Raw genomic sequence first — 47,848 nt, forward strand, 5'->3', positions numbered from 1 at the left:
TATTCGTTGTTGGCGGCGACCAGCTTGTCGACGCGCGTTGAGATTTCCTTAGCGGCCGGACGCAGCCGCTCTTCAAGTATGCGTGTCTTGGTGTCCTCCGCCTTCACGGCTGCGGCGGCCGCGGCCTTGTAGCGTACGGCCAGGGCCCCCAGCGCGTCGATTCCGTCCGCGATCTCCTTGTCGCCGCCAGCCGACTGGCGCACCCGTTTCAGGACACCGATCATCGCGTCGGCAAGGCCGGCGATACGGTCTTTCTGCTCGACGTCACCGGTTGCCGTGAAATGCCAATCGGAGGCGCTGACCGCCTTGAAGGACGCGTTGGCTTCGCGCAACGCAGCCTCGATGTTGAGGTGATTCGACGATGCGGCGACGGCGGGCGATGTCAGCAATTTATCGAGGGACTTGTTCCAGGCATCTTCAATCTGGTTAGTCGCGGCGAATTCCTTGATGGCGATGCCGCGAGCCTCGCCGAGATCGTTGCCGGCCTTGAGGGAGGCTTCGAGCTGGAGCTTCACCTCTCGGCAGAGCTCTTTGGCTTCGGCGCGCTTGGATCGCTCCAATGCCGCGTCTATTTCGGTCGTGGCATTGGCAAGGGAATTGCGCAGCACTTCCATTTGTTTGGCGAGGCTGTCGGCGGTAGCGGCAGATCCGATCTCCGCCACTGCGAGGCGCGCCCGGGTCACTGCGAGCTCGGCGCCCTGGGCATTCGCCTTGTTGGCGGTGTTGATGACCACCAATTCGCTCAGTCCCGCGATCTGCCCGTTCCTGATGAGCTGGTTGCCGAGCATGCCTCCAACGAGAAGGACCCCCGCACTTGCCGTCAGTCCGAGCTTTGTACCGATGCGAAACTTGAACGATGCCATGCCTACCGCTCCCCCACACGCATACCGAGTACTCTGCTCTATTACTAAACAAGAGCTGAAGATCAAACCCCGTACAACTACAGGGGGTACCGGAAGGAGAGCACTCGGAACCGCGCTGCGCGCAGGTGCGATTTTACGGCCAGCGATCATCCGGGCGAACCGCCGCACTGGCGCTATCGTCCGCAGGCCATGGCTCGGCCGTGCCTTGCCGTGTTCCCCGACTCAGTCCTAGCCTGATCTGATGCGTTTTCCGGATCGTCCCAATCTCCATCGGCCACGGTTCGGCGGCTCGCCGTTCCGCCATCGCTTCTCGGGATTGTTGCCATGGATGTTCGTGGTGGCCATCGTGGCGGCGATCGTGCTCACCTTCCGGCATGGGGCGAATTGGCCGCTTCGGCATCCGGCCGATGCGCGCGCGCAGGATGCCGAGATCATTCTTCGGCAGTCAGGCGGCCCCGACGACCGCCTGCCGGTCGATGTCATCCGCACCGTCGACGGCGACACCTTTCTGGCGCGCGTGCACCGGCGCGGTGGGCGCGATCTCGTCGCGCGCGTTCGCCTGCGCGGCATCGATGCGCCCGAGATGAAGGCATCCTGCCAGGACGAACTGGACAAGGCGGAAGCCGCCACCGAGGCGTTGCGCTCTCTGCTCGGTCAGGGCGGCGTCGCAATCTACAATCTCGGCTCGGAAAAATACGGGCGCGTCCTCGCCGACGTCGCGACCCAACGAACCCCCAACGTTTCGGCCGCGATGCTCGCGGGCGGTTACGCCCGCAGCTACAATGGCGGCCATCGCGACGGCTGGTGCGCGAGGCGCTGGCGCTTCTGGTAACGAAAAAGCCGCGTCGAAACGCGGCTTTCAATCTCTGTTGCGACCGCGGCGATCAGCGCGTCACGACGACCTTCGTTCCGACCGAGACGCGGCTGTAGAGATCGGTGATGTCGTCGTTGAGCATGCGGATGCAGCCGTAAGAGACGAAGCCACCGACCGAGCCGGGCACGTTGGTGCCGTGGATGGCATATTCCCCGCCGGCCAGCGTCATCGCAGCAACACCCATCGGGTTGCGCGGCGAGCCGCCCGGAATGACGTCGGGAAGCTGCGGCTTGTCGCGCTTAACCTCGTCGGGCGGCGACCAGGCCGGATTGCGATATTTGCCGTCGATCCGGGTCGTGCCGGCCCACTGTTTGCCGGACTTACCGACGCCGACCGGGTAACGCACCGCGTGCCCGTCATCGAGGATGAGATAGAGCCGCCGCTCGTTGGTTTTGACCACGATGGTGCCCGGCGAATAATCGGCCATGTGCGTACCCACCATTTCCGGCCGCGCCTCGGCCGTCGACGATATCAAGAGCCCGGCCCCGATGGTGGTGGCCAACGCCAGCGCAATCTTCATAGACATCGATTTTCCCCTGCCCCGAAACGGATCGTCCAAATTCACGCAAAACCGGCAATTGCCGGCCTGCCTCAGACATTCTTGACCGCGTTTGTTAACCGGGCGGTTTCCACGCGCGTGTGCCAAAGGCCAGCCAGCAGGGCAAAGAAAGGAAATGTTCGAAGTAAAGTAAATGACCTGAAAACAACACCCGGCGGGAAAGATGCAGCCGCGCCGCCCCGCATCGTGACAAGTGCGTGAGGATGTGAACGGGGGGTCCTTCAGGGATGCTGTGTCTAAGCTCGTGTCCCGGACGCGGCGCGGCACGCAGTGCTGCGAAGCAGAGCCGAGACCCAGCTCTTTCTTCTGCGTAGATGGATGGGCCCCGGCTCTGCAGCGCATCGTCGAAGAGACGCTGCGCTGCGTCCGGGGCACGAGAGCTTACGCCGGCTTCCTGTTCTGCCGGTTCTTGACGAGATCGTCGACGACGGCGGGATCGGCCAGCGTCGAGGTGTCGCCGAGGCTGCCCGGCTCGTCCTCGGCGATCTTGCGCAGGATGCGGCGCATGATCTTGCCGGAGCGGGTCTTGGGCAGGCCGGGAGCGAACTGGATCTGGTCGGGCGAGGCGATCGGACCGATCTCCTTGCGCACCCAGGTGACGAGCTCCTTGCGCAGGTCCTCGGTCGGCTCGATGCCGGCCATCAGGGTGACATAGGCATAGATGCCCTGGCCCTTGATGTCGTGCGGGAAGCCGACGACGGCGGCCTCCGAAACCTTCTCATGCGCCACCAGCGCGCTTTCGACTTCGGCGGTGCCCATGCGATGGCCGGAGACGTTGATGACGTCGTCGACGCGGCCGGTGATCCAGTAATACCCATCGGCATCACGGCGGCAGCCGTCACCCGTAAAGTACTTACCTTTGTAGGTCGAGAAATAGGTCTGCTCGAAGCGCGCGTGATCGCCGTAGACCGTGCGCATCTGGCCGGGCCATGAGCGCGTCAAACACAGATTGCCTGATGTCTCACCCTCCAGCACCTTGCCATCGGCGTCGACGATCTCGGGCGCAACGCCGAAGAACGGCTGCGTCGCCGAGCCGGGCTTGAGCTTGGTCGCGCCCGGCAGCGGCGTGATCAGGATGCCGCCGGTCTCGGTCTGCCACCAGGTGTCGACGATCGGACAGCGATCGTCGCCGACGACGCGGTGATACCACTCCCAGGCTTCCGGATTGATCGGCTCGCCGACCGAGCCGAGCAGACGCAAGCTCGCGCGCGAGGTCTTCTTCACGGGCTCATCGCCGCCCTGCATCAGCGCGCGGATCGCGGTGGGTGCGGTGTAGAAGATGTTGACCTTGTGCTTGTCGATGACGTTCCAGAACCGGGAATTGTCCGGGTAATTCGGCACGCCTTCGAACATCAGCGTGGTCGCGCCATTGGCGAGCGGCCCGTAGAGAATGTAGCTGTGGCCGGTGACCCAGCCGACGTCGGCGGTGCACCAGTAGATGTCGCCGTCGTGATAATCGAACACGTATTGATGCGTCATCGAGGCGAACACGAGATAGCCGCCTGAGGTGTGCAGCACGCCCTTGGGCTGGCCGGTCGAGCCCGAGGTGTAGAGAATGAACAGCGGATCTTCGGCGTGCATGTGCTCGACCGGGCAGTCCGTCGTCACCATCGCCGCCGCCTCGTGATACCAGAGGTCCCGCGTCGGGTTCATGTCGACCTTGCCGCCGGTGCGCTTGACGACGATGACCCAATCGACGCCGTCGGCCTTGGCAAGCGCCGCATCGACATTGGCCTTCAGCGGCACCTTCTTGCCGCCGCGCAGGCCTTCGTCCGCGGTGATGATCACCTTGGACTGGCAGTCGTTGATGCGCTGGGCGAGCGAATCTGGCGAGAAGCCGGCGAACACCACGGAGTGGATCGCGCCGATCCGCGCGCAGGCCAGCATCGCGTAGGCCGCTTCCGGAATCATCGGCAGATAGATGGTGACGCGGTCACCCTTCCTAACATTGCGGGTGCGCAGGATGTTGGCCATCCGGCAGACCTCGTCGTGCAGCTCCTTGTAGGTGATGTGCTTCGACTGCGAGGGATCGTCGCCTTCCCAGATGATCGCGGTCTGGTTGCCGCGCTTGGCGAGATGGCGGTCGATGCAGTTATGGGCGACGTTGAGGATGCCGTCCTCGAACCATTTGATCGAGATGTTACCCGGCGCGAAGGAGACGTTTTCGATCTTGGTCGGCGCGTGCATCCAGTCGATGCGCTTGGCCTGCTCGGCCCAGAAGGCGTTGGGGTCCGCGAGCGATCGGGCGTACATGTCCTTGTACTTGGCCTGGTCGATCCAGGCCCGCTTGGCCCATTCCGCGGGGACGTCGTAGATCTTCTCGGACATGCTTCCCTCCACATACGGCAAGCCGAGCACAGGGGACTGGCAAGCCGATTTCATCGTTGGACGATTATGCGTCGGGCTAACCGGACCCGACAAGCAGCACAAGCTGGACCTTCGATGAGGGGCCGGCCATGCGGAGGATCAAGGTTCGCGGTCCGGTTGTCGCAAGTCTGAAACAAGCGGACCGTCTGCATTCGCTCTTGACCCCAATTTCCGGAACAGCCCCGCGCAGGTCGCCCATGCATCATAGGAGGTATTTAGAAACCTTCTTTCACTGATTCGGGACTCGCAATGCGGTTCGGAACACCCTAAATGGCCAACCCGGGGTCCGAAGAGACTTCTTGGAACAAAAATCAGAACAGCGGCATTGACCGGTAACAGACAGGGCTAAAGGCTTAAGGCTATGATGGATCAGCAGAATCTCGGCACGGCGCGGCCCGCTTCGGCCGATCCTGCCGCCATTGCGCTGGCCAAGGCCCTCGGACAATGGCCGAAACCGGCCGGTTCCTCGCGTCCCAGCCCGAAAAAGGTCTACGACATGGCCCCGGCGAGCTCGGTTGAGGCGCTTGCCAAGGAGCTGGGCTTGCGGCTCGGCGACCAGAACGAGCTGACCATTCGCCGCATCAGGCGCGGCAAGGGATATTCCTTCGTCCGCCCCAACGGCGCGCATATCCGCGACGCCCGGACCATCCGCCGGCTGCACGCCATGGCGGTTCCACCGGCCTATCGCGAGGTGCGCTACTCCGCCGACCCAAGCTCGCACCTCCAGGCGGTGGGCCGCGATGCCGCGGGCCGGCTGCAATATCGCTATCATGCCGACTGGGAGAAGGTCCGCGAGCAGCGCAAGGCGCATCGTCTGGAAAAGCTGGTCGGTGCGCTGCCCAAGATCCGGCGCAAGGTCTCGGCGTTCCTGTCGGGCGACGAGCCGACGCGGGAGTTTGCACTCTCGGCGGTGATCGAGCTGATCGCGCGCACCGCGATCCGTCCCGGCAATGAATCCTACGCCCGCCTCAACGGCACCCGCGGCGCGACCACGCTGCTGAAGTCGAACGTCACCCTGGAAGACGACTGCTTCGTGCTGACCTTCAAGGCGAAGGGCGGCAAGGCCGTGCGCAAGGAATGCGACGCCGCCAAGCTGGTGCGCGCCGTCGGCATTTTGCAGGGCGTCCCCGGCAAGCGGATGTTCCAGTACCGCGATGCCTACGGCATCGTGCGTGCGGTCAGCACCACGCAGGTGAACGCATTCCTGCGCGAGATCGCCGGCATCAAGATTTCGCTGAAGGACTTCCGCACGCTGATGGCGTCTGCCGTCGTCGTGGAATCGCTGTCGCGGATCACGCCGGCCACCAGCCAGCGCGGCCGCAAGAAGCAGGTGCTGGATGCGATCCGCGCCGCCGCCGACAAGCTCTCCAACACGCCGGCAATCTGCCGCAAGAGCTACGTTCACGACACCATCGTCACCGCCTTCGAGGAAGGAATCCTCGAGCGCTTCGCCGCGACCATGAAAGGCCAGCGCTCGCAGGCAAGGCGTGAGCAGCTGCTGGCGCAGGTGGTGGCGACTGCGGCGGTGTAACCCGTCGCTACACTCCACCCATCTTGCAGACGAGCTTCCATTCCTCGGCCGTCACCGGCTGCACCGACAGGCGCGAATATTTCACCAGGGCCATCTCGGCGAGCTTCTTCTCGGCCTTGATCGCGGCCATCGTCACCGGCGTCTTCAACGGCTTGTCGGCCTTGATGTCGACGCAGACGAATCTTTCGGTCTTGTCGGTCGGATCGGGATAGGCCTCCTTGATGACTTCCGCGATGCCGACGATCTCCTTGCCCTCGTTGGAATGGTAGAAGAACGCCTTGTCGCCCTTCTTCATGTTCACGAGGTTCTGGCGCGCGGTGTAGTTGCGCACGCCGGTCCAGGCTTCGCCCTTGGCGCCCTTCGCAACCTGCTGGTCCCAGGACCACACCGATGGTTCGGATTTCACCAGCCAGTACGCCATGCTCATTCCTCTGCTTTGAAGGGGCGGGTCAACAGCGCCGATATCGCGGCATCGATCGTGCTTCTGCCGCCGAGAATCGCTGCGACGGCCTCTGATACCGGCATCGCGACGTTTTGCGAGACCGCGAGCTCGACCAGCACCGGCGCGGTGAATGCGCCTTCCGCCAGCTTGCCTGCGGGCGCCCCCTCTCCACGACCGAGCGCGATCCCGAGTGCAAAATTGCGCGATTGCGCCGTCGAACAGCTCAATAGGAGGTCGCCGAGGCCGGAGAGACCCGAGAGCGTTTCCGCGCGCGCGCCGCAGGCGCGCCCGAGCCGCGCCAGCTCGCTGAAGCCGCGCGTCGTCAGTGCGGCGAGCGCGGAGGCGCCGAGGTTGCGGCCGACCACGATGCCGGCGGCAATTGCCAGCACGTTCTTGGCGGCGCCACCGATTTCGACGCCGCGGACATCAGTGGTGTGATAAGGCCGGAAGGTCGCTGAGCCCAACGCCTGCACCATCCGGCTCGCCAGCGCTTCGTCCTTTGCCGCCAGCGTCACTGCCGTCGGCAGTCCGCGCGCGACGTCGTCGGCGAAGCTTGGGCCTGACAGGATCGCAGGCTGCGCGTGCGGCGCGGCTTCCGCGATCACTTCGGTCATGAATTTGCGGGTGCCGTGCTCGATACCCTTGGCGCAGGCCACAACGGGCGTTGGATTTGCAATGTGCGAGGCCAGCAGGTTGACCGCGCCACGCAAATGTTGCGCGGGCGTCGCGATCAGAAGCATGTCGGCACGCGCGGCGAGCGCCAGATCGCTCGTCACGACAATCTCGGGCGCGAGCAGCACGCCCGGCAGCCGCGGATTGTCACGCGTTGATGCGATCCGCGTCGCATGTTCCGCATTGCGCGCCCACAGCGTCACCTTCCGTCCGGCACGTGCGGCTACCGTCGCCAGCGCGGTGCCCCAGGCGCCGGCACCGATCACCGCGACGGAGTCGAACGCAGCCATTGTCAGTATCCCGCCCGCGTCTTGCCGTAACCATCAGGCGCGGTCGCATTCGCGTCGAGCAGCCAGCGCGCGCGCGGCTGCGCGTCCATCGTATCGGTGATGCCGAGCGCGAGGCGTTCGGCGCCGGCCCAAGCGATCATCGCGCCGTTGTCGGTGCAGAGCGCCGGCGGCGGCATGATCAGCTGGGTCCCGGCCTGCTTTGCAACGTCAAACAGCACGCCGCGGATTGCCCTGTTGGCGGCGACACCGCCGGCCGCGACCAGCGCACGCGGCGCACCGAATTGTTCGCGGAAAAGCTTCAGGCCAACGTTGAGGCGATCGGCCGTCGAGTCCAGCACCGCAGCCTGGAAGCTCGCACAGAGATCGCTGACGTCCTGCGGCGTGATCTCGGCCAGGCGGCTCGCTTCGGTGCGGACGGCCGTCTTCAATCCTGACAGCGAGAAATTGGCATCGGGCCGTCCCTGCATCGGTCTTGGAAACGCAAAGCGCGTGGCATCGCCGTTTGCCGCGGCGCGTTCGACCTGCGGTCCGCCGGGATAGGGCAGGCCCAGCATCTTCGCGACCTTGTCGAAGGCCTCGCCGATGGCGTCGTCGACGGTGGTGCCGAGTCGCACATAATGGCCGACGCCGGTCACCGCGACGATCTGGGTGTGGCCGCCGGAGGCGAGGAACAGGCAGTACGGGAATTCGATGCCGTCGGTCAGGCGCGGCGTCAGCGCATGTGCCTCGAGATGGTTGACTGCGACCAGCGGCGTGTCGTGCACCATCGCGATCGCCTTCGCGGTCGTGAGCCCGACGATGACGCCCCCGATCAGTCCCGGCCCCGCGGCAGCTGCGACGCCATTGAGCTGGGCGAAGCCGATGCCAGCTTCGCTCATGGCGCGGTCGATGATGCCGTCGAGCAGTTCGACATGGGCGCGCGCGGCGATTTCCGGAACGACGCCGCCGAAGCGGGCGTGCTCCTCGATTTGTGACCGCACGATATTGGACAGGATCCTGCCGCTGCCGTCGGACGCGCGCTCGATCACGGCCGCCGCGGTCTCGTCGCAGGTGGTCTCGATACCCAGTACCAGCATTGGCGAATTGTTATCCAATTTGCGCCCTTGCGCTCATCCGTAAAGCAGAGTTCTGCTAACGCGGTAGCATTCCGGGGTCATCTTGCGCAATCGTCACGCGCCGCTCTCCCTCGCGAATGCGTCACCGCCGGGTGGTTCGGGAACATAAGCGATGTCCATTCTTGTCACACGGCCGCATCCCGACAACGAGACGACGGCGGAAAATCTGCGCGCCCGGGGGCATGTGGTGCTGCTTGCGCCCGTACTCAAATGCGAGCCGGTTGCCTTTCACGACGAGAGTGAGACGAATTATGGCGCCATTATCGTCACGTCGGCGAATGCGATCCGTGCCATCGCGGCGCAACTGCGCGATCGCGGCCTTTTGGCGCTGCCGCTCTTTGCGGTCGGCGAGCATACGGCTTCCGTGGCGCGCGAGGTCGGTTTCAAGGATGTGATCGTCGCCGGCGGCGATGCCGCTTCCTTGCGCGACAAGGTCGTGCAAGGCGCGCGGGACAAGGTGCTGAAGAAGAAAAGTACGCTGCTTTATCTTGCCGGGGCGGATCTGTCGCGGGATCTCGGCGGCGAGCTCGGCGCGGAAGGGTTCAGCGTGGTCACGCAGACCACTTACCGCATGGCTCCGGTCAAGGTTCTCCCGCGCGAGGTCTGCGAAGGCTTTGCCGCGCATGGCATCGAGGCGGTGCTGCATTACTCCAGGCGCAGCGCGCGCGCCTTCCTGGATGCCGCACGGGACGAGGGCGTCGAAATCTCGGCACTGGCGATTCCACAATGCTGCCTGTCCGAGACGGTCGCAAGCGTGCTGCGCGATGCCGGCGCATCGCAGGTTCTGGTGGCCGCGAGCCCGGACGAAAATGCCTTATTTGACGCCTTGGAGCGTGCTTTGCGCACCCGTTTGGCGTAAGAGGACGGGCCGAATCCGACGCAATCGGGCTCGCTTCTGGTATGCAAGTGTGAGGAACCGTCACGATGGCCGACGACAAGCCTGAAGACGCAGGGCTGGCTCCCGAATCCGGCCGCGCCAAGCGCACGCCGCCGACCATTGACCTCGAAGCGACCGAAGTCTCCACCCAGCCGCAGGACGTACCGGGCGAGCCTGAGACGCAGCCAGCGGCCGAGCCGGCAAGCTCGGAGCACGCCGCCCCCGAGGACGCCGAGGTCGAGGCGGCCAAGATCGAGACGGAGCCGCAGCGTGAGGAGGCGCAGGCCGCTGCAACGTCTGCCGCCATCTCTCCCTGGGTCATCGCGCCATTTTCCGGCGCCGCCGCAGCGGCAGTCGTGATCGCAGTCGGTTGGGCGCTGGGGTGGCCCGCGGTGCAGGCTCCGCCCGCCGCGCCGCAAGTGACCAGCGCCGCGGTCGATGCGCTGAGCGGACGCCTCGCCGCAGTCGAAGCCAAGGCCGGAAAGCCGGCGACCGATCCGGCGATGACGACGCGGCTCGACGCGCTGGAGAAATCCGTCGGCACTCTGCGCAACGACGTCGCTAATTTGCGCGCGCAGTCCGACAAGATTGCGAGCGCATTGAACGATGCGAAATCCGCGCCGCGTGACGCCTCGCCATCCGTCCTCGCCGCTCTCGACGATCGCATCTCCCAGCTCGAGCGCGCCAGCAAGACCGCGCGCGCCGAGCTCGCGCAGCAGGGCGAGAAGATCGCCGATGCCAAGGCAATGGACGACAAGCCGTTGCGCTATGTGGTTGCCGCCACCCTGCTGGACGTAGCCGTTCGCCACAACGATCCCTATGAGGCGCAGCTCAATGCTGCGCGGTCGTTCGCAGCCAAGCCCGAAATGCTGAAGCCGCTGGATATGTTCGCAGCATCAGGCATCCCGACGCCGTTCGCGCTGACCCGCGAGCTCCTCAACATCGTGCCGAAGCTGTCGCCGCCGCCGGAGGCCCCTCCCCCTGGCGCCGGCATCGTCGAGCGCCTTCAAGCGGGAGCGTCGAAGCTCGTCCGCATCGAGCGCACCGACGGGGTCGGCAACGACCGCGGCGCCATCGTCGCGCGGGTCACGGCCGCGGCACTGCGCAACGATTTCGCCGAAGCGCGGCGCGAGCTGATGACGCTGCCCGAGAGCGAACGTGGGCCGGCGAAGGCATGGCTGGACAAGGCCGATGCGAGAGACGCCGCGCTCGCGGCCTCCCGCAAATTCGCCGACGATGCTCTGGCGGGTCTCGCCAAGTCGGCTCCATAGATTGCTCGATAAGACTCGCGCAACAATCCGCGCGTATAGGGATCGCCATGCTTCGCATCGTCCTCTTCCTCGTTCTGATCGCGCTTGCAGGCGCCGGCGCCGCCTGGGTCGCCGATCAGCCCGGCAATGTCGTGCTGACCTGGGGCGGCTTCCGGGCCTCACCGAGCATTCCGGTGTTCGTGCTCTGCCTCGGCATCTTCGCAGTCCTGGTCGTGCTGCTCTGGAGCGTCCTGACCGCGATATGGCGGACGCCCGGACGAATCCGCCGCCGCCGGCACGAGAAGCGCCATGCCCGCGGCCGTCACGCCATCACCCACGGCCTGCTCGCGATCGGTCATGGCGACACCGCGCTCGCCCGCCGTCACGCCGAAGCGGCGCGGCGGCATGCGCCCGACGATCCGCTCGCGCTTCTCTTGCATGCGCAATCGGCTCAGCTCGAGGGCAATCGCGACGAGGCGCAGCGCGCCTTCCGTGCCATGGCCGAGCGCGAGGATACGCGGCTGCTCGGCCTGCGCGGCCTGTTCATCGAGGCGCAGCGCGCCGACGATGCGGTCAGCGCGGTGATGATCGCGGAGGAAGCCATCAAGCTGTCGCCGTCCTCGACCTGGGCCTCGCACGCGGTGCTCGGCTTCCGCTGCGCGCGCGGCGACTGGAGCGGCGCGCTCGCGATTCTCGATTCGAATTTGTCCGCCGGTCTGATCGACAAGCCGACCTACCGCCGGCAGCGCGGCGTGCTGCTCACGGCGCGCGCGCTGGAATTGGAGAGGATGGACCGCGACGTCGCGCGCGAGAGCGTGATGGAAGCGGTCAAGCTCGCGCCCACGCTGGTGCCGGCCGCCGTGCTTGCCGCGAAATTCGAGAGCGAGGCGCATCAGGTGCGCCGCGCCATGAAGCTGGTCGAGGCCGCCTGGCTCGCCAATCCGCATCCAGATCTTGCCGACGCCTACGCGCACGTCAAACTCGGCGATTCGGCGCGGCAGCGTCTGCAGCGGGTTGAGACACTCGCGGCGAAAACGCCGGCCGACAAGGCTGGCCATGTCGAGGGCCAGCTCGCGATCGCGCGCGCCGCGATCGACGCTTCCGAATTCGCCCGCGCGCGCGAAGTGCTCGCTCCCTACGTCAACGATCCAACCCAGCGCGTGGCGCTGCTGATGGCCGAGCTGGAGCGCGCCGAGCATGGCGACGGAGGCCGCGCCCGGGCCTGGACCTTGCGCGCGGTGCGTGCCCGCCACGACCCGGCCTGGACCGCCGACGGCTATGTCAGCGATCGCTGGCGCCCGGTTTCTCCGGTCACCGGCCGGCTCGATGCCTTCCAGTGGCAGACGCCGGTGGCGAGCCTGCCTTCGGACAAGGGCACGACGATCGAATCCTCGGCCTTCGAGGAAGCCATGCTCGCCGCCCCGCCGGCGAAGCGGGTCACGGCGACGAGCGAGGCGCCGGAGGAACCGGTGGTGATCGCGCCGGATCCCACCCCGGCCGCGGCTCCAGCCGCGCAGGACAATGCGCCCCCGGCGGCCAGGGAAGAGCCCGCGGCGACGCCGCCCGAGCCGGTCAAGCCCGCCCCTGACGTCACCGAATCATCGCCTCTGGCGGAAACCCCGGTGTTCCGGACCCGCGCCGACCTCGGCAAGCCCGCGCCGGCGCCGATCCAGACCGTCATCCCGATCGTCCGCGCCCCTGATGATCCCGGGATCGATGACGAGGGTCCGAGCGATGAATTTACGGAACAAATCGGCACGCCAAAGGCTCAGGCCGGTGGTTGGCGCGGATTCTGGTCCCGCTGGGGCGCGTGATCAGTATTTCGCACCTCCCTTGTCCTTGCCAATTCGGGCCATGCCCGATATCAGAAGCGCGCGTATCGGGGCCGGCATCGCCCAGCCCCGGCAGGGTTCGCCGCAATAGCTCAGTCGGTAGAGCACGTCATTCGTAATGACGGGGTCGGGGGTTCGAATCCCTCTTGCGGCACCACCGCTCAAAACTCTCCCCCGATTCGTCCCATCGCCACGCGAGCTCTTACCCACTGAACTGGCGTGCGTGCGTCGACGCTTTCATGTGCCGCCGAATCCGAGACGGCGGTCCCGCGTGATGTCTCTCACATAACTTCGCACGCCTCCCCCGTAGTGTCCCGGTCACGCAAACGCGGGGAGATTTCACATGCGTAAGATCGTTCTGGTGGCCGCCATGGTTCTGGTCTCTGCATCGGCCCAGGCAGGCGGCTCGCGCAGCCTTTCGCTGGCCGCGGCCAACGAGCAGGCGCTGGCATCTCAGTCGACGACGGCGCCGATGCCCGCCACCACGCAAGTGAGCGAGGCCGCGCCAGTGGCCGCAGTTCCTGTTTATGTCGATCGTCCGCCGGTGGTGTCCACCACTCCGGCCGCTGCGCCAGTCACGACCACGACGCCGCCGTCCGCGCCCGTCGCGACACGTCCCGCACCGAAGACGACGGCAAGAGCGGACAAGCCCAGGCACAAGCGTCGCTCGACCGAAAGCCGCATCATCGCCGAGCTGCACCGCCATGGCATTTATTGGTGAGCAACGCGCCAGCTCCCAAAGTGAAAATGGCCGGGCTGAGCCCGGCCATATGCTTTCCGAGACTTGACGCGCTCAGCGCTGCGAGACCGTTTGCACCACGCTCGAAACCGGGCGTGCATTCGTCGCACTGCCTGACGTCGGCACCTTCAACTCCTTGAGGATGGCCTCGTCATATTCGGGCAGCGAGTCGAACGTCGTCTTGGCCTTGATCTGCACGACCTTGTAGCCGCCGGCCTTGAGACGCGCCAGCAGCGTCGGCAGCGCTTCGCCGGTCCGCTTCTGGAAGTCGTGCATCAGGATGATGCCCTTGCCGAGCTTGTCGAGCTTGGTCATCACGTTGTTGACGATCTTGTCCGGCGTGTTCTCCTTGCGGAAATCGAAGGAGTCGATGTCGGTCGAGAAAATTCCGAGATTGCGAGTGCCGAGATAGCTCACCAGGGCCGGGCTCTGCGACAACTGCGGGAAGCGGAAGAACGGCGACGGATTGGTGCCGAGCGCCCATTTCACCGCGCTGAAGCCCTTCTCGATCTCGTCCTTGGCCTGCTGCTCCGTCATCTTCTTGCCGGCGAGATTGACGTGCGACCAGGTGTGGGTGCCCACCGTGTGGCCCTGAGCCAGAACCTGGCGCAGGATCTCCGGATGCCAGGTGGCGTGCTTGCCGACCGAGAAGAACAGGCCCTTGGTGCACTCATCGGCCAACGCCTTGAGCACGGCTGGCGTGTTGTGCGGCCAGGGGCTGTCGTCGAAGGTCAACACGACCTCCTTGTCGGTAAGGAAATCAAACTGCTTGAACTGCTCGAAGCCGAAGCCCGGACCGCCCGTCGTGTCGATCTCGACCACGCGCGAGACGCCCAGTGCATTCGGATTGGTGCAGGTCGTGGCCTGCTGAACCGGAGCCGGCGCGGGCACCGGTGCCGGAGCGGGCGCTGCCGCGACAGCGATGGGCTTGGCCGCGATCGCCGCTGTGGTCTCGACGTCGTCCTTGGCGGCGAGCTTGGCCGGCAGGGGATCGGCGGCGCGGGCGGCTGTTGTCTTGGGAGCGCCCTGATCGGCGCGGGAGGAATAAAAGTACCAACCTCCGGCGATCAGGACCGCCGCGAGGACACTGGCCAGCATCAGGCCTAACGCATTACGCATCGCTACTCTTTCCAAATACGCAACCAAACCAGCGGAATTTCCCGCGCGACGAGCCATTAATGCGAAGGAACAGTTAACGTGACACCAACACGACGGCGGATGCGGAGGATTTTCAGGTAGGTGCGCCAAAGTGACCGATGTCACAGAGGATAGGTCGCCCCGTGACCATCATCACAGTGGAAAGGATTTTCCGGGAGCATGGTCATTCCCATCAACAACGGGCCCGCGCACCCGCGGTGCCAATGGGAGCTTCACATGACGAAGTCGTTTTCAGCCACCATCCGCGACACCAGCCTGGCCCTCGGCTTTGCCGCCATCGTCTCGATCGTCTCGACGACCTCGAGCTTCGCCTTCTCGGCCGAAGCGCAGCAGATGTGCACCGGCGATGCCTTCCGCCTGTGCTCCTCTGAAATCCCCAACATCCCGAAGATCACCGCCTGCATGATCAAGCATCGCTCGGATCTGAGCGCCGGTTGTCGCGCCGTGATGGACAAGGATCTCGCCAAGGGCGCCTCGCGCAAGGTCGCCGACGCCCAGGACGGCCAGTAAAATCGCGCTCTAAAGCTCCCGCGCGGCGTGCCCCGGCGTCAAGCCGGGGCCATCGGCACGCATCGGTCCGCCTGCCAAGAATAGCCCAAGAAAAGCCGTTGCGACCACGAGATCGTCGCACTAGCTTCGCCCGCATATCTCAAAGGGTACGAGGCATTACGCGATGACCAGATTTCTATTCACAGTCTCTTTTGTTCTATGCGCATCGGCTGCCTCCGCGCAGCAGCAGCCCGGCCACGACGCCTGCGCGCGTGACGTCACGCGCTTTTGCCGGGCCGTGATGAACAATGGCGATGGCGCCGTGCTCGCCTGCCTGAAAGAGCACCGCACGCGCCTCAGCAAGGCCTGCGAGAAGGTGCTGACGGAGCACGGACAGTGATCGTCATTCCGGGGCGCGCGAAGCGCGAATCCGGAATCCATTTCTCCACGCATTATGCGGCCTGATGGATTCCGGGCTCGCGCCTGACGGCGCGCCTCGACGAAGCAAAACCTATGTGCTGCTCCCCGCCGCCGTCGCGACCACGGGCAGCACCTCGGCGCTGGCACGGTCCGGCGTTTCTTCCTTCCAGCGCACCGAGCCGAACGGCCGCTCCAGCATGCGGCGGATCCGCACCGGCTCGGGACCGATATGGAAATCGATCGCCTGCTGATGCAGCGCGCGTTCGGACTGGGTCGAACGGTTGCGCTGGCGCAAATAGTCGAACCAGGTCGGGCAGTGATAGCGCTCCGTCCACAATTCCGGATCGGCAATGTCGCGCGCGATCGACCAGCCATAGGCGCCGTTACGCTGGCGGGAGAGCTGCACGTCCTGCATCACATTGTGGAAGGCGCGCGCGTTCTCTTGAGCCACGCGATATTCGATCTCGACCACCAGCGGTCCGCTGCGTCCCGTCAGCGACAGCTTCACCTCGGGGTCGGCCAGCACGTCGGCGTCCTCGTTGCGGGCGCCGACCCGCGGCATCGCGAGCCAGAGCCCCAGCAGCGGCGAGACCAGCATCAGGCCCGCGGCGGTCAGCAGTGCGACCTCGACGCCGGCATAGTCGGTAAGATGGCCCCAGCCCCAGGCACCGATGGCAATGCCGCCTGATATCGAGGCCTGGAATGCGGCGAGCGATCGTCCGGCGACCCAGCGCGGCGCCGAAAGCTGCACGCCTATGTTGAACAATGCAACGGCGGCCATCCAGACCGCGCCCGCCAGCACCAGCGCGGCCGCCGTCAGCACCGGTTCGGTCGAGAGCGCAAGCGCTGCCATGGCGAACGCCATCGTAATCGTGCAGGCGCGGATCGCTGCCTCGCCGCTCATCCGCTTGCGCAGCTCGTGGATGTTGAGCGCGCCGACCACGGCGCCCATGCCGAAAGCGCCGAGCATGATGCCGTAAGTCTGCGCGCCGCCATGCAGCAGGTCGCGGGCCACCAGCGGCATCAGCGCCATCACAGCGCCGCCGATCAGGCCCATCACCAAGGTGCGCAGCAGCACGATCTTGATCGGCGGCGAATTGGTGATGTAGCGGAAGCCCGAGACCATGGCGTGGTTGAGCTTCTCCCGCGGCAGGCGCGACGGCTCCGTGGTCCGCCGCCAGAGCAGCAGCACGACCAGCAGCGGCAGGTAGAGGAGCGCGTTGCAGGCGAATGCCGCCACCGCGCCGGCTGCGGCGACAATCACGCCGCCGACCGCGGGGCCGAAGCTGCGTGCGATGTTGTAGCTGATCCCGTTCAGCGCCACCGCCGACGGCAACGCGTCCGGCGGCACCTGCTCGCTGACCGACGACTGCCAGGCCGGTCCGAACAGCGCGTTGCCGCTGCCGACGACGAAGCAGAAGGCCAGCAGGGATTCCGGGGCGATCAGCTTGAGCCCGGCGAGGATCGTGAGCGCGGAAGCGCCGGTCAACGCGATCATCAGGGCGACGAGCGTTACGATACGGCGGTCGTACATGTCGGCGATGGCGCCGGCCGGCATCGAGATCAGCATGATCGGCAGCATCAGGGCGGTCTGCACCAGTGCTACCTTGTCGGCAGAGGCCGCCATTTGCGTCATCGCCCAGGCCGCGCCCACGCCCTGGATCAGGAGGCCGAGATTGGAGAGCAGGCTGGCGAGCCAGATGCGCCGGAATACGGTGTAGCGGAGGGGGGCGGTGATGCCGTCGGCGGAACGTCTCTGACGGTTCGTCTGCTCGGTCATATCCCCTTCCCAGTCGTCTGGCAGAAATGGCCTCATGATTCCGGCGTCTTCAGTGATGCCTGCGAAAGTCCTTCGCTGTCCAGTGGTTAGGCCGCTATAAGCGGTGCAAAGACATGGTTTTACCGGGGAGGAACAGATGAAGCTGTCACGACGGACGATCCTGCAAGGTGCGGGCGGCCTCGCTTTCGCGGTTGCGAACTTACCGATGGACGCGCTGGCGCAAGCGCCGTCCGCGGCTGCAGGCACGGAGGCGCCGCCGATCCTGTTCGTTCACGGCAATGGCGATTACGACGCGCTCTGGATGACGACGCTGTGGCGGATGGAATCAAATGGCATCGCGCACGGTCGCATGATGGCGGTCAATTTCACCAATCCCACCGCGCGCACCGACGACACGGTCGAGCAGGCCAATCGCTCCTCGACCGAAGATCAGCGACGCGAGCTTGCCGCCGCCATCACTGAATTGAAGCGCCGCACCGGCGCGTCGCGCGTCGCGCTGGTCGGCAACTCGCGCGGCGGCAATTCCATCCGCAACGTCATCAAGAATGGCGGGGCCGGCGATGTCAGCCACGCCGTTCTGTGCGGCACGCCCAATCACGGCGTGTTTGCGCTCGATGATCTCCTGGGCAGCGAGTTCAACGGACGCGGCGCCTTCCTGCGCGGCTTGAACGAGGGTGACAGCGAGGTCACGCCCGGTGTCGCCTTCCTCACCTTGCGCAGCGACGGCATGGACAAATACGCGCAACCCGATGGCCGCTTTATCGGCAGGCCGGGCGTACCGACCAATGTCACGGCTGAAGGGCCGGAGCTGAAAGGCGCGACCAACCTCGTGCTCGGCGCCATCGACCATCGCGAGACGGCGTATTCTCCGCGGGCGTTCCGCGAGATCTACAAATTCATCGCCGGCCGCGAACCCGCGCGTATCGCGATCACGCCGGAGCGGACTGTTCGCCTCGGCGGATTGGTCTCCGGCGCTGCAGACGGCGTGCCGACCAACCGTCCGGTTGCCGGGGCGACAGTCGAGGTCCATCACGTCGATCGCGAGAGCGGCGAGCGCAGAGGCGATGTCGTGCACCGCTCGACGACGGGTGCAGACGGTCGCTGGGGACCGGTCGAAGTCGAGTCTGCTTGGCCGCTCGAAATCGTCCTGACCTCGCCGGATGCCCCGATCACGCACTTCTACCGTTCGCCCTTCCCGCGCTCTTCCGACGTCGTGCATCTGCGCGCCGCGCGCCCGTTCACGCCCGAGGACAAGGACGCCGGTGCCGTGGTGATCATGTCGCGTCCGCGCGGCTATTTCGGCCTGCCGCGGGACATCGTCCTGTTCGACGGCAAGGAGCCCGCCGACGTCCATCCGGGCGTGCCCGTGGATGCGACAGCAACCCTGCGCCTTTCTGCCAGTGATGTCGGGCGTAACGTCGTGGCCCAGTTCAACGAAGAACGAATCGTGGCGCGCGCCTGGCCGGCCTCCGAGAACAGGATTGCGGTTGCCGAACTGACTTACTAGCTATTTGCCTGCGCAAGCTTTTACTGGGACGACATCTGCGGGAGAGAGCCATGAACATCGCCAGCGTGCGGCGGCCCATCATCCCCCCGACCCCGCCGCGCGCGCCGGACGATCTGTCGTTCTTCGGCCGGCTCGCGATGATCAGGCGAAACATGATCGCAACCTGGGGGCAGCGCGCCTATGAGGAAGAGATCATCCAGGGCCGCTTCTTCCTGCACAAGAGCTTCATCCTGAACCAGCCGGACGCGATTCGGCACGTGCTGCTGAACAATTACGAGAACTACACGCGGACGCCGGCGGGCATCCGCATGCTGCGTCCGGTGCTTGGCGACGGTCTCCTGCTTGCCGAAGGTCATTCCTGGACATTTCAACGCCGCACGCTGTCGCCGGCGTTCACGCCACGCGCCACCGCCAACCTCGTCCCCCACATGACGGCAGTGCTCGACGAGACCATCGCGAAGCTGGATGCGCGGACAAGCGAGCCGGTCGATCTGCGCGAGGTCATGCAGCGGATGACGCTCGAGATCGCCGGGCGCACGATGTTCTCGTTCGGTATGGACCGGCACGGACCGACCCTGCGCAACTTCGTCATGGAATATGGCGAGCGGCTCGGGCGGGCCTACTTCCTCGACATGCTGCTGCCCGTGTCTTGGCCGACGCCGATGGATCGGGCGCGCGCCCGCTTCCGCGCGCGCTGGACCGAATTCGTCGCGATGCTGATTGCCGAGCGGCGCGCGGCGGGCAAGAACGAAGGCGCGCCGCCGCGCGATCTGTTCGATCTCATGGACGAGGCGCGCGATCCTGAAACGGGCAAGGGGTTTTCCGACGAGCAGCTCGTCGACGAGGTCGCGACCATGATCCTCGCGGGTCATGAGACGACCGCGACCGCGCTGTTCTGGGCGCTCTATCTGCTTGCGCTCGATCCGGAGACGCAGGAGGAAGTCGCCTTCGAGACATCAGGTGAGCATCTCGACAGCATCGCCGATATCGATCGGCAAAAATTCACCCGCGCCGTGATCGACGAGACCATGCGGCTCTATCCTCCGGCCTTCCTGATTGCCCGCGCCGCGCGCGACAAGGACAATGTGGCGAGCGCTGCCGTCAGCAGAGGCGATATCATCATGATCGCGCCCTGGCTGCTGCATCGGCACGAGAAGCTGTGGGATCAGCCGAACGCGTTCATCCCAAAACGCTTCATGTCGAGAGAGACGCCCGACCGTTTCACCTATCTGCCGTTCGGCGCGGGGCCACGCGTCTGCATCGGCGCGCCGTTCGCGCAAGCCGAGTCCGTGCTGGCGTTGGCGCGGCTGATCGGCGCATTTCGCGTCGAGCTCGTCGACGCCGATCCCGTCATTCCGTGCGGTGTTGTTACGACGCAGCCGGACCACTCCCCAATGTTCCGCATCACGCGTCGGTGACGGGCGATCGCCCGGCCGATGGCGTGATCCAACAAAGACAGAGTGACGCCATGAGCGACATCCAGGCCCAGTTTTCCGTTCTCAAGCAGACGGCCGATCCCGTCGTCGTCGAGGCCATCGCCGAGCTGATCGCCAGTGGCCACGATCGCGACCTCAACCGCATCAATGTGCTGGATTTTGCTGATCGCGCCGGGCTCGATCAGGAGAAGGTGATATCCGGATTCCTGCACGCCTCGCGGCTCGGTCTGTTCGACATGAGCTGGAACGTGCTGTGTCCCGGCTGTGGCGGGGTCTTGGGCGCGCATACGACGCTGAAATCGCTCAAGCACGAAGACTACAATTGCGCGCTCTGTGCAGCCGGATACGAGGCGTCCGTCGACGAGATGGTCGAGGTGGCTTTCACCGTCAGTCCGCGGGTCCGCCGCATCGGTGCTCACGATCCCGACACGTTGCCGATCTGGGAATATGTGCGGCAGATGTTCTGGAGCTCCGGCGTCGACATCGACGAACAGGCCTTTTCACGCCTGATCAACGAGGTGACGCTCGAAGCGCTGGAATTGCCCCCCGGTGAAAAGGCGATTCTCTCGCTGAACCTGCCTAGCCACTTCATCATCGTGTTCGAGCCGGTGACCCATTCCGCTCATTTCCTGGATGTCCAGGGCGAGCCGACCAGCGAACGCCAGCAGCTTTCGATCATGTTCAACAAGCTGGAGGCACCGACCGGGACCACGGTGGTGCGCCCCGGGCCGATGCGCCTCACGTTGGAAAATCAATCGGGCAATCGCGTCTTGCCCTCGGTCTGGATCGCCGCCGACGCACTGCACGAGATGCTCGGCAAGCGCAAGCCGATCCTGACCGCCAAGCGAATGCTGTCGAACCAGACCTTCCGCGACGTCTTCAAGGCCGACAATCTCAATGTCGACCAGCGATTGAAGATCACGTCCCTGACCTTCCTGTTCACAGACCTGAAAGGATCCACGGCGCTGTACGAGCGGGTCGGCGACCTCAGCGCCTTCGATCTGGTGCGCGCGCATTTCCGAGCGCTGCTCGAGATCATCGCCGCCGAGAAAGGCGCCGTCGTGAAGACGATCGGCGACGCGGTCATGGCGACCTTTGTCAGGCCCGAACACGCGATCACCGCGGGGCTGCGCATGCGTGCTGCGATGGATGACCTGAATAAGGAGCGCGGTGCCAAGGACCTCGTGCTCAAGATCGGCATCCACGAAGGCCCGTGCCTTGCGGTGATGTTGAACGAGCGGCAGGATTATTTCGGTCAGACCGTCAACATCGCCGCGCGCGTGCAGAGCCTGTCGACCGCGCAGGAGATTCACGTCACCGGCCCCGTCCTGGACGCGCCCGCGGTCGCCGAGATTCTCCAGCGGCGCGAGATCAAGCCGATCCAGAAGCAGGCGGCGTTGCGCGGCATCGCCGACAAGATGGTGGTGTACGAGATACCGTGAGGCGGTACTGCCAGATTGCCGAAACGTAATGCAGCGCGCGGAACTGACGCACGTTGCGCCGGTTGAATTTTCTGCTCATATAATGCTGGTAACCGCGTGCTTCCCTCGCGGCGTCATCGATTTCGGTAGGATCTTATGCTCGACGGCCTGCGCCAATTCATCGCCGACATTGTTGCTCCCCAAGCCCAGGACCGTGCCTTCGGCGACAGCGATTATCGGCTGGCGGCGACCGCGCTGCTGATCCACGTGGTCTCGCTCGACGGCCAGCCGACGCCGGCCGAGCAGCGCAAGCTGCATAGCCTGATCGAAAGCCATTTCAAGCTCGATCGCGGCACCGCCGATCGGCTGATCGCCGACGCGACCCAGGTCGAGGGCGAGGCGGTCGATCTCTATCACTTCACCAGCGTCATCATGCGCTCGCTCGACGAAGAGGGCCGCAAGCGCATCGTCCAGATGATGTGGGAGCTGGTCTATGCCGACGGTCAAGTCACCGAGTTCGAGGACAACGTGGTCTGGCGCGCTTCCGACCTGCTCGGCATTTCCCAGCGCGACCGCATCGAACTGAAGCACGCAGTCGCGGACCGCGCCGTCAGTCAGGTCAAGGACAGCGCCGTCGGCGGCTGAGCCACCGGCAGGCGCGGTCATTGCCGGTTGTGCGGACCACATGACGAAACTTTAATGTAGCGTTCGCGCGACCCGATTCCGGATTCCTCTGAGAATCCGGGGTTTTCCCCGCCTTCCCTGTTGCCCGTTCAGGCAGCCATGCTGCCGGTGACGCTTGCCTGTCGCGCGCGGCCTATGCTCCAGTTCCGCCATTACGGGGCCAAAAGACTTCAATTCAAGAGACTGCAATCGTGACTGAGCGCGTAACGTTGATCACCGGAGCCTCGGCGGGCATCGGCACGGAGCTGGCGCGTGTGTTTGCCGCGAACGGACACCGGCTCGCCCTCACGGCGCGACGTGCCGACCGGCTCGAGGCGCTCGCGAACGAGCTTGCCACGACGTGCGGCAAGAAGCCGATCGTGATCGCCTGCGATCTCGAGCAAGCGGATGCGGGCGAACGGATCGCGGCCGCGCTCGCTGCCGAAGAGGTCGAGCTGGACAATCTCGTCAACAACGCCGGCTTCGGTGTCTTCGGCGACGCCATTGAACGCGATCGCGACGAGCAGGTCGGCATTGTCGACGTCAACGTCCGTGCACTGACCGATCTGTCGCTGCGCTTTGCCGACCAGCTCATCAGGAACAAGGGCGGCCTGCTCAATGTCGGCTCCGTTGCCGGCTTCCTGCCCGGTCCCGGCATGGCCGTCTATTACGCTTCCAAGGCCTATGTGATCTCGTTCACCGAGGCGCTGCGCGCGGAGCTTGCGCCACGCGGCGTTCGCGTCACCGTGCTGTGTCCGGGTCCGGTGCCGACCGAATTCCAGGAGCGCGCCGGCGTCGGCTCCGGGCATGATACCGCCATTCTCAACGTCTCCGCCGCTGAGGTTGCGCGGCAAGCTTATCGCGGCCTGATGGCGAACAAACGGGCAGTGCTGCCGGGATTTGGCATCAAGATTGTGCCGTTCGCGCTGCGTCTTTTCCCGCGCGCCTTTATCCTGTTTGCCACCAGCCGGTTCCAGCGGCGGCGGCATTGAGGAAGACGCAAGCCGTCCGTATTGGCCCGGAGCTTGCTTCAGGATCGCTGCAGTGTGCGCAAACTCACACGATGTTAACCTTCGCTTAGCTATGCTGGCGGCTTGAACCGATAGCACTCGCAAAAGGCCATGTCGTTTCGAACGGACAGGTTTGGTGGCGCAGAAGTGGTGCCCTTCCCAGGAAGGAGACCGAGCGCGCCCCTCTCCGAACCCAGGCTTCCGGTTCTGATCGTCCTGCACCAGGAATCCTCGACGCCCGGCCGTGTCGGCAACGCGCTGCGCGCGCTCGGCCATCGTCTCGACATCCGCAGGCCGCGCTTCGGCGATCCCCTGCCCGATACGCTCGATGCGCATGCGGGTGCCGTGATCTTCGGCGGCCCGATGAGCGCCAATGATCCGGACGACTATATCCGCCGCGAGATCGACTGGATCGAAGTTCCCCTTCGCGAGCAGCGGCCGTTCCTCGGCATTTGCCTGGGCGCGCAGATGCTGGCGATGCAGCTCGGCGCACGCGTTGCGCCGCATCCGGAGGCGCTGACCCAGATCGGATACTATCCGATCCGCCCCACCACGGCCGGCCACGCGCTCTGTCCGGACTGGCCGGCGCAGGTGTATCACTGGCATCGCGAAGGCTTTCAATTGCCGCGAGGCGCCGAATTGCTGGCGGAAGGCGATGACTTTCCAAATCAGGCGTTCCGAACAGGCAACGCGTTCGGCGTGCAGTTTCACCCCGATGTGACCTACGCGATGATGCATTGCTGGACCACGCGCGGCTATGACGGCCTCAGCGCGCCGGGTGCGCGCGAGCGGCATCATCACTTCGCGGACCGTGCCGTCTATGACGCCGCCGAACGCGCCTGGCTCGATCATTTCATCGACGGCTGGCTGGTACGCCGGCCGGTGCTGGCCCAAGCGGCCGAGTAATCGCGCGCTTGCGCAGATCCTCCGCGCAAGTCCTTCCATCGCTGAATATGCTAGGCTTGCTGCCGTTGAGTGCGCGCGAACGCGTGCCGGGAGCCAAGGGAGAGCGCGATGGCCTACGAGCACATTCTCTACGAGGTGAGCGACAAGATCGCGACCATCACGCTCAATCGTCCCGATCGCATGAATGCGTGGACGCCGACCATGGAGCGTGATGTGCGCCAGGCGATGGAAACCTCGCGTGCCGATGACAATGTGCGCGTCATCGTGCTGACCGGTGCCGGCCGCGCCTTCTGCGCCGGAGCCGACATGGATGCGCTGAAGGGGCTCGATCCCAACGATGTCAGACGCGCGACGAACCTGCCGCCGTTCGACATGAACCGCCGTCCGGACTGGCAGTCGCGCTACGGCTTCTATCCGTCGATCGGAAAGCCCGTCATCGCCATGCTCAACGGCGCGACCGCCGGCATCGGCCTGGTCCACGCCCTCTATTGCGATCTGCGCTTTGCTGCCGACAATACCGTATTCACGACGGCTTTCGCGCGCCGCGGCCTGATCGCCGAGCACGGGATTTCATGGATGCTGCCGCGCATCGTCGGCCACGCCAATGCGATGGACCTGCTGCTCTCGGCGCGCCGCGTTTCGAGCGAGGAGGCGTTGCGAATCGGGCTGGTGAACCGGCTCTGCTCGCCCGAGAAGCTGCGGGAGGAGACTTACGCCTATGCCCGCGATCTCGCCGATTTCGTCTCGCCGAGCGCGATGGCCGTGATCAAGCGGCAGCTCTACGAGGTGCCGTTCCAGACCCTGGCCGAAGCCACGATCGAGGCGAACAGGGAGATGATGGTGGCGCTGAACGGCAGCGACTTCAGGGAGGGCGTGGCGAGCTTCATGGAAAAACGGCCGCCGAGGTTTACCGGGAAGTAGGGGGGAATTCCTCAATCAGTCCGTCTTCGCCCTTCGGGCTACGCCGGACACCACGCTTCACCCTGTGGGCTCCTCGTGGCTGCGCCACGCGTAGCCCGAAGGGCGAAGCGTGGTGGAGCCAGGCGGGATCGAACCGCCGACCTCGTCATTGCGAACGACGCGCTCTCCCAGCTGAGCTATGGCCCCTTTGCTGGCCGCTCTGGTAAACGCGGCCGACAACCGGGCGCCATTTAAGTCCCCGCCAAGGTCAAGTCAAGGACGGGTGTAAGCGGGTTTTAGCCAAGAGGGGCACCGACTTCCCTTGTTTGGGCCGGGGGGAACCGATATCTAGCCAAGGTAACCCAAACACCACCCAAAACACTGCCCCAACGACACAGGCCCAGAGAGTGTTTCGCTGATGCGCCCGATAGTCTTCATTCTGATCCAGATCATCAATCTGTACATCTATCTGCTGATCGCATCGGCAATCCTGTCCTGGTTGATCGCGTTCAACGTCGTGAACACCCGCAACCAGTTCGTCGGCGCGGTCGCAGAGTTTCTCTATCGGATCACCGAACCGGTCCTGGGGCCCATCAGGCGCAGGCTGCCCAACATGGGCGGGCTCGACGTCTCTCCGATCGTTGCCTTCTTCGTGCTGTGGTTGATTCAGCTCTATCTCGCTGAGTACGTCTATCCGAACGTGCCCTAACCAGCGGAACCGCGACCGAGCCTTGATGGCCCCTTGACCGAACCTTGGCGCATCTCCACCACGGGCATCAGCATCGCGCTGCGGGTGACGCCGCGTGGGGGGCGTGACGCCGTCGACGGTATCGAGCAGTTGTCCGACGGCCGCAGCGTGCTGAAGCTGCGCGTGCGTGCCGTCGCCGACGGCGGAGAGGCAAATCGCGCGGTCCTGGCGCTGCTGGCAAAATCGCTTGGGGTGCCCAAGGCCAGTATCAGTCTGCTATCGGGGGCGACGTCCCGACTGAAGCAGGTCGCGGTCGAGGGCGATCCGGCACGGCTTGCTGAGGCGTTGCGCGAGCTCGCATCGGTCAAATCGAAGGACTAAGGAACTGACATGACGGCCACGATCATCGATGGAAAAGTCATCGCCGCGGACCTTCGCGACCGCGTCTCGGGCGAGGTCGCCCGCGTCAAGCGTGAGCACAATCTGGTGCCCGGACTCGCAGTCGTTCTGGTCGGCAATGATCCCGCCAGCGAGGTCTATGTCCGTTCCAAGCACAAGCAGACCCAGGCCGCCGGCATGGCCTCGTTCGAGCACAAGCTGCCCGCCGATGTCTCGCAGGCGGACCTGCTGGCCGTGGTCGCCAAGCTCAACCGCGATCCCGCCGTTCACGGCATCCTGGTGCAACTGCCGCTGCCCAAGGGCCTCGACACCGAGGCCGTGATCAATGCGATCGATCCCGCCAAGGATGTCGATGGCCTGCATCCGAACAATGCCGGCCGGCTTGCCGGCGGCTTCCAGGCGCTGTCGCCTTGCACGCCGCTCGGCTGCATCATCCTGACCAAGAGCGTGCATGCTTCGCTTGAAGGCATGAACGCCATCGTGATCGGCCGCTCCAATCTGGTCGGCCGCCCGCTGGTACAATTGCTGCTGAACGAGAACGCCACGGTGACGATCGCCCATTCGCGCTCGCGCGATCTGCCCGGGCTCGTGAAGCAGGCCGACCTGGTCTATGCCGCGGTCGGCAGGCCTGAGATGGTGCGCAGCGATTGGCTGAAGCCGGGTGCGACCGTGATCGACGTTGGCATCAACAGGATTCCGCAGGACGACGGCAAGACCCGCCTGGTCGGTGACGTCGCCTATCAGGAAGCGCTTGGCGTCGCCGGTGCGATCACGCCGGTGCCGGGCGGCGTCGGCCAGATGACGGTGGCGTGCCTGCTGGTGAACACGCTCCGCGCCGCCTGCGCGATCGCAGGCCTGCCGAAGCCGGCGGTGTAGCTATTTTCTTACCTCGCCCCGCTTGCGGGGAGAGGTCGAATTCGATCGCAGATCGAATTCGGGTGAGGGGGTACAGGTCCGTCATAGCGTAGCGTGTGGAGGGAGGCCCCTCACCCCAACCCTCTCCCCGTAAGAACGGGGCGAGGGAGCGCAGCTGTGCTCGGGTCGAAAGCTCAGCCCTTCTTCTTCTCGCGCTCGATGCCTTCGAGGATCAGCTTCGCCGCTTCCTCCGGACCGCCCCAGCGCAGGATCTTCACCCACTTGCCCTTCTCGAGATCCTTGTAGTGCTCGAAGAAGTGCTGGATCTGCTGCAGCGTGATGTCGGGCAGGTCGGAATACGATTTCACCTTGTCGTAGCGCTGCGTCAGCTTCGACGACGGCACCGCCAGGATCTTCTCGTCGCCGCCGGCCTCGTCCTCCATGAACAGCACGCCGACCGGACGGACGCTCATGACTGCGCCGGGGATGATGGCGCGGGTGTTGACGATCAGGACGTCGCAGGGATCGCCGTCATCGGACAGGGTGTGCGGGATGAAGCCGTAATTACCGGGGTAACGCATCGGCGTGTACAGGAAGCGGTCGACCACCAGCGTGCCGGCCTCCTTGTCCATCTCGTATTTGATCGGCTCGCCGCCCACCGGGACTTCGATGATGACGTTGACGTCGTGGGGGACATTTTTTCCGATCGAGACCGCATCGATACGCATTCAGAAGGCTCCGTTGTTGCCGAGGGTAAATCGCGCCCGGCAGCGATTTTGGCGCTGTCATACGCGGGCTTGGCCCGCTGATCCATGGTGTTTTTGTGAAAAAATGAATCCAGCGATCACCGGCGCAAAAGCGGGCGGTATCGACGGACGGATCAATGCTGCCGATTAAAGCATCAGCAGCTCAATCGGACCAACCTTAGTTCATCCAAGCCTTAGTTAGTCCAGGCGAAGGCAACCTTGTCGAGCGCCTTAGGTCCGAATCGCTCCGAAGAGCGCGCCACCATGCGGCCGCCCAAGGCGCGGTAGAACTCGGTGGCCGGATCGTTGTCCGAGAGCGCCCACACCACCATGCTCTTCAGATTGCTCTGCATGAGGTCGCGGCGGGCCGCAGTGAACAGCCGGCGGCCGAAGCCGAGGCCCTGAAACTCGGGGCGCAGGTAAAGCTCGTAGATCTCGCCGTCAAAGTGCAGGCTGCGGGCGCGGTTGCGGCCGTAATTGGCGTAGCCCGCGATCTTGTCGCCGAACACCAGCACGCTGACGCGGCTGCCCTTGCGGATCGCGCTGTCCCACCACTGCGGACCGCGGCGGTTGATCAGCTTCTCCAGCTCGGCGCCGGGAATGATGCCCTGATAGGCGGAGCGCCAGGCTTCGTCATGGGTGGACGCCACCGCAGTTGCATCTGCAGCTTTGGCCGGACGGACCTCGATCAGGGTTGTGCTCATGGACGCGATCAAACCAAGTCGCCGCGCTGGCGGCAAGACCTATCGTTAATTATCGGTTAACCTGTGGATTTTCTGCATCAGTATTTTAGCCAGGTTGTGCCGAAAAAAGACAAGAGGGCACTTTGAACGGCACCGACCACGCCATGGTCGGTGCAAAACTGCGGTGCGACCACGAATGAACTGCAATGGCAGCGCAGAAAGTCCGCCTCGAATGATTCGTTCCTACTAGTGTGGGCGTTGCTGTCCGTGCTCGCCTCCGGTCATTCATGCGGCTCTTCAACACCCTTGCTCTTGTCCTTCTGCTGGTCATGCCGACTGCGCGCGCCCAGCTCACGTTCGGGCCGTCGGGACAGGAGGGCGGACCATTCCGCCGACAGGAATGGCGCGTGCCGTCACCGGATACCGGCATTGCCGCGCGCGCGCTGTTGTTTCGTCCCGCGGGGGCGGGTCCGTTCCGGCTTGCGGTGATCGCACATGCGTCGACGCAGAACGTGCTTCGTCGTGCGCAAATGCCGCAGCCGGAATATCGCGCGCTGGCAGCCTTTCTCGTTGCGCGCGGCTTCGCCGTGCTGGTGCCGGAGCGGCTCGGCCATGGTGCGACGGGTGGCCGCTACGTCGAAGATCAGGGCGGCTGTGACGAAGCGGACTATGCTCATGCGGGGCGCACCACTGCGGAAGAAATCTCGCTCGCATTGGCTTATCTGCAAAAGCAGGACTTTATTCGCGCGGATGCCGCGGTCGTGATCGGCCATTCCGCTGGCGGCTGGGGTGCACTGGCGCTTGCGAATGCCGATCCGAAAGCGATTTCCGCGATCGTCGCGTTCGCGCCAGGGCGAGGCGGTCACGCCAATGACGAACCGGGCAGGATCTGCGCGCCGCATACGCTTCTCGCGGCCGCTGCCGAATTCGGCAAGGCCGCCCGCATTTCCGTCACATCGCTCATCGCAGCCAATGACAGCTACTTCGCGCCGGCATTTTCGCAAAAATTGGCGGACGCGTTTCGCAGCGGCGGCGGCAAGGATGATCTTCGCACGCTCCCGGCCGTGGGCAGCGAGGGCCATTGGATGATCGAAACCGAGGCCGGCGTCGAGGCCGCAAGCGGCGAGCTCGCGCGCGCGCTGAACCTGCCAAAACCTGCGGCGACCAAGAAGCCATGACGCTGTATGTCCTTGTCAAATATCTGCACGTGCTCGGCGCCATTGTCATTCTCGGCACCGGATCGGGCATCGCGTTTTTCATGCTGATGGCGCATCGCACTGGCAATGCGGAGTTCATCGCCCGAACGGCTTCGGTGGTGGTGATCGCAGATGCGATCTTCACGCTGTCGGCCGTCATCCTGCAACCAGTCACGGGCGGCCTGCTGATGATGCTCTCCGCAACTGCGATCACCGAGCGCTGGATCCTCGCCTCGCTCGCGCTTTATGCCATCGCGGGCGTGTTCTGGATTCCGGTCGTCTTCATGCAGATCGAGATGCGCGATCTCGCGCGCAAGGCCGCGGAGCAGCAGGCCGCGCTGCCCCAACGCTACTTCGTGCTGTTTCGCCGCTGGTTCGCGTTCGGCTTCCCCGGCTTCGGCGCCACCATGCTGATCCTCTGGCTGATGATCGCAAAACCATTTTGAAGGACGCGATGGCCCAGCGAACAATTCTGGTGCTTGGCGCCTCCGGCCTGATCGGCAGCTTCGTCACGGACGATCTGCGCGCCCGCGGCTTTCGCGTGGTCGGTCTCGCACGAAAGCTGTCGCCGGCGCAGACGATGAGCGCATTCGATATCGAGCTGCCGATCTTGTCGCTCGATACGGCCGCGCTGACACACGTGCTGGACGCGCATGCGGTCGATGTCGTCGTGAACTGTCTCGGCGTGCTCCAGGATGGCCCCGGCAGCGGCAGCGACACCGATGCGGTGCATCGCGACTTCGTCGCGCGCTTGCTCCGGGCGATCGCCGGCAGCGGCCGCGCGATCCGGCTGGTGCATATCTCGATCCCCGGGACCGCTGAGGCCGACCGCACCGCCTTTGCCACGACCAAGCGCGAGGCCGAGCGGCTGATCGCGGCATCGGGCATTCCCCACGCCATCCTGCGGCCCGGCTTCGTGGTGGCGCCGTCGGCCTATGGCGGCAGCGCCATGCTGCGCGCCCTTGCCGCCTTTCCGCTCGATCTGCCTGATGCCGAGATGGCAAGGCCATTCCGGCCCGTTGCGGTCGAGGATATCTCCGCGACGATCGCCTGGCTCGCCGCGCGCGAGATCGACGACGCGTCCGTGAAGGCAGTGACCTGGGACTTGATGCAATCCCAGCCCATCACGATGGCTGAAGTCATCAAGCAATTCCGGCTTGCGTTCGGCACGGCCGGATCGAGCCATGTCGCGATGCCATCCTTCATGCTCGATCTCGGCGCCAAAATCGGCGATCTCGTCAGCACGCTCGGCTGGAGACCGCCGATGCGCACCACCGCGCTCGCCGAGCTCCGCCGCGGCGTCACCGGCGATCCCTCCGAATGGATCGCCGCCAGCGGGATCGTGCCGAAGACGTTGGTGGATGCGATCGGGCGTCATCCTGCGACCATCCAGGACAAGTGGTTCGCGCGGCTGTTCTTGATCAAGGCGCTGATCGTCGCAAGCCTGGTCGTATTCTGGCTGGTCTCAGGCGTAATCGCTCTGTTCGTGTCCTACCGCGCCGCCGCTGCGATCCTCGGCGCGCACAACTTCCCGCCGGCGCTGGTCGACCCCATCACGATCGGCACCAGCCTGATGGACATCAGCATCGGCGTGTTGATTGCCTTCCGGCGGACGGCAGCGGTCGGCCTGGCTGCCGGCATCATCGCCTCGCTTGGCTATGTGCTCGGCGCGGCGATCCTGACGCCCGATCTCTGGATCGAGCCGCTCGGCGCGTTGGTGAAAACAGGGCCGGCGATCGTGTTGATGCTGGTGGCGCTCTTGATGCTGGATAATCGCTGATGGCGAAGTGGCCCGACGACCACGTGATCCTCTACGACGGCGTCTGCATCTTCTGCTCGCGCTGGGTGAGATTCGTCGCCAAGCGCGACACGGCGAGACGATTTCGTTTCACGCCGATCCAGTCGGAGTATGGGACGAAACTCGCGCGCGCGTTCGGGATCGACCCACGCGATCCGGACACAAACGCTGTCGTTCATGGTGACGACGTATTCATAAAATCCGATGCGGCGCTGACGGTGTTGTCGCAATTGCCGGGCTGGGGCTGGGTGCGAATGCTGTTGGCCGTGCCCAAGCCGCTACGCGACCCCGTCTACAGTCTCGTCGCCCGCAACCGCTATCGCATCTTCGGCAAGTACGATTCGTGCTTCGTGCCGGATGCGGATTTGCGGGCGCGGGTGATGGAATGATTCGTCATTGCGAGGAGCGAAGCGACGAAGCAATCCAGACTGCCTCTGCGGAACGATTCTGGATTGCTTCGCTGCGCTCGCAATGACGGAGTGTATGGCTACGGCTTGCCTAAAGCCGCAAGCACTTCCTTTGCTGCTCGTTCGCCCGAGTCCCGCGCCCCATGCGCCGTCGTGAAGAACGTCGGGGACGTCGCTTCTCCCGCGAAGAACAGTCGCCCACCCACGGGCGCGGCCAGGACGGCGCGATCTCCCGCATGCCCCGGCAGCGCGTGCGAGTAGGAGCCTCGCGCCAATGGATCGCGCGCCCAGCGCGATTCGTAAAGCGGCTTCAGCTTGCGGCGGATATCGTTGCCGAGGAAGCTGGCGATCTCGTCGATGCTGTGCGCCGCGATGGCTCCTGCGCCGGCCTCTTCCAGCTGGCGGGCAAAGCTGCCGCCGAAAAAGCCTTCGATGCAGGGCTGGCCGAACGGCCTGATATGATAGGTGCCCATCTCGGTGCGCATGGTGGCGCCGCGCAGGTTTGCTTCCTTCGGGAAGGCCTCGGCGCCTTCGAGCGCGAGCATCACCTTGTCGTCGGCGCCGAGCGGCAGGCCGGCTGCGGCATCGACCTTGGTTGGAAGCGGCGGTGAGAAGCGGATCGCCTCAAGGGCGATCAGATTGGTCGGCACGGTGACGATCACCTTCTTCGCGGTCAGCGTGCCCCGTGATGTCTCGACGCGGACACGCTTGCCGGAATGATCGATCAGCGTGACGTCGCAATTCAGTGCGACCGGGCAGGGCGCACCATAGGCCACGATCAGCGCGCCATAGCCGCGGCGGACGCGCCAGTTGAGCTCGCTGTCCTCATAGGCATCCCAGTCGAGCGTCGACATCTCCGCGAGTTCGCAGCCGTTGATGTAGGTCGAGATCGCGTCGATCATCGGGTTCCAGCGATTGCCCGGCTCCAGGCTCAAGCTTGCGGGCTGGTCCTTGCCCTTTTGCGCGGCCTGCCACAGCCGCTCATAGAACGCGTCCATCGCGCGGATGAAATCGTCGCGTTCGTTTTGCGGAAACGCATTGCCATAGGCGCGCTCGCGCCAGGGCGGCAGGTCCTTGTTGAGCTCGAAGCCGAGCTGCTTTGCGATCGGGACGAAAGAGTTCTTGTCGGCCGAGTGCAGCCAGCCGCAGCCGACGTCGAAGGTCACTTCAGGCGAAGCCTGCACGGTCCAGGCGCGGCCGCCGAGCCGGTCGCGGGCTTCGAGCACGATCACGGAGAGGCCGGAGCCTTCAAGCGCATGCGCTGCGCCGAGGCCGGACGCACCGGCGCCGATGATGGCCACGTCGACGGAGGAGGGAAGGGACATGAGTGGGCTCTAGCACGTTCGTGGAGCGTGCTGAAGCCGCCGCGCGCACAACTGTCATCGCCCGGCTTGACCGGGCGATCCAGTGTTCCAGAGACGGTCGTTGTCGAGTCGAGAAGCCGCGGCGTACTGGATTCCCCGCCTTCGCGGGAAATGACAGCGCGAGAGACTGGTGCCCTTACGCCACCGCTTCCTTGGCCTTTTCCGCGCGCTTGCGCTCGTTCGGGTCGAGGTGCTTCTTGCGCAGGCGGATCGACTTCGGCGTCACCTCGACGAGCTCGTCGTCCTCGATGTAGGCGAGCGCCTTTTCCAGCGTCATGCGGATCGGCGGGGTCAGGCGCACGGCTTCGTCCTTCGAGGTCGTGCGGATGTTGGTGAGCTGCTTGCCCTTGAGCACGTTGATCTCGAGATCGTTGTCGCGGGTGTGCTCGCCGACGATCATGCCCTTGTAGACCTTCCAGCCGGGCTCGATCATCATCGGGCCGCGATCTTCCAGCTTGAACATGGCATAGGCCACCGCCTCGCCCTGGTCGTTGGAGATCAACACGCCGTTGCGGCGGCCCTGGATCTCGCCCTTGTACGGCGCATAGCCGTGGAACAGGCGGTTCATGATCGCGGTGCCGCGGGTGTCGGTGAGCAGTTCGCCCTGATAGCCGATCAGGCCGCGGGTCGGCGCGTAGAACACCAGGCGCTGGCGATTGCCGCCCGAGGGCTTCATCTCGATCAGCTCCGACTTGCGCTCGCTCATCTTCTGCACGACGACGCCGGAATGCTCCTCGTCGACGTCGATCACGACTTCCTCGATCGGCTCCAGGGTGGCGCCGGTGGCTTCGTCCTTCTGGTACACGACACGCGGGCGCGACACCGAGAGCTCGAAGCCCTCGCGGCGCATGGTCTCGATCAAAATCGCGAGCTGCAATTCGCCGCGGCCGGAGACTTCCATGGCGTCCTTGTCGGCGGACTCGACCACCCGCAGCGCGACATTGCCTTCCGCTTCGCGCAAGAGACGGTCGCGGATCATGCGGCTCGTCACCTTGTCGCCTTCGGTGCCGGCGAGCGGGGAGTTGTTGACGATGAAGGACATCGACACGGTCGGCGGATCGATCGGCTGCGCCGGGAGCGGCACCTCGACGGTGGGATCGCAGAAGGTGTCGGCGACTGTGCCCTTGGTGAGGCCCGCAATCGCGACGATATCGCCGGCTTCGGCTTCATCGAGCGGCGTGCGCTCGAGACCGCGGAATGCCAGGATCTTGGTGATACGCCCGGACTCGACCAGCTTGCCGTCGGCGTGCAGCACCTTGACCTGCTGGTTCGGCTTGAGCACGCCGGACGAGATGCGGCCGGTGATGATGCGGCCGAGATAGGGATTGGCCTCCAGGATGGTGCCGATCATCCGGAACGGACCTTCTTCGACCTTCGGCGGCGCGACGTGGCGCAGGATCAGGTCGAACAGCGGCTCCATGCCCTTGTCCTTCGGACCCTCGGGGCTATCGGCCATCCAGCCTTGCTTGGCCGACCCGTAGAGGATCGGGAAGTCGAGCTGCTCCTCGCTGGCGTCGAGCGCAGCGAACAGATCGAACACCTCGTTGATGACTTCGGTTGGGCGCGCGTCGGGGCGGTCGACCTTGTTGATGACGACGATCGGCTTGAGGCCGACCTTGAGCGCCTTGGAAACCACGAACTTGGTCTGCGGCAGCGGGCCTTCGGCGGCGTCCACCAGCACCAGCGCGCCGTCCACCATGTTCAGGATGCGCTCCACTTCGCCGCCGAAATCGGCGTGGCCGGGAGTGTCGACAATGTTGATGCGGGTGTCCTTCCACTGCACCGAGGCCGCCTTGGCCAGGATGGTGATGCCGCGCTCGCGCTCCAGATCGTTGGAGTCCATGGCGCGATCGGTCACCTTCTGGTTCTCGCGGAACGTGCCGGATTGCTGGAGGAGCTTGTCGACCAAGGTCGTCTTGCCGTGGTCGACGTGGGCGATGATGGCGACGTTACGAAGATTCATGAGCGAGCTTCTTTGCGGTCGGACAATGGGTTAAGCGCGATCTCGCCGGTCAAGCCGGGACCTGTTCGCGGGAACAACGCTGAAACGTGGAAAACGGGGCCTGCTACGCCCAAAAAGGAAACCCGGCCATATCGACCGGGTAGCCCAATGCGTTTGCGGCGCAATATAGGGAAAAAACGCCAAAAAACAATGCGTTCTTTCGGAGTTGGTTGATTGAATTTTGTCCGGGAATCCCCGGAGCTTAGGCGATCACGTCCAAATCGGCCTGATATTCGCGCAGCCGGCTGTCCCGGTCAGCCCGGCGCGGCGCGGCTCTCGGGCTCCTCGGACGGATAGACCCCGCGCAGCACCTCCTCGAAATGCAGCTTCACGGCGTCATTGCAGAGGCAGGCGCGCAGGCGCAAGCCGTCATGATTGCGGACCAGGATCGCGCCGCGCCTTGTGTCGAGCACGCCTTCGGCCTTGAACGATTGCAGCACGCGGCTGGCATAAGAGCGGCCGACGCCGAGCAGTGTCGCGAGCTGCTCGTGCGTCAGCGGCACGCTGCTCTCGTCGCCGGTCCGCTCCATCGCCGCGACGATCCATTTCGCCGTGCGTTGCTCGATCGAATGAATCGCGTTGCAGGCGGTCGACTGGAAGATCTGCGCCAGCATGCAATCGGCGTAGCGGGCGAAGATGTTGCGCAGCGACGGCGAGCGGGCCTTTGCCGCCTCCAGCTTGCCGACGTGGATGCGCGCGAACGGGCCGCCGAATTTCACGCAGATGCGGGTATAAGCCGGAAGGAATCCTTCGCTGACGATGCCGCCCACCGCGCCTTCGCGGCCGACCAGGATGGTCTCGACGTCGCGGCCGTCTTCATTCGGGACGAGAAACGTCGCAAGCGACGGACCGCAGGGAAAGTGCACGACCTGGACATCGTCGCCGGGATTGTAGAGCAGATGGCTCGCGCCGATATCCTCCACGGTGACGTGCGGTGCGAGCAGCGCGTAATCGACCGCGCTCAAACGCCGCAGCAGATTGTTGGCGGGCCGGGTGTCGACCTCGTTGGCCTTGCTGATCCGCGCATCCATCGTGAACTCCCTGTCCTGCACTCCACATTAGCGAGTTCCGTCCAAGGGCTGTGTGCACATGTGGACAGACGACAAAACTGTTCTGTGGTGAGTTTCGTTCCGGGAACCCTCCGATGCGCTGGGCGCAGGTGTCGGCATGAGGCTGTCCTGACCGGTGACAACGATGCAACCCTCAATAGCCAGGACCATGATACCTGCCTCCCCGGACGGCTCGGCCGATATCCCTGCCGACGTATTGATCGTCGAGGACGATCCGATCATTGCGATTGATTTCGAGGACCGCCTGCTCGGATTCGGCGTGCGGAGCGTGCGCACGGTGGGCTCGGTGGCCCAGGCGCTGGACGCGATCGCGGCACGTGCGCCGGACTTCGCGCTGCTCGATGTGGAGCTGATCCGCGAGAAGAGCTTTGCAATCGCCGAGCGGCTCGCCGCGCTGGACATTCCCTTTGTCTTCGTCACCGGCTATGGCGCGGAGACCGGCATTCCCGCCCAATTTGCCGGCCGTCCGCGTCTGCAGAAGCCGTGCTCCAGCGATGCGCTGGAGGCGGCGTTGCAGATCCGCGGCGGTTGAGCAGCTTCAGGCGAATTTCGGATCCAGCGTGGTCGACCATAGCGCGACGTCGGCACGGTCGCGCAACGTCACGGTCATCTGTCCGGAGGCACCGTCGATCTTGACGTGACCGAAGAACTGCATGCCCGCGGAGGGCGGCAGGTTCTGCTTGTCCAGGCCGGGCGCCTTGATGAAGCGCACGTCGGGGCCGAACGTGTTGTCGAGCTCGTTCGGGCCGAACGTGCCGGCATGCAGCGGACCCGAGACGAATTCCCAGAACGGCTCGAAATCCTGGAATTGCGCTTTGTTGGGATCGTAATAATGCGCGGCGGCGTAGTGCACGTCCGCCGTCAGCCACACCGTATTCCTGATCGGCGCCATCTTGATGAAGCGCAGGATGTCGGCGATTTCGAGCTCGCGGCCGCGTGCCGGGCCGTCGCCCTGCGCGAAGGCTTCCGAGCCCTTCTTGTTGGTCGCATCGTCGTAGACGATCAGGCTGAGAGGCATGTCGGAGGCGATCACCTTCCAGGTCGCGCGCGAATTGAGCAGGCCGCGCTTCAACCAGGCCATCTGCTCTGGGCCGAGGAAGTAGCTGGCCGGGCCGTACTCCGTCTCCAGGTTGGCGCCGTTCGGGCCGCGATAGCTACGCTCGTCGAGCACGAAGACGTCCAGATGCGGCCCGTAGGAGATCTGGCGATAGACCCGGCCCGGCTCGTTGATGCTCTCGCGCATCGGATACATCTCGTGGAAGGCGCGAGACGCGCGCGCCGCCAGCAGCGAGATGTCGCGCACCTTGTAGGCAGCAGGAAGATCCTTCGACAGCGACCAATTGTTGGTCACCTCGTGATCGTCCCACTGCACGAAGATCGGCACTTCGGCATTGAAGGCGCGGACATTGTCGTCGGTGAAATTGTATTTGTGCGCGGCGCGGTACTCGTCCAGCGTCTCGGCGACCTTGGCCTTCTCGGGGATGGTGACGTTCTTCCAGACCTTGCCGTCGGTCAGCTTGACTTCGGACGGGATCACGCCGTCGGCGTAGATCGTGTCGCCGGAATGCAGCAGGAAATCCGGCCGGTGCTTGCGCATGGTTTCGAACGTGACCATGCCGCCGTCATCGGGATTGATGCCCCAGCCTTGGCCCGCGACGTCGCCGCCCCAGACGAAGCTGACATCGCGGCGATCGGCCGGCGCGGTGCGGAAGCGGCCCACCACCGGCTCGCCTTCGATCGCGGTGTGCGAGAGATCGCGGAAGCGGACGCGGTAGAAGATGTCCTGGCCAGCGGGCAGATTTTCCACCAGCATCTTGGCGGTGAAGTCGCTCTCGGGCAGCGCGGCGATCGGCGGCAGCGCGCGGGCGTTCTTGAACGAATTCGTCGTCGCCACCTCGGCCAGCATCTGTGCGGGCCGGTCGGTCCGCGCCCAGATCACGCCGCCGTCCACCGTGACGTCGCCGGATTGCACGCCATGGGTGACCATGGGCCGGTCCGCCGCGCGCGACAGATGCGGCATCGCGATCGCGCCGAGCGCACCGGCGCCGGTGGTGAGGAATTTGCGGCGGGAAAATCTGATTTTCATGGCGATGCTCTCGAGATCGCGCAGGCCCCGCCGAGGCGGCGGTCGCTGGGATGAGGTTAGAGGCTATATCGAGACAGTGTGACGCGGCGATTACGCGTGCGGGCCCTTATGCATTGCCGGCGGCACGGAATTGGGCGCCGGCGCGCTGCAGGTTCGGCGGCAGGCTGGACAGCACGACTTTGCGGTCGGCAATCGCGGCATGGAATTGATCGAGGACGATGTTGAAGGCGGTCAGCGCGCCTTCTTCGATGGCGCCGTGATCGTAGCAGCGCAGCGTGTCGCGCAATATCTCGTCGGCTTCGGCCTGCATCTGGTCGAGCTCGTCGGCGGTCTCGCTCTTGCGGGCAGCGACCAGCATGTCGAGCAGGCGCTCGCGCTGATGGTTGTTGGTGTTGCGCTCGTCCTTCTTGAGGTAGCCGGCGAACCAGGCGCCGATCGAGCCCATGGCCGAAAGCGCCATCAGGCTCCACCAGATGTAATCGCTGTACTTGTCGAGGAAGGTCTTCTCTTCGCCATCGACGAACGCGGCCGCGCCCGGATGCACCGGGATCACCGCATCCTTGTCGGTATCGGGCGTCTCGATCTTCGCGGCCTGCGGGAACTCGGTCAGCAATTGCTGGCGCACGGCGAAGAGCTGCCGGGTGAAGGCCGCGACCGTGGTCTCCGACAGGCCTTTGCGCGCCACGATGTGGTGCGAGAAGCTGATCGTCTTGACCTCGTCGTCGGGGCGATCAGGCGAGCCGCCATAGGTGCCGGCAGGAATCTCCGAGGATTCATAGACCGGATGGTTTTGTGCGATCGCATCCGCCGAATCGATCGCAAGGAAGGTCGGCGTACTGCCATCCCTGGCGGAGGCGGCAATCGCATCGGACGTGATCTTGCTGTTGACGGGACCGGCCGCGAGATAGACGTCGGCCTTCTGTGCCCTGATCGCCTCGGCGGCCTCGCTCGCCGGAAACTGCACGACTTCCACCTTGGCGGGATCGACGCCATATTGCTGGAGGATCACCTTGAGCAAACTGACGTTGGCCGGCGTGCGGCCGACCACGCCGACGCGATGGCCGGCGAGCTGCGCGATCTTGGTGATCTTCGCGCCCTTCTTCTTGCCCTTTCCGGATACCGACCACAGCACCACGACGTTCTTGCGCAGCGTTGCGACGGCTTGCGCATTCTTCGGCACATCGAGATCGCCGCGGATGATGGCGAGATCGGCCTTGCCCTCGGCGAGCTCACTCGCGCTGGCGATGGCGCTGTCGGTCTGGATCGGGCGCAGCCGGACGTATCCCTTGCTCTGCGCGAAGGCCTGCGTCAGCGCCTGCACCACCTTGACGTCGTCGCTATTGGCTGGACCGACCGCGATCTTCAGCACCACGGGCCGCATCGCGAAATAGTAGCCGCCCGCCAGCGCGCCGATGATGGCGAGCACCAGCGCCAGAGACACGAGCGCCGTCTTCCGCGCCGCCGATCGCGGCGAAGGCGGAGGGGGCGCTTCGGCCAGGTCCAATCCCCCGGTCATCGATCTCCCAAACAGGCGCTTCAGGCTCAGTTTCATCTTGGCCGGCGATTTACGCCTGTAATTATAGCAAATTTCTTGTCCGGCGGGGTTACATCTCCGTCATGGTTAGCGGACCGGGCGAAATCCCCTTTGGACCCGGACCGTAAGCACGGTGTTAGGGTAAAGTTCCCCTGAAACGGAGGCCATCATGGCAGAGCGGCTGTCGGCGGACGCACGCAAAGAGGCGCTGGGTGGTATCCCGGGCTGGACCGAGGTCCAGGGCCGCGACGCCATCGGGAAAACCTTCGTCTTCAGGGACTTCAACGAGGCGTTCGGCTTCATGACCCGGGCCGCGCTGGTCGCCGAGAAAATGGATCACCATCCCGAATGGCGCAACGTCTACAAGACGGTCGAGGTGGTGCTGTCCACTCACGACGCCGGTGGCGTCACCAATCTCGACATCGAACTCGCTACCAAGATGAACGGGATTGCCAAGCTGACGCAGGGCTGACGTCTTGCGGGCAGCATGCGCATCCCCATCTTGTGATCGTCACCGGATGCGGCCTTCGGCCGCGCCGGATCGAGCGGGGAGTTTGCAAAGATGGCTGCCGAACACAGCGTCGGCTTCGAACCGGCCGATCGGCTCGCGGAAGATCGGGAGAGTGTTCGACGTCGCTTCTGGCGCAAGCTGAAGCGCGTCGCCGCGCAGCTGCCGTTCGCAGAAGACCTGCTCGCCGCCTATTATTGCGCGTTCGACCGGCAGACGCCGCGCCACGTCCAGGCCTCGCTGCTGGGCGCGATTGCCTATTTCATCCTGCCGTTCGACTTCATTCCCGACGTGATGCCGGTGCTCGGCTTCACCGATGACGCCGCCGTGCTTGCCACCGCCATCCGCATGGTCGCGAGCCACATCACCTCGGAGCACCGCGAGGCGGCGCGAGCCGCGCTGAAGCGCGGGGTGGATGAGGCGGAGGAGAAGGCGGAGGCGGCGTAATAGCGCGCGCGACCTCAGCCACTCACACCGCCGTCATGCCCCGGCTTGACCGGGGCATCCAGTACGCCGCGCCTTCCCGGCTCCGCCGCTGACGTCTCTGGAAAACTGGGTCGCCCGGTCGAGCCGGGCGACGACAGCGGAGTTTTTGGCGCATCCTCACGGATGCAAGATCACCTTGCCCATGGCTTGGCGTCCCGCCAGCACTTTCAGCGCGTCGGCGGTCTGCGCCAGCGGGAAGGTGCGGTCGACATGCGATGAAATCTTTCCTTCCGCCGTCCACTTCACGAGCTTCTCGAGATTGGCGCGGTTCTTGGCGGGATTGACCCGGGTCCATGCGCCCCAGAACACGCCGCGGATATCGCAGCCCTTCAGCAGCGCGAGGTTCAGCGGCATCTTCGGAATATCGCCGGCGGCAAAGCCGATCACCAGGAAGCGCCCTTCCCAGGCGATCGAGCGCAGCGCCTGTTCGGCGTAAGCGCCGCCCACGGGATCGAAGATGATGTCGACGCCCTTGCCGTCGGTGAGTTTGCGCAAACCTTCCTTCAGATCTTCCTTGGCGTAGTTCAGCGTCAGCTCGGCGCCGTGCGCTTTGGCAAAGGCAAGCTTCTCGTCCGACGAAGCGCAGGCGATCACTTTCAGGCCCATCAGCTTGCCGAGCTCGCAGGCGGCAAGGCCGGTGCCGCCGGCCGCACCCAGCACCGCGAGCGTCTCGCCCGGCTTGGGGCTGGCGCGATCCTCCAGCGCATGCAGCGCGGTGCCGTAGATGATGATGATGCCGGCCGCGCGGTCGTAATCGAGATTGTCGGGGATCTTCACGATGGATGCCGCCGGCAGGGCGATCTTTTCACGCGCGCCGTTGTGGCCGCACGACGCGACCACGCGGTCGCCGACCTTGAGATCAGTGACACCGGGGCCGATGCTCTCGATCACGCCCGCAACCTCCGCGGCCGGCGAGAACGGGAAGGGCGGCTTGATCTGGTACTTGCCCTGAATCATCAGGATGTCGAAAAAATTCAGGGCTGCCGCCTTGATCGCGATCACGGCTTCGCCGGGACCCGCCACCGGATCCGGCACATCGGCGAGCACGAGATCGTCGGGCTGGCAATATTGCGAGCAGAGAATGGCTTTCATGGCGGCACCTGAAGCGTTTCGAGGGAATTATAGTTGGGCCGGTTTTGCCGGATTTGGTGCGGCCCGACAATCCGGATTCTTTGCCCGCGGCGATGCGCAGGCCTATCCTCGTCATTGCGAGCGCAAGCGAAGCAATCCAGAGTCCGCCCTGCGGAAAATAGTCTGGGATTGCTTCGCTGGTGCTCGCTATGACGGAGTGTGTGGAAACAGCGAGGATTCAAACGATGTTTGAAACAGGCCTGCTCAAGAACAAGCGCATCCTCGTCACCGGCGGCGGCTCGGGCCTCGGTGCGGCAATGGGCCGACGCTTCCTCACGCTCGGCGCAGAGCTCGTGATCTGCGGCCGCAAGCGCGATCGTCTGGAGGCAACCGCAGCCGAGATGCGCGCGCAAACCGGCGGCAAGGTCACGACATCAGCCTGCGATGTTCGCGACGGCGCCGCCGTCGCCGCGATGATGGATGCGATCTGGCGCGAAGCGCCGCTCGACATCCTCGTCAACAATGCCGCCGCGACTTTCATCGCGCAGAGCGAGCATCTGTCCTTCCGCGCGGCCGATGCCATCCTGGCGCCGACGCTGCATGGGGCGATGTATTGCACGCTCGCCGCGGGCAAACGCTGGATCGACGGTCGGCACAAGGGCGTCGTGCTCTCGATCCTGTCGACCTCGACCATCACCGGCCGCGCCTTCACCGTTCCCTCGGCAATGGCGAAATCGGCGGTGTTGGCGATGACCAAGAGCCTGGCGGTGGAATGGGGGCCGAAGGGTATCCGGACCGTGGCGATCGCGCCGGGGCCGTTCCCGACGCCGGGTGCGTCCGGACAGTTGCGGCTCCAGGGCCGTGACGACAGCCTGATGCGCAATCCGCTGGGCCGCACCGGCGACCACAGCGAGCTGGCCGACCTCGCCAGCTTCTTGATTTCCGATCGCGCCGCTTACATCAACGGTGAGATGGTGGTGATCGACGGCGGCGCGCATCTGCGCAGTTCCGGCGCCGAGGACCTGTTGCAATGGTCGGACGCGCAATGGGCCGAACAACGCGCCGCGCGGTCCAAAAGCTGACCGTCTCGCCCCGCTAACTGCCTTCCCAAATTGAACTTTCCCGGCTATCCCTGACCGGGGACAAAGCGCGACCGGGCCATCTTCCAGTCACAATATTGAGGGAACCACTCCGGCATGTGGCGGGTGCTCTTTTTGGCTTTGATGACTGGCGTGACGGCGTGGGGAACAGGTGATTCCGCGCGCGCGCAGACGGCGCAACCGGCGCCGAAGACTGCGGCAAAACCCGCTGCCGCCAAGACGGCTGCGAAGACGGCAGCCAAGCCCGAGGGCAAGTCGGTCCCTTCAGCGGCGGTCGCGGGTGGTGCGGAGCCGACCCTGATCGGCCAGTTCGGCACCTGGGGAGCCTATTCGGCGACACCCAATGGCAAGAAGGTCTGCTTTGCCCTGGCCAAGCCGTCCTCGTCCAAGACCAATCCGCCGAACCGGCCGCGCGATCCCGCCTATGCCTTCGTCTCGACCCGGCCGGCCGAGAAGGTGAACAACGAAGTCTCGGTCATGATCGGCTACGCGCTGAAGCCGGGCTCCGAATCCACCATCGAGGTCGGCGGCGCCTCCTTTGCGATGTACACGCAGGGCGACGGCCTCTGGATCAAGAACGCGGCCGAGGAGGAGCGGATGGTGGAGGCCATGCGCAAATCCGCCGATTTGGTCGTCAAAGGCGTCTCGGCCAAGGGCACGGAGACGACGGATACTTTCTCGCTGAAGGGCCTTGCCCAGGCGCTCGACAAGATCGCGCAGGATTGCAGGCATTAAGGCTGCGGGCGAGAAGGTCGCAATCGGCCGTTCCGGTTGCTATATAGGGGCGGTTCCAGAATTTCAGTCGTTATGACCGGGCTTGACCCGGCCATCCACGCGCTGCGACAGGCGGAAAAGAACGTGGATGCCCCGACAGGCCCGGGCATGACGAGACAGCAAACTACTCAGGTAGCCAATGCAACCGACGACCGAGCCGCGCGACGCAATCCTGGTGGAGAAGACTCCGCTCGAAACCTATGTGCCGCTGGCAAAACCCTCGCTGATCGGATTGTCGCGCACTGAGCTTGCCGATCGCCTCGGCGAGATCGGCGTCGCTCCGGCGCAGCGCAAGATGCGCGTGCAGCAGCTTTGGCACTGGCTCTATTTCCGCGGCGCCCAGAGCTTCGACGACATGACCTCGATCTCGAAGGGCATTCGCGCCGAACTCGCGCAGCGCTTCACCGTCGACCGGCCCGAAGTCGTGGCCGAGCAGATATCCAATGACGGCACCCGCAAATGGCTGCTGCGGCTGCCGAGCGGCGACTCCGTCGAGAAGGCGCACGAAGTCGAGTGCGTCTACATTCCCGAGACCGATCGCGGCACGCTTTGCGTTTCTTCGCAGGTCGGTTGCACGCTGAACTGCGCCTTCTGCCACACCGGCACGCAGCGCCTGGTGCGCAACCTCACCGCCGGCGAGATCGTTGGCCAGATCATGGTCGCGCGCGATCGCCTGAACGACTGGGCCGACCGCGAGGACGGCACGCGCCGCGTCACCAATATCGTGATGATGGGCATGGGCGAGCCGCTCTACAATTTCGACGCGGTGCGCGATGCGCTTCTGATCGTCGGCGACAACGAAGGCATCGGCATCTCCCGCCGCCGCATCACGCTGTCGACCTCGGGCGTGGTGCCGAACATCGTGCGCGCCGGCGAGGAGATCGGCGTCATGCTGGCGATCTCGCTGCATGCGGTGCGCGACGAGCTGCGCAACGAGCTGGTGCCGCTCAACCGCAAATATCCGATCAAGGATCTGCTGCAGGCCTGCCGCGACTATCCCGGCGCCTCGAACGCGCGCCGCATCACCTTCGAATATGTGATGCTCAAGGGCGTCAACGATTCGCTCGACGATGCAAAGCTGCTGGTGAAGCTGCTCAAGGGCATTCACGCCAAGATCAACCTGATCCCGTTCAATCCCTGGCCCGGCACCGCCTATGAATGTTCGGATTGGGACCAGATCGAAAAGTTCTCCGAATACATCTTCAACGCCGGCTATTCCTCGCCGGTGCGCACGCCGCGCGGCCGCGACATCCTCGCTGCCTGCGGCCAGCTCAAGTCGGAGACGGAAAAGCTGTCGGCCAGGGAACGCCAGGCGCTGCGCGCCATGGCGATGACGGATTAGCCTGATGTGCGCGCCGTCGCATCCTCGTCATTGCGAGGAGCGTAGCGACGAAGCAATCCAGCCTGCCTCCGCGGAGGCATCTCTGGATTGCTTCGCTACGCTCGCAATGACCGAGAGAGTCCCGTCATGTCCCTGATCGGCCGCCTCATCATCATCTTTATCGGCTTTCTCGCCGCCTGTTTCGTCGGCGGCATGATCGTGGTCGGCGCGCTGCTGTTTCCGGAGTTTTCCGATCTCGGCGCCGGTCCCGTCGATCAGGGCACGATCGACATCCTGCTCGGCTTCGGCTTCATTTTTGTTTCTGGTTTCGCGCTGGTGCCGGCGGCGGTGATCGTCGCGATCACCGAAGCGCTCTATATCCGCAGCGCGCTGGCCTACGCTGTCGGCGGCGGCCTCGTCGGGCTCGCCTGCTATCTCGGGCTCGTTCCGTTCGACTCCGAAACATTGCGATTCGAAGGCATCGTGCGCCGGCATCTGGAGATCATGACCGGCGCGGGCATCGTCGCCGGAATCGTCTACTGGCTGATCGCCGGCCGCAACGCCGGGGCATGGCGCATCCCGCCGGCCCCGCGCCAGCCGCCCCCGCCGCTGCCGTCGAATTCGCGGCCGGAATGACGGAATCCTGGGTTTTCATCGTCGTCCCGCTCCGCTAAACCGCGCGCCATGAACCGGACTGGACTCTTCATCGCCCTTTCGCTGTGGCTCGTGATCGGCGTCGTTTTCGGCCTCTATCCCGAGCTCGATCTCAAGCTTGCCGCGCTGTTCTTCGATCCTGCGACCAAGACGTTTCCGCTCAAGCAGAACGGCTGGGCCGAGATCGCGCGGGACGCTGCGATGTGGGTCTCCTGGGCTTGCGTGCTGCCGTCGCTGGTCGCACTGGTGGTGAAAATGATCAGGCCCGACCGTCCCCTGATGGTGTCGGGCCGCACGATCGTGTTCCTGCTGGTCACCATCATCCTGTCGGCCGTCATTCTCTCCAACCTCGCCTTCAAGACCTATTGGGGCCGCCCGCGGCCGGTGGTGGTGACCGAGTTTGCCGGCGACCAGCAATTCGTGCCGTGGTGGGATCCCCGCGGCGGCTGCGCGCGCAATTGCTCGTTCTTCTCGGGCGAAGGTGCAACCGCGTTCTGGACGCTGGCGCCGGCCGCGCTGGCGCCGCCGGCGTGGCGGCCGCTCGCCTATGCCGGCGCAGTCGTGTTCGGGGCCGTGACATCAGGACTCCGCATGGCCTTCGGCGGACACTTCTTCACTGACGTCGCGACCGCCGGCCTCGTCACCTTCGTCGTGATCTGGTTCGGTTTCGCGCTGATCTACCGCTGGCCGCGGACCCGGTTTTCGGACGAGGCGGTCGATGCGGCTCTGACCCGTCTGAACATGCCCGCCTACCGGCTCCGCCAGCGCCTGTTCAGCCGCAAGGCGGGTCCCGAGCCCTCGGTTTGAGCCATTAAATGCGTGCCGAGCCCTGCGAAATTTGATATTCGCGCGGTCAAACACGCCCCTCATCAGCCCTGAGACCCGATTGGAAGCCCCATGACCACGATCCTGAAAAGCCTGCCCAAGGGTGAGAAAGTCGGCATCGCTTTTTCGGGCGGCCTCGACACCTCAGCGGCGCTGCTCTGGATGAAGCAGAAGGGCGCGCGCTGCTACGCCTATACCGCCAACCTCGGTCAGCCCGATGAGGCCGATTACAACGAGATCCCGCGCAAGGCGGAGGCATTCGGTGCCGAGAAGGCCGTGCTGGTCGATTGCCGGACACAGCTCGTCCACGAGGGCATCGCCGCGATTCAATCAGGCGCCTTCCACATCTCGACCGGCGGCATCACCTATTTCAACACGACGCCGCTCGGGCGGGCGGTGACCGGCACGATGCTGGTGGCCGCTATGAAGGAGGACGGCGTCAACATCTGGGGCGACGGCTCGACCTTCAAGGGCAACGACATCGAGCGCTTCTATCGCTACGGCCTTTTGACCAATCCGTCCTTGCGCATCTACAAGCCCTGGCTCGACCAGCAGTTCATCGACGAGCTCGGCGGCCGCGCCGAGATGTCGGCGTTCATGACCGCGCAGGGCTTTGCCTACAAGATGAGCGCCGAGAAGGCGTATTCGACCGACAGCAATCTGCTCGGCGCCACGCACGAGGCCAAGGATCTCGAGAGCCTCGACAGCGGCATCAAGATCGTCAACCCGATCATGGGCGTGCCGTTCTGGCGCGACGACTGCGTCGTGAAGGCCGAGAAGGTGGTGGTGCGTTTCGAGGAAGGTCAGCCGGTCGCGCTGAACGGCAAGACCTTCTCCGATCCCGTCGCGCTGTTCCTCGAAGCCAACGCCATCGGCGGCCGCCATGGCCTCGGCATGAGCGACCAGATCGAGAATCGCATCATCGAGGCCAAGAGCCGCGGCATCTACGAGGCGCCGGGCATGGCGCTCCTGCATATTGCTTACGAGCGCCTCGTCACCGGCATTCACAACGAAGACACCATCGAGCAGTATCGCATCAGCGGCATGCGCCTCGGGCGTCTGCTCTATCAGGGGCGCTGGTTCGACTCGCAGGCGTTGATGCTGCGCGAGACCGCGCAGCGCTGGGTCGCCCGAGCCGTCACCGGCGAAGTCACGCTCGAGCTGCGCCGCGGCAACGACT

At 64.8% G+C, this 47,848-nt stretch carries 46 protein-coding genes, 2 tRNA genes and 1 pseudogene; 32 read left to right on the plus strand and 17 right to left on the minus strand.

Going from position 1 to position 47,848, the window contains the following annotated elements; all coding sequences use genetic code 11:
• Positions 1 to 1,031: pseudogene (locus IF809_RS28770) on the minus strand (hypothetical protein); the annotation flags it as partial.
• A 73-nt stretch (positions 1,032 to 1,104) separates the two neighbouring features.
• On the opposite strand from IF809_RS28770, the gene IF809_RS28775 reads away from it, so the two are divergent.
• Positions 1,105 to 1,695 carry a thermonuclease family protein gene (locus IF809_RS28775; protein WP_128963285.1) on the plus strand — a complete coding sequence of 197 codons (591 nt, stop codon included), beginning with the start codon at positions 1,105 to 1,107 and terminating at the stop codon, positions 1,693 to 1,695.
• 52 nt (positions 1,696 to 1,747) lie between these two features.
• Here IF809_RS28775 and IF809_RS28780 read toward each other — a convergent pair whose 3' ends face one another.
• Complete coding sequence (locus tag IF809_RS28780; RefSeq protein ID WP_462839230.1) at positions 1,748 to 2,263, minus strand: L,D-transpeptidase; 516 nt, start codon at positions 2,261 to 2,263, stop codon at positions 1,748 to 1,750.
• 414 nt (positions 2,264 to 2,677) lie between these two features.
• Positions 2,678 to 4,624, minus strand: a complete 1,947-nt coding sequence (gene acs, locus IF809_RS28785) for an acetate--CoA ligase (RefSeq protein ID WP_453994045.1) — start codon at positions 4,622 to 4,624, stop codon at positions 2,678 to 2,680.
• 400 nt (positions 4,625 to 5,024) lie between these two features.
• Between acs and IF809_RS28790 the strand changes: the two genes are divergently transcribed.
• Positions 5,025 to 6,194: a DNA topoisomerase IB gene (locus IF809_RS28790; RefSeq protein ID WP_462839231.1), complete on the plus strand. Its 1,170-nt coding sequence runs from the start codon at positions 5,025 to 5,027 to the stop codon at positions 6,192 to 6,194.
• A 7-nt stretch (positions 6,195 to 6,201) separates the two neighbouring features.
• On the opposite strand, the gene IF809_RS28795 is transcribed toward IF809_RS28790, so the two are convergent.
• The 3 genes from IF809_RS28795 to tsaD are packed head-to-tail and all read right to left on the minus strand — an operon-like array spanning position 6,202 to position 8,674.
• The gene (locus IF809_RS28795) at positions 6,202 to 6,615 is read right to left on the minus strand and encodes an EVE domain-containing protein (protein WP_128963288.1); all 414 of its coding nucleotides are present in this window, start codon (positions 6,613 to 6,615) and stop codon (positions 6,202 to 6,204) included.
• Between the two features lie 2 nt (positions 6,616 to 6,617).
• Entirely contained in the window at positions 6,618 to 7,598 is a 981-nt protein-coding gene (locus tag IF809_RS28800; RefSeq protein ID WP_462839232.1) for an NAD(P)H-dependent glycerol-3-phosphate dehydrogenase, read from the minus strand.
• Positions 7,599 to 7,600: 2 nt separating this feature from the next.
• Complete coding sequence (gene tsaD / locus IF809_RS28805; protein WP_462839233.1) at positions 7,601 to 8,674, minus strand: tRNA (adenosine(37)-N6)-threonylcarbamoyltransferase complex transferase subunit TsaD; 1,074 nt, start codon at positions 8,672 to 8,674, stop codon at positions 7,601 to 7,603.
• A 151-nt stretch (positions 8,675 to 8,825) separates the two neighbouring features.
• Between tsaD and IF809_RS28810 the strand changes: the two genes are divergently transcribed.
• The 5 genes from IF809_RS28810 (at position 8,826) to IF809_RS28830 (ending at position 13,393) form a co-directional block, all read left to right on the plus strand.
• Positions 8,826 to 9,572 (plus strand): uroporphyrinogen-III synthase, encoded by a 747-nt coding sequence (locus IF809_RS28810; RefSeq protein WP_128963291.1) that lies wholly within the window; start codon positions 8,826 to 8,828, stop codon positions 9,570 to 9,572.
• Positions 9,573 to 9,637: 65 nt separating this feature from the next.
• Positions 9,638 to 10,861, plus strand: coding sequence for a COG4223 family protein (locus tag IF809_RS28815; protein WP_462839234.1), 1,224 nt, complete (start codon positions 9,638 to 9,640; stop codon positions 10,859 to 10,861).
• Between the two features lie 47 nt (positions 10,862 to 10,908).
• Positions 10,909 to 12,654 (plus strand): heme biosynthesis HemY N-terminal domain-containing protein, encoded by a 1,746-nt coding sequence (locus tag IF809_RS28820; protein WP_462839235.1) that lies wholly within the window; start codon positions 10,909 to 10,911, stop codon positions 12,652 to 12,654.
• Between the two features lie 99 nt (positions 12,655 to 12,753).
• Positions 12,754 to 12,829 (plus strand) — tRNA-Thr (locus tag IF809_RS28825).
• Between the two features lie 186 nt (positions 12,830 to 13,015).
• Positions 13,016 to 13,393 carry a hypothetical protein gene (locus IF809_RS28830; RefSeq protein WP_462839236.1) on the plus strand — a complete coding sequence of 126 codons (378 nt, stop codon included), beginning with the start codon at positions 13,016 to 13,018 and terminating at the stop codon, positions 13,391 to 13,393.
• A 72-nt stretch (positions 13,394 to 13,465) separates the two neighbouring features.
• Here the strand turns inward: IF809_RS28830 and IF809_RS28835 are convergent, their stop codons facing one another.
• Positions 13,466 to 14,530, minus strand: a complete 1,065-nt coding sequence (locus IF809_RS28835) for a polysaccharide deacetylase family protein (RefSeq protein WP_462839237.1) — start codon at positions 14,528 to 14,530, stop codon at positions 13,466 to 13,468.
• Between the two features lie 255 nt (positions 14,531 to 14,785).
• Here IF809_RS28835 and IF809_RS28840 point away from each other — a divergent pair, with 255 nt between their 5' ends.
• Both IF809_RS28840 and IF809_RS28845 read left to right on the plus strand, forming a co-directional pair.
• Positions 14,786 to 15,079 carry a hypothetical protein gene (locus IF809_RS28840; protein ID WP_453981286.1) on the plus strand — a complete coding sequence of 98 codons (294 nt, stop codon included), beginning with the start codon at positions 14,786 to 14,788 and terminating at the stop codon, positions 15,077 to 15,079.
• Positions 15,080 to 15,242: 163 nt separating this feature from the next.
• A complete protein-coding gene (locus tag IF809_RS28845; protein ID WP_128963297.1) occupies positions 15,243 to 15,458 on the plus strand; it encodes a cysteine rich repeat-containing protein in 216 nt (71 codons plus the stop codon).
• Between the two features lie 111 nt (positions 15,459 to 15,569).
• Here the strand turns inward: IF809_RS28845 and IF809_RS28850 are convergent, their stop codons facing one another.
• The gene (locus IF809_RS28850) at positions 15,570 to 17,258 is read right to left on the minus strand and encodes an MFS transporter (protein WP_462839238.1); all 1,689 of its coding nucleotides are present in this window, start codon (positions 17,256 to 17,258) and stop codon (positions 15,570 to 15,572) included.
• Between the two features lie 136 nt (positions 17,259 to 17,394).
• Between IF809_RS28850 and IF809_RS28855 the strand changes: the two genes are divergently transcribed.
• The 7 genes from IF809_RS28855 to IF809_RS28885 all read left to right on the plus strand — a co-directional run bounded on the left by IF809_RS28855 (position 17,395) and on the right by IF809_RS28885 (position 25,122).
• The gene (locus tag IF809_RS28855) at positions 17,395 to 18,765 is read left to right on the plus strand and encodes a hydrolase (protein WP_462839239.1); all 1,371 of its coding nucleotides are present in this window, start codon (positions 17,395 to 17,397) and stop codon (positions 18,763 to 18,765) included.
• A gap of 50 nt (positions 18,766 to 18,815) precedes the next feature.
• Positions 18,816 to 20,183, plus strand: a complete 1,368-nt coding sequence (locus IF809_RS28860) for a cytochrome P450 (RefSeq protein WP_462839240.1) — start codon at positions 18,816 to 18,818, stop codon at positions 20,181 to 20,183.
• Between the two features lie 50 nt (positions 20,184 to 20,233).
• Positions 20,234 to 21,643, plus strand: a complete 1,410-nt coding sequence (locus IF809_RS28865) for a DUF5939 domain-containing protein (RefSeq protein ID WP_462839241.1) — start codon at positions 20,234 to 20,236, stop codon at positions 21,641 to 21,643.
• Positions 21,644 to 21,778: 135 nt separating this feature from the next.
• Complete coding sequence (locus IF809_RS28870; RefSeq protein WP_462839242.1) at positions 21,779 to 22,267, plus strand: tellurite resistance TerB family protein; 489 nt, start codon at positions 21,779 to 21,781, stop codon at positions 22,265 to 22,267.
• A gap of 230 nt (positions 22,268 to 22,497) precedes the next feature.
• Positions 22,498 to 23,277, plus strand: coding sequence for an SDR family NAD(P)-dependent oxidoreductase (locus tag IF809_RS28875; RefSeq protein WP_462839243.1), 780 nt, complete (start codon positions 22,498 to 22,500; stop codon positions 23,275 to 23,277).
• A 129-nt stretch (positions 23,278 to 23,406) separates the two neighbouring features.
• On the plus strand, positions 23,407 to 24,201 hold the full coding sequence (locus IF809_RS28880; RefSeq protein WP_462839244.1) for a glutamine amidotransferase: 795 nt from the start codon (positions 23,407 to 23,409) through the stop codon (positions 24,199 to 24,201).
• Between the two features lie 108 nt (positions 24,202 to 24,309).
• Entirely contained in the window at positions 24,310 to 25,122 is an 813-nt protein-coding gene (locus tag IF809_RS28885; RefSeq protein WP_462839245.1) for an enoyl-CoA hydratase, read from the plus strand.
• A 110-nt stretch (positions 25,123 to 25,232) separates the two neighbouring features.
• Here the strand turns inward: IF809_RS28885 and IF809_RS28890 are convergent.
• Positions 25,233 to 25,308, minus strand: a tRNA-Ala gene (locus IF809_RS28890).
• 211 nt (positions 25,309 to 25,519) lie between these two features.
• Between IF809_RS28890 and IF809_RS28895 the strand changes: the two genes are divergently transcribed.
• The 3 genes from IF809_RS28895 to folD are packed head-to-tail and all read left to right on the plus strand — an operon-like array spanning position 25,520 to position 27,064.
• On the plus strand, positions 25,520 to 25,810 hold the full coding sequence (locus tag IF809_RS28895; protein ID WP_092289808.1) for a YggT family protein: 291 nt from the start codon (positions 25,520 to 25,522) through the stop codon (positions 25,808 to 25,810).
• A 33-nt stretch (positions 25,811 to 25,843) separates the two neighbouring features.
• Positions 25,844 to 26,170, plus strand: coding sequence for a DUF167 domain-containing protein (locus IF809_RS28900; protein ID WP_462839246.1), 327 nt, complete (start codon positions 25,844 to 25,846; stop codon positions 26,168 to 26,170).
• A gap of 9 nt (positions 26,171 to 26,179) precedes the next feature.
• Positions 26,180 to 27,064: a bifunctional methylenetetrahydrofolate dehydrogenase/methenyltetrahydrofolate cyclohydrolase FolD gene (gene folD / locus IF809_RS28905; protein WP_128963306.1), complete on the plus strand. Its 885-nt coding sequence runs from the start codon at positions 26,180 to 26,182 to the stop codon at positions 27,062 to 27,064.
• Positions 27,065 to 27,237: 173 nt separating this feature from the next.
• On the opposite strand, the gene ppa is transcribed toward folD, so the two are convergent.
• Together ppa and IF809_RS28915 are read right to left on the minus strand one after the other, a co-directional pair.
• Positions 27,238 to 27,771: an inorganic diphosphatase gene (ppa, locus tag IF809_RS28910; RefSeq protein WP_128963307.1), complete on the minus strand. Its 534-nt coding sequence runs from the start codon at positions 27,769 to 27,771 to the stop codon at positions 27,238 to 27,240.
• A gap of 212 nt (positions 27,772 to 27,983) precedes the next feature.
• Entirely contained in the window at positions 27,984 to 28,493 is a 510-nt protein-coding gene (locus IF809_RS28915) for a GNAT family N-acetyltransferase (RefSeq protein WP_128963308.1), read from the minus strand.
• A gap of 266 nt (positions 28,494 to 28,759) precedes the next feature.
• Between IF809_RS28915 and IF809_RS28920 the strand changes: the two genes are divergently transcribed.
• From IF809_RS28920 to IF809_RS28935, 4 genes are read left to right on the plus strand one after another with little or no spacing between them, the layout of a single operon-like run.
• Positions 28,760 to 29,650: a dienelactone hydrolase family protein gene (locus IF809_RS28920; protein ID WP_462839247.1), complete on the plus strand. Its 891-nt coding sequence runs from the start codon at positions 28,760 to 28,762 to the stop codon at positions 29,648 to 29,650.
• Positions 29,647 to 30,114, plus strand: a complete 468-nt coding sequence (locus tag IF809_RS28925) for a DUF2269 family protein (protein WP_462839248.1) — start codon at positions 29,647 to 29,649, stop codon at positions 30,112 to 30,114. The genes IF809_RS28920 and IF809_RS28925 overlap by 4 nt, the downstream gene beginning before the upstream one ends.
• An 8-nt stretch (positions 30,115 to 30,122) precedes the next feature.
• Entirely contained in the window at positions 30,123 to 31,448 is a 1,326-nt protein-coding gene (locus IF809_RS28930) for a DoxX-like family protein (protein ID WP_462839249.1), read from the plus strand.
• A complete protein-coding gene (locus IF809_RS28935; protein ID WP_462839250.1) occupies positions 31,448 to 31,855 on the plus strand; it encodes a thiol-disulfide oxidoreductase DCC family protein in 408 nt (135 codons plus the stop codon). The genes IF809_RS28930 and IF809_RS28935 overlap by 1 nt, the downstream gene beginning before the upstream one ends.
• Positions 31,856 to 31,953: 98 nt before the next feature.
• Here IF809_RS28935 and IF809_RS28940 read toward each other — a convergent pair whose 3' ends face one another.
• The 3 genes from IF809_RS28940 to IF809_RS28950 all read right to left on the minus strand — a co-directional run bounded on the left by IF809_RS28940 (position 31,954) and on the right by IF809_RS28950 (position 36,270).
• On the minus strand, positions 31,954 to 33,198 hold the full coding sequence (locus IF809_RS28940; protein ID WP_462839251.1) for a flavin monoamine oxidase family protein: 1,245 nt from the start codon (positions 33,196 to 33,198) through the stop codon (positions 31,954 to 31,956).
• A 175-nt stretch (positions 33,199 to 33,373) separates the two neighbouring features.
• Positions 33,374 to 35,200, minus strand: a complete 1,827-nt coding sequence (typA, locus tag IF809_RS28945) for a translational GTPase TypA (RefSeq protein ID WP_128963315.1) — start codon at positions 35,198 to 35,200, stop codon at positions 33,374 to 33,376.
• Positions 35,201 to 35,493: 293 nt separating this feature from the next.
• On the minus strand, positions 35,494 to 36,270 hold the full coding sequence (locus tag IF809_RS28950) for a Crp/Fnr family transcriptional regulator (protein WP_128963316.1): 777 nt from the start codon (positions 36,268 to 36,270) through the stop codon (positions 35,494 to 35,496).
• A gap of 187 nt (positions 36,271 to 36,457) precedes the next feature.
• On the opposite strand from IF809_RS28950, the gene IF809_RS28955 reads away from it, so the two are divergent.
• Positions 36,458 to 36,841, plus strand: a complete 384-nt coding sequence (locus IF809_RS28955; protein ID WP_164938372.1) for a response regulator — start codon at positions 36,458 to 36,460, stop codon at positions 36,839 to 36,841.
• A gap of 6 nt (positions 36,842 to 36,847) precedes the next feature.
• Here IF809_RS28955 and IF809_RS28960 read toward each other — a convergent pair whose 3' ends face one another.
• Together IF809_RS28960 and IF809_RS28965 are read right to left on the minus strand one after the other, a co-directional pair.
• Positions 36,848 to 38,395, minus strand: coding sequence for an alkaline phosphatase D family protein (locus tag IF809_RS28960; protein WP_462839252.1), 1,548 nt, complete (start codon positions 38,393 to 38,395; stop codon positions 36,848 to 36,850).
• A 106-nt stretch (positions 38,396 to 38,501) separates the two neighbouring features.
• Positions 38,502 to 39,947, minus strand: a complete 1,446-nt coding sequence (locus tag IF809_RS28965) for a TAXI family TRAP transporter solute-binding subunit (protein WP_128963319.1) — start codon at positions 39,945 to 39,947, stop codon at positions 38,502 to 38,504.
• A gap of 151 nt (positions 39,948 to 40,098) precedes the next feature.
• Here IF809_RS28965 and IF809_RS28970 point away from each other — a divergent pair, with 151 nt between their 5' ends.
• Positions 40,099 to 40,401: a 4a-hydroxytetrahydrobiopterin dehydratase gene (locus IF809_RS28970; RefSeq protein WP_462839253.1), complete on the plus strand. Its 303-nt coding sequence runs from the start codon at positions 40,099 to 40,101 to the stop codon at positions 40,399 to 40,401.
• A 90-nt stretch (positions 40,402 to 40,491) separates the two neighbouring features.
• Positions 40,492 to 40,884: a YkvA family protein gene (locus IF809_RS28975; RefSeq protein ID WP_462839254.1), complete on the plus strand. Its 393-nt coding sequence runs from the start codon at positions 40,492 to 40,494 to the stop codon at positions 40,882 to 40,884.
• Between the two features lie 156 nt (positions 40,885 to 41,040).
• Here the strand turns inward: IF809_RS28975 and IF809_RS28980 are convergent, their stop codons facing one another.
• Positions 41,041 to 42,015 (minus strand): NADPH:quinone oxidoreductase family protein, encoded by a 975-nt coding sequence (locus IF809_RS28980; RefSeq protein ID WP_453981307.1) that lies wholly within the window; start codon positions 42,013 to 42,015, stop codon positions 41,041 to 41,043.
• A gap of 224 nt (positions 42,016 to 42,239) precedes the next feature.
• Here IF809_RS28980 and IF809_RS28985 point away from each other — a divergent pair, with 224 nt between their 5' ends.
• From IF809_RS28985 to argG, 6 genes are all read left to right on the plus strand, one after another.
• A complete protein-coding gene (locus IF809_RS28985) occupies positions 42,240 to 43,076 on the plus strand; it encodes an SDR family oxidoreductase (RefSeq protein ID WP_462839255.1) in 837 nt (278 codons plus the stop codon).
• A gap of 114 nt (positions 43,077 to 43,190) precedes the next feature.
• Positions 43,191 to 43,829, plus strand: a complete 639-nt coding sequence (locus tag IF809_RS28990; RefSeq protein ID WP_462839256.1) for an invasion associated locus B family protein — start codon at positions 43,191 to 43,193, stop codon at positions 43,827 to 43,829.
• Positions 43,830 to 44,007: 178 nt separating this feature from the next.
• Positions 44,008 to 45,210 (plus strand): dual-specificity RNA methyltransferase RlmN, encoded by a 1,203-nt coding sequence (rlmN, locus tag IF809_RS28995; RefSeq protein ID WP_128963326.1) that lies wholly within the window; start codon positions 44,008 to 44,010, stop codon positions 45,208 to 45,210.
• A gap of 126 nt (positions 45,211 to 45,336) precedes the next feature.
• Positions 45,337 to 45,825: a hypothetical protein gene (locus IF809_RS29000; RefSeq protein WP_462839257.1), complete on the plus strand. Its 489-nt coding sequence runs from the start codon at positions 45,337 to 45,339 to the stop codon at positions 45,823 to 45,825.
• Between the two features lie 48 nt (positions 45,826 to 45,873).
• Entirely contained in the window at positions 45,874 to 46,650 is a 777-nt protein-coding gene (locus IF809_RS29005; protein ID WP_128963328.1) for a phosphatase PAP2 family protein, read from the plus strand.
• 90 nt (positions 46,651 to 46,740) lie between these two features.
• Positions 46,741 to 47,848: argininosuccinate synthase (argG, locus tag IF809_RS29010; RefSeq protein ID WP_462839258.1), on the plus strand; the 1,108-nt coding region annotated here is incomplete at its 3' end.

This window comes from Bradyrhizobium sp. UFLA06-24, assembly GCF_054967145.1.

Coding starts and splice junctions, on each gene's coding strand:
- IF809_RS28775 (WP_128963285.1), top strand. CDS start 1,105: ATGCGTTTTCCGGATCGTCCCAATCTCCATCGGCCACGGTTCGGCGGC.
- IF809_RS28780 (WP_462839230.1), bottom strand. CDS start 2,263: ATGTCTATGAAGATTGCGCTGGCGTTGGCCACCACCATCGGGGCCGGG.
- acs (WP_453994045.1), bottom strand. CDS start 4,624: ATGTCCGAGAAGATCTACGACGTCCCCGCGGAATGGGCCAAGCGGGCC.
- IF809_RS28790 (WP_462839231.1), top strand. CDS start 5,025: ATGATGGATCAGCAGAATCTCGGCACGGCGCGGCCCGCTTCGGCCGAT.
- IF809_RS28795 (WP_128963288.1), bottom strand. CDS start 6,615: ATGGCGTACTGGCTGGTGAAATCCGAACCATCGGTGTGGTCCTGGGAC.
- IF809_RS28800 (WP_462839232.1), bottom strand. CDS start 7,598: ATGGCTGCGTTCGACTCCGTCGCGGTGATCGGTGCCGGCGCCTGGGGC.
- tsaD (WP_462839233.1), bottom strand. CDS start 8,674: ATGCTGGTACTGGGTATCGAGACCACCTGCGACGAGACCGCGGCGGCC.
- IF809_RS28810 (WP_128963291.1), top strand. CDS start 8,826: ATGTCCATTCTTGTCACACGGCCGCATCCCGACAACGAGACGACGGCG.
- IF809_RS28815 (WP_462839234.1), top strand. CDS start 9,638: ATGGCCGACGACAAGCCTGAAGACGCAGGGCTGGCTCCCGAATCCGGC.
- IF809_RS28820 (WP_462839235.1), top strand. CDS start 10,909: ATGCTTCGCATCGTCCTCTTCCTCGTTCTGATCGCGCTTGCAGGCGCC.
- IF809_RS28830 (WP_462839236.1), top strand. CDS start 13,016: ATGCGTAAGATCGTTCTGGTGGCCGCCATGGTTCTGGTCTCTGCATCG.
- IF809_RS28835 (WP_462839237.1), bottom strand. CDS start 14,530: ATGCGTAATGCGTTAGGCCTGATGCTGGCCAGTGTCCTCGCGGCGGTC.
- IF809_RS28840 (WP_453981286.1), top strand. CDS start 14,786: ATGACGAAGTCGTTTTCAGCCACCATCCGCGACACCAGCCTGGCCCTC.
- IF809_RS28845 (WP_128963297.1), top strand. CDS start 15,243: ATGACCAGATTTCTATTCACAGTCTCTTTTGTTCTATGCGCATCGGCT.
- IF809_RS28850 (WP_462839238.1), bottom strand. CDS start 17,258: ATGACCGAGCAGACGAACCGTCAGAGACGTTCCGCCGACGGCATCACC.
- IF809_RS28855 (WP_462839239.1), top strand. CDS start 17,395: ATGAAGCTGTCACGACGGACGATCCTGCAAGGTGCGGGCGGCCTCGCT.
- IF809_RS28860 (WP_462839240.1), top strand. CDS start 18,816: ATGAACATCGCCAGCGTGCGGCGGCCCATCATCCCCCCGACCCCGCCG.
- IF809_RS28865 (WP_462839241.1), top strand. CDS start 20,234: ATGAGCGACATCCAGGCCCAGTTTTCCGTTCTCAAGCAGACGGCCGAT.
- IF809_RS28870 (WP_462839242.1), top strand. CDS start 21,779: ATGCTCGACGGCCTGCGCCAATTCATCGCCGACATTGTTGCTCCCCAA.
- IF809_RS28880 (WP_462839244.1), top strand. CDS start 23,407: ATGTCGTTTCGAACGGACAGGTTTGGTGGCGCAGAAGTGGTGCCCTTC.
- IF809_RS28885 (WP_462839245.1), top strand. CDS start 24,310: ATGGCCTACGAGCACATTCTCTACGAGGTGAGCGACAAGATCGCGACC.
- IF809_RS28895 (WP_092289808.1), top strand. CDS start 25,520: ATGCGCCCGATAGTCTTCATTCTGATCCAGATCATCAATCTGTACATC.
- folD (WP_128963306.1), top strand. CDS start 26,180: ATGACGGCCACGATCATCGATGGAAAAGTCATCGCCGCGGACCTTCGC.
- ppa (WP_128963307.1), bottom strand. CDS start 27,771: ATGCGTATCGATGCGGTCTCGATCGGAAAAAATGTCCCCCACGACGTC.
- IF809_RS28915 (WP_128963308.1), bottom strand. CDS start 28,493: ATGAGCACAACCCTGATCGAGGTCCGTCCGGCCAAAGCTGCAGATGCA.
- IF809_RS28920 (WP_462839247.1), top strand. CDS start 28,760: ATGCGGCTCTTCAACACCCTTGCTCTTGTCCTTCTGCTGGTCATGCCG.
- IF809_RS28925 (WP_462839248.1), top strand. CDS start 29,647: ATGACGCTGTATGTCCTTGTCAAATATCTGCACGTGCTCGGCGCCATT.
- IF809_RS28930 (WP_462839249.1), top strand. CDS start 30,123: ATGGCCCAGCGAACAATTCTGGTGCTTGGCGCCTCCGGCCTGATCGGC.
- IF809_RS28935 (WP_462839250.1), top strand. CDS start 31,448: ATGGCGAAGTGGCCCGACGACCACGTGATCCTCTACGACGGCGTCTGC.
- IF809_RS28940 (WP_462839251.1), bottom strand. CDS start 33,198: ATGTCCCTTCCCTCCTCCGTCGACGTGGCCATCATCGGCGCCGGTGCG.
- typA (WP_128963315.1), bottom strand. CDS start 35,200: ATGAATCTTCGTAACGTCGCCATCATCGCCCACGTCGACCACGGCAAG.
- IF809_RS28950 (WP_128963316.1), bottom strand. CDS start 36,270: ATGGATGCGCGGATCAGCAAGGCCAACGAGGTCGACACCCGGCCCGCC.
- IF809_RS28955 (WP_164938372.1), top strand. CDS start 36,458: ATGATACCTGCCTCCCCGGACGGCTCGGCCGATATCCCTGCCGACGTA.
- IF809_RS28960 (WP_462839252.1), bottom strand. CDS start 38,395: ATGAAAATCAGATTTTCCCGCCGCAAATTCCTCACCACCGGCGCCGGT.
- IF809_RS28965 (WP_128963319.1), bottom strand. CDS start 39,947: ATGAAACTGAGCCTGAAGCGCCTGTTTGGGAGATCGATGACCGGGGGA.
- IF809_RS28970 (WP_462839253.1), top strand. CDS start 40,099: ATGGCAGAGCGGCTGTCGGCGGACGCACGCAAAGAGGCGCTGGGTGGT.
- IF809_RS28975 (WP_462839254.1), top strand. CDS start 40,492: ATGGCTGCCGAACACAGCGTCGGCTTCGAACCGGCCGATCGGCTCGCG.
- IF809_RS28980 (WP_453981307.1), bottom strand. CDS start 42,015: ATGAAAGCCATTCTCTGCTCGCAATATTGCCAGCCCGACGATCTCGTG.
- IF809_RS28985 (WP_462839255.1), top strand. CDS start 42,240: ATGTTTGAAACAGGCCTGCTCAAGAACAAGCGCATCCTCGTCACCGGC.
- IF809_RS28990 (WP_462839256.1), top strand. CDS start 43,191: ATGTGGCGGGTGCTCTTTTTGGCTTTGATGACTGGCGTGACGGCGTGG.
- rlmN (WP_128963326.1), top strand. CDS start 44,008: ATGCAACCGACGACCGAGCCGCGCGACGCAATCCTGGTGGAGAAGACT.
- IF809_RS29000 (WP_462839257.1), top strand. CDS start 45,337: ATGTCCCTGATCGGCCGCCTCATCATCATCTTTATCGGCTTTCTCGCC.
- IF809_RS29005 (WP_128963328.1), top strand. CDS start 45,874: ATGAACCGGACTGGACTCTTCATCGCCCTTTCGCTGTGGCTCGTGATC.